The organism is Candidatus Zixiibacteriota bacterium (assembly GCA_040756055.1).
In the GTDB taxonomy this organism is placed as follows: domain Bacteria; phylum Zixibacteria; class MSB-5A5; order GN15; family FEB-12.
Genome location: JBFLZR010000003.1, coordinates 107260 through 163640 on the forward strand (window position 1 = coordinate 107260; position 56381 = coordinate 163640).

70 protein-coding genes, 3 tRNA genes and 1 riboswitch (1 of these 74 running past the window's edge) are annotated in these 56381 nt (G+C 51.8%); of the genes, 69 read left to right on the plus strand and 4 right to left on the minus strand.

The window, feature by feature from the left end; genetic code table 11:
• The 50 genes from tuf to AB1483_07115 all read left to right on the plus strand — a co-directional run.
• A partial coding sequence (gene tuf / locus AB1483_06870; protein ID MEW6412181.1) for an elongation factor Tu occupies positions 1–127 on the plus strand: 127 nt, incomplete at its 5' end.
• Positions 128–141: 14 nt separating this feature from the next.
• The gene (gene rpsJ / locus AB1483_06875) at positions 142–450 is read left to right on the plus strand and encodes a 30S ribosomal protein S10 (protein MEW6412182.1); all 309 of its coding nucleotides are present in this window, start codon (positions 142–144) and stop codon (positions 448–450) included.
• A gap of 15 nt (positions 451–465) precedes the next feature.
• Positions 466–1092 carry a 50S ribosomal protein L3 gene (rplC, locus tag AB1483_06880; protein MEW6412183.1) on the plus strand — a complete coding sequence of 209 codons (627 nt, stop codon included), beginning with the start codon at positions 466–468 and terminating at the stop codon, positions 1090–1092.
• A 14-nt stretch (positions 1093–1106) separates the two neighbouring features.
• Entirely contained in the window at positions 1107–1730 is a 624-nt protein-coding gene (gene rplD, locus AB1483_06885; protein ID MEW6412184.1) for a 50S ribosomal protein L4, read from the plus strand.
• The gene (locus AB1483_06890) at positions 1727–2020 is read left to right on the plus strand and encodes a 50S ribosomal protein L23 (GenBank protein MEW6412185.1); all 294 of its coding nucleotides are present in this window, start codon (positions 1727–1729) and stop codon (positions 2018–2020) included. Before rplD ends, AB1483_06890 begins: the two co-directional genes overlap by 4 nt.
• Before the next feature lie 19 nt (positions 2021–2039).
• Entirely contained in the window at positions 2040–2870 is an 831-nt protein-coding gene (rplB, locus tag AB1483_06895; protein MEW6412186.1) for a 50S ribosomal protein L2, read from the plus strand.
• Between the two features lie 18 nt (positions 2871–2888).
• Positions 2889–3182, plus strand: a complete 294-nt coding sequence (gene rpsS, locus AB1483_06900; protein MEW6412187.1) for a 30S ribosomal protein S19 — start codon at positions 2889–2891, stop codon at positions 3180–3182.
• A gap of 2 nt (positions 3183–3184) precedes the next feature.
• The gene (gene rplV, locus AB1483_06905; GenBank protein MEW6412188.1) at positions 3185–3760 is read left to right on the plus strand and encodes a 50S ribosomal protein L22; all 576 of its coding nucleotides are present in this window, start codon (positions 3185–3187) and stop codon (positions 3758–3760) included.
• 23 nt (positions 3761–3783) lie between these two features.
• The gene (gene rpsC / locus AB1483_06910; GenBank protein ID MEW6412189.1) at positions 3784–4764 is read left to right on the plus strand and encodes a 30S ribosomal protein S3; all 981 of its coding nucleotides are present in this window, start codon (positions 3784–3786) and stop codon (positions 4762–4764) included.
• Between the two features lie 28 nt (positions 4765–4792).
• A complete protein-coding gene (rplP, locus tag AB1483_06915; GenBank protein ID MEW6412190.1) occupies positions 4793–5215 on the plus strand; it encodes a 50S ribosomal protein L16 in 423 nt (140 codons plus the stop codon).
• A 2-nt stretch (positions 5216–5217) separates the two neighbouring features.
• Positions 5218–5484: a 50S ribosomal protein L29 gene (rpmC, locus tag AB1483_06920; protein MEW6412191.1), complete on the plus strand. Its 267-nt coding sequence runs from the start codon at positions 5218–5220 to the stop codon at positions 5482–5484.
• An 11-nt stretch (positions 5485–5495) separates the two neighbouring features.
• A complete protein-coding gene (gene rpsQ / locus AB1483_06925; GenBank protein ID MEW6412192.1) occupies positions 5496–5762 on the plus strand; it encodes a 30S ribosomal protein S17 in 267 nt (88 codons plus the stop codon).
• A 26-nt stretch (positions 5763–5788) separates the two neighbouring features.
• A complete protein-coding gene (gene rplN, locus AB1483_06930) occupies positions 5789–6154 on the plus strand; it encodes a 50S ribosomal protein L14 (GenBank protein MEW6412193.1) in 366 nt (121 codons plus the stop codon).
• Between the two features lie 15 nt (positions 6155–6169).
• On the plus strand, positions 6170–6487 hold the full coding sequence (gene rplX / locus AB1483_06935; GenBank protein ID MEW6412194.1) for a 50S ribosomal protein L24: 318 nt from the start codon (positions 6170–6172) through the stop codon (positions 6485–6487).
• A 12-nt stretch (positions 6488–6499) separates the two neighbouring features.
• Entirely contained in the window at positions 6500–7039 is a 540-nt protein-coding gene (gene rplE, locus AB1483_06940; GenBank protein MEW6412195.1) for a 50S ribosomal protein L5, read from the plus strand.
• A gap of 8 nt (positions 7040–7047) precedes the next feature.
• Complete coding sequence (locus AB1483_06945; GenBank protein MEW6412196.1) at positions 7048–7233, plus strand: type Z 30S ribosomal protein S14; 186 nt, start codon at positions 7048–7050, stop codon at positions 7231–7233.
• Positions 7234–7261: 28 nt separating this feature from the next.
• Complete coding sequence (gene rpsH, locus AB1483_06950) at positions 7262–7663, plus strand: 30S ribosomal protein S8 (protein MEW6412197.1); 402 nt, start codon at positions 7262–7264, stop codon at positions 7661–7663.
• 14 nt (positions 7664–7677) lie between these two features.
• Entirely contained in the window at positions 7678–8220 is a 543-nt protein-coding gene (gene rplF, locus AB1483_06955; protein ID MEW6412198.1) for a 50S ribosomal protein L6, read from the plus strand.
• A gap of 17 nt (positions 8221–8237) precedes the next feature.
• Positions 8238–8612 carry a 50S ribosomal protein L18 gene (gene rplR / locus AB1483_06960; GenBank protein ID MEW6412199.1) on the plus strand — a complete coding sequence of 125 codons (375 nt, stop codon included), beginning with the start codon at positions 8238–8240 and terminating at the stop codon, positions 8610–8612.
• Positions 8613–8645: 33 nt separating this feature from the next.
• On the plus strand, positions 8646–9128 hold the full coding sequence (gene rpsE, locus AB1483_06965) for a 30S ribosomal protein S5 (protein MEW6412200.1): 483 nt from the start codon (positions 8646–8648) through the stop codon (positions 9126–9128).
• 28 nt (positions 9129–9156) lie between these two features.
• Positions 9157–9339: a 50S ribosomal protein L30 gene (gene rpmD / locus AB1483_06970; GenBank protein ID MEW6412201.1), complete on the plus strand. Its 183-nt coding sequence runs from the start codon at positions 9157–9159 to the stop codon at positions 9337–9339.
• A gap of 20 nt (positions 9340–9359) precedes the next feature.
• Entirely contained in the window at positions 9360–9797 is a 438-nt protein-coding gene (rplO, locus tag AB1483_06975; protein MEW6412202.1) for a 50S ribosomal protein L15, read from the plus strand.
• Complete coding sequence (gene secY / locus AB1483_06980; GenBank protein MEW6412203.1) at positions 9797–11104, plus strand: preprotein translocase subunit SecY; 1308 nt, start codon at positions 9797–9799, stop codon at positions 11102–11104. Before rplO ends, secY begins: the two co-directional genes overlap by 1 nt.
• Positions 11105–11106: 2 nt before the next feature.
• Complete coding sequence (locus AB1483_06985; GenBank protein MEW6412204.1) at positions 11107–11760, plus strand: adenylate kinase; 654 nt, start codon at positions 11107–11109, stop codon at positions 11758–11760.
• Positions 11760–12506 carry a type I methionyl aminopeptidase gene (gene map / locus AB1483_06990; GenBank protein ID MEW6412205.1) on the plus strand — a complete coding sequence of 249 codons (747 nt, stop codon included), beginning with the start codon at positions 11760–11762 and terminating at the stop codon, positions 12504–12506. Before AB1483_06985 ends, map begins: the two co-directional genes overlap by 1 nt.
• 7 nt (positions 12507–12513) lie before the next feature.
• The gene (gene infA, locus AB1483_06995) at positions 12514–12732 is read left to right on the plus strand and encodes a translation initiation factor IF-1 (GenBank protein MEW6412206.1); all 219 of its coding nucleotides are present in this window, start codon (positions 12514–12516) and stop codon (positions 12730–12732) included.
• A gap of 24 nt (positions 12733–12756) precedes the next feature.
• Positions 12757–12873 (plus strand): 50S ribosomal protein L36, encoded by a 117-nt coding sequence (rpmJ, locus tag AB1483_07000; protein ID MEW6412207.1) that lies wholly within the window; start codon positions 12757–12759, stop codon positions 12871–12873.
• 36 nt (positions 12874–12909) lie between these two features.
• A complete protein-coding gene (gene rpsM / locus AB1483_07005; protein MEW6412208.1) occupies positions 12910–13296 on the plus strand; it encodes a 30S ribosomal protein S13 in 387 nt (128 codons plus the stop codon).
• A gap of 25 nt (positions 13297–13321) precedes the next feature.
• The gene (gene rpsK / locus AB1483_07010) at positions 13322–13717 is read left to right on the plus strand and encodes a 30S ribosomal protein S11 (protein MEW6412209.1); all 396 of its coding nucleotides are present in this window, start codon (positions 13322–13324) and stop codon (positions 13715–13717) included.
• Between the two features lie 36 nt (positions 13718–13753).
• A complete protein-coding gene (gene rpsD / locus AB1483_07015; protein MEW6412210.1) occupies positions 13754–14383 on the plus strand; it encodes a 30S ribosomal protein S4 in 630 nt (209 codons plus the stop codon).
• A gap of 24 nt (positions 14384–14407) precedes the next feature.
• Complete coding sequence (locus AB1483_07020) at positions 14408–15391, plus strand: DNA-directed RNA polymerase subunit alpha (protein MEW6412211.1); 984 nt, start codon at positions 14408–14410, stop codon at positions 15389–15391.
• 20 nt (positions 15392–15411) lie between these two features.
• Complete coding sequence (rplQ, locus tag AB1483_07025; GenBank protein MEW6412212.1) at positions 15412–15951, plus strand: 50S ribosomal protein L17; 540 nt, start codon at positions 15412–15414, stop codon at positions 15949–15951.
• A 223-nt stretch (positions 15952–16174) separates the two neighbouring features.
• On the plus strand, positions 16175–16648 hold the full coding sequence (locus tag AB1483_07030) for a hypothetical protein (GenBank protein MEW6412213.1): 474 nt from the start codon (positions 16175–16177) through the stop codon (positions 16646–16648).
• 51 nt (positions 16649–16699) lie between these two features.
• Positions 16700–17359: a glycerol-3-phosphate 1-O-acyltransferase PlsY gene (gene plsY, locus AB1483_07035; protein MEW6412214.1), complete on the plus strand. Its 660-nt coding sequence runs from the start codon at positions 16700–16702 to the stop codon at positions 17357–17359.
• On the plus strand, positions 17352–18359 hold the full coding sequence (locus AB1483_07040; protein MEW6412215.1) for an NAD(P)H-dependent glycerol-3-phosphate dehydrogenase: 1008 nt from the start codon (positions 17352–17354) through the stop codon (positions 18357–18359). The genes plsY and AB1483_07040 overlap by 8 nt, the downstream gene beginning before the upstream one ends.
• Before the next feature lie 25 nt (positions 18360–18384).
• Positions 18385–18735, plus strand: a complete 351-nt coding sequence (locus tag AB1483_07045) for a MerR family transcriptional regulator (GenBank protein ID MEW6412216.1) — start codon at positions 18385–18387, stop codon at positions 18733–18735.
• Positions 18736–18815: 80 nt separating this feature from the next.
• A tRNA-Pro gene (locus AB1483_07050) sits at positions 18816–18893 on the plus strand.
• Positions 18894–19210: 317 nt separating this feature from the next.
• Entirely contained in the window at positions 19211–19891 is a 681-nt protein-coding gene (locus AB1483_07055) for a glycosyltransferase family 2 protein (GenBank protein MEW6412217.1), read from the plus strand.
• 97 nt (positions 19892–19988) lie between these two features.
• Positions 19989–20747, plus strand: coding sequence for a 5'/3'-nucleotidase SurE (gene surE, locus AB1483_07060; protein ID MEW6412218.1), 759 nt, complete (start codon positions 19989–19991; stop codon positions 20745–20747).
• An 83-nt stretch (positions 20748–20830) separates the two neighbouring features.
• Positions 20831–20904: transfer RNA gene (locus AB1483_07065), tRNA-Pro, on the plus strand.
• An 80-nt stretch (positions 20905–20984) separates the two neighbouring features.
• Entirely contained in the window at positions 20985–21458 is a 474-nt protein-coding gene (locus tag AB1483_07070; protein MEW6412219.1) for a TIGR00725 family protein, read from the plus strand.
• Positions 21455–21733, plus strand: coding sequence for an acylphosphatase (locus tag AB1483_07075; protein MEW6412220.1), 279 nt, complete (start codon positions 21455–21457; stop codon positions 21731–21733). Before AB1483_07070 ends, AB1483_07075 begins: the two co-directional genes overlap by 4 nt.
• Before the next feature lie 15 nt (positions 21734–21748).
• A complete protein-coding gene (locus AB1483_07080; protein ID MEW6412221.1) occupies positions 21749–22273 on the plus strand; it encodes an adenine phosphoribosyltransferase in 525 nt (174 codons plus the stop codon).
• Between the two features lie 97 nt (positions 22274–22370).
• Positions 22371–22447 (plus strand) — tRNA-Arg (locus AB1483_07085).
• Positions 22448–22742: 295 nt separating this feature from the next.
• A complete protein-coding gene (locus AB1483_07090; protein ID MEW6412222.1) occupies positions 22743–24104 on the plus strand; it encodes a hypothetical protein in 1362 nt (453 codons plus the stop codon).
• A 259-nt stretch (positions 24105–24363) separates the two neighbouring features.
• Positions 24364–25719: a hypothetical protein gene (locus tag AB1483_07095; GenBank protein MEW6412223.1), complete on the plus strand. Its 1356-nt coding sequence runs from the start codon at positions 24364–24366 to the stop codon at positions 25717–25719.
• A gap of 117 nt (positions 25720–25836) precedes the next feature.
• Positions 25837–26511 carry a tetratricopeptide repeat protein gene (locus AB1483_07100; protein MEW6412224.1) on the plus strand — a complete coding sequence of 225 codons (675 nt, stop codon included), beginning with the start codon at positions 25837–25839 and terminating at the stop codon, positions 26509–26511.
• Positions 26512–26535: 24 nt separating this feature from the next.
• The gene (locus tag AB1483_07105) at positions 26536–28668 is read left to right on the plus strand and encodes a glycoside hydrolase family 57 protein (protein MEW6412225.1); all 2133 of its coding nucleotides are present in this window, start codon (positions 26536–26538) and stop codon (positions 28666–28668) included.
• A 23-nt stretch (positions 28669–28691) separates the two neighbouring features.
• On the plus strand, positions 28692–29108 hold the full coding sequence (locus tag AB1483_07110) for a hypothetical protein (protein MEW6412226.1): 417 nt from the start codon (positions 28692–28694) through the stop codon (positions 29106–29108).
• A 39-nt stretch (positions 29109–29147) separates the two neighbouring features.
• A complete protein-coding gene (locus tag AB1483_07115; protein MEW6412227.1) occupies positions 29148–29969 on the plus strand; it encodes a M48 family metallopeptidase in 822 nt (273 codons plus the stop codon).
• A 121-nt stretch (positions 29970–30090) separates the two neighbouring features.
• Here AB1483_07115 and AB1483_07120 read toward each other — a convergent pair whose 3' ends face one another.
• Entirely contained in the window at positions 30091–31296 is a 1206-nt protein-coding gene (locus tag AB1483_07120; GenBank protein MEW6412228.1) for an acetate kinase, read from the minus strand.
• 3 nt (positions 31297–31299) lie between these two features.
• Entirely contained in the window at positions 31300–32211 is a 912-nt protein-coding gene (locus tag AB1483_07125) for a 3-hydroxyacyl-CoA dehydrogenase NAD-binding domain-containing protein (GenBank protein MEW6412229.1), read from the minus strand.
• Positions 32212–32473: 262 nt separating this feature from the next.
• On the opposite strand from AB1483_07125, the gene AB1483_07130 reads away from it, so the two are divergent.
• From AB1483_07130 to AB1483_07200, 15 genes are all read left to right on the plus strand, one after another.
• A complete protein-coding gene (locus AB1483_07130) occupies positions 32474–33172 on the plus strand; it encodes a hypothetical protein (protein ID MEW6412230.1) in 699 nt (232 codons plus the stop codon).
• Positions 33173–33315: 143 nt separating this feature from the next.
• The gene (locus AB1483_07135) at positions 33316–34005 is read left to right on the plus strand and encodes a peptidylprolyl isomerase (GenBank protein MEW6412231.1); all 690 of its coding nucleotides are present in this window, start codon (positions 33316–33318) and stop codon (positions 34003–34005) included.
• 114 nt (positions 34006–34119) lie between these two features.
• Positions 34120–35289, plus strand: coding sequence for a 1-deoxy-D-xylulose-5-phosphate reductoisomerase (locus AB1483_07140; protein MEW6412232.1), 1170 nt, complete (start codon positions 34120–34122; stop codon positions 35287–35289).
• Complete coding sequence (gene rseP / locus AB1483_07145; protein ID MEW6412233.1) at positions 35283–36350, plus strand: RIP metalloprotease RseP; 1068 nt, start codon at positions 35283–35285, stop codon at positions 36348–36350. The genes AB1483_07140 and rseP overlap by 7 nt, the downstream gene beginning before the upstream one ends.
• Before the next feature lie 96 nt (positions 36351–36446).
• Positions 36447–37172, plus strand: a complete 726-nt coding sequence (lepB, locus tag AB1483_07150) for a signal peptidase I (GenBank protein MEW6412234.1) — start codon at positions 36447–36449, stop codon at positions 37170–37172.
• 19 nt (positions 37173–37191) lie between these two features.
• Positions 37192–37890, plus strand: coding sequence for a DUF1573 domain-containing protein (locus tag AB1483_07155; GenBank protein ID MEW6412235.1), 699 nt, complete (start codon positions 37192–37194; stop codon positions 37888–37890).
• Between the two features lie 101 nt (positions 37891–37991).
• Positions 37992–38606, plus strand: coding sequence for an ABC transporter ATP-binding protein (locus AB1483_07160; protein ID MEW6412236.1), 615 nt, complete (start codon positions 37992–37994; stop codon positions 38604–38606).
• Positions 38578–39261 (plus strand): heme exporter protein CcmB, encoded by a 684-nt coding sequence (locus AB1483_07165; protein ID MEW6412237.1) that lies wholly within the window; start codon positions 38578–38580, stop codon positions 39259–39261. Before AB1483_07160 ends, AB1483_07165 begins: the two co-directional genes overlap by 29 nt.
• A gap of 120 nt (positions 39262–39381) precedes the next feature.
• Complete coding sequence (gene ccsA / locus AB1483_07170) at positions 39382–40020, plus strand: cytochrome c biogenesis protein CcsA (GenBank protein ID MEW6412238.1); 639 nt, start codon at positions 39382–39384, stop codon at positions 40018–40020.
• The gene (locus AB1483_07175; GenBank protein ID MEW6412239.1) at positions 40021–40134 is read left to right on the plus strand and encodes a CcmD family protein; all 114 of its coding nucleotides are present in this window, start codon (positions 40021–40023) and stop codon (positions 40132–40134) included.
• Entirely contained in the window at positions 40131–40568 is a 438-nt protein-coding gene (locus tag AB1483_07180; GenBank protein ID MEW6412240.1) for a cytochrome c maturation protein CcmE, read from the plus strand. Before AB1483_07175 ends, AB1483_07180 begins: the two co-directional genes overlap by 4 nt.
• Before the next feature lie 2 nt (positions 40569–40570).
• Positions 40571–42919: a cytochrome c biogenesis protein CcsA gene (ccsA, locus tag AB1483_07185; GenBank protein ID MEW6412241.1), complete on the plus strand. Its 2349-nt coding sequence runs from the start codon at positions 40571–40573 to the stop codon at positions 42917–42919.
• Positions 42920–42980: 61 nt separating this feature from the next.
• Entirely contained in the window at positions 42981–43823 is an 843-nt protein-coding gene (locus AB1483_07190) for a retropepsin-like aspartic protease (protein MEW6412242.1), read from the plus strand.
• Positions 43824–43903: 80 nt separating this feature from the next.
• A riboswitch (cobalamin riboswitch) is annotated at positions 43904–44094 on the plus strand.
• Between the two features lie 71 nt (positions 44095–44165).
• The gene (locus AB1483_07195; protein MEW6412243.1) at positions 44166–46220 is read left to right on the plus strand and encodes a TonB-dependent receptor; all 2055 of its coding nucleotides are present in this window, start codon (positions 44166–44168) and stop codon (positions 46218–46220) included.
• Between the two features lie 228 nt (positions 46221–46448).
• Complete coding sequence (locus AB1483_07200; GenBank protein ID MEW6412244.1) at positions 46449–46877, plus strand: hypothetical protein; 429 nt, start codon at positions 46449–46451, stop codon at positions 46875–46877.
• Between the two features lie 64 nt (positions 46878–46941).
• Here the strand turns inward: AB1483_07200 and AB1483_07205 are convergent, their stop codons facing one another.
• Entirely contained in the window at positions 46942–48960 is a 2019-nt protein-coding gene (locus AB1483_07205) for a S9 family peptidase (GenBank protein MEW6412245.1), read from the minus strand.
• Positions 48961–49215: 255 nt separating this feature from the next.
• Here AB1483_07205 and AB1483_07210 point away from each other — a divergent pair, with 255 nt between their 5' ends.
• Positions 49216–51510: a thiamine pyrophosphate-dependent enzyme gene (locus tag AB1483_07210; protein MEW6412246.1), complete on the plus strand. Its 2295-nt coding sequence runs from the start codon at positions 49216–49218 to the stop codon at positions 51508–51510.
• Between the two features lie 63 nt (positions 51511–51573).
• Here AB1483_07210 and AB1483_07215 read toward each other — a convergent pair whose 3' ends face one another.
• Positions 51574–53082, minus strand: coding sequence for a flippase (locus AB1483_07215; protein MEW6412247.1), 1509 nt, complete (start codon positions 53080–53082; stop codon positions 51574–51576).
• A gap of 507 nt (positions 53083–53589) precedes the next feature.
• Here AB1483_07215 and AB1483_07220 point away from each other — a divergent pair.
• The 3 genes from AB1483_07220 to AB1483_07230 all read left to right on the plus strand — a co-directional run.
• The gene (locus tag AB1483_07220) at positions 53590–53775 is read left to right on the plus strand and encodes a hypothetical protein (GenBank protein MEW6412248.1); all 186 of its coding nucleotides are present in this window, start codon (positions 53590–53592) and stop codon (positions 53773–53775) included.
• A gap of 83 nt (positions 53776–53858) precedes the next feature.
• Positions 53859–55766 carry a tetratricopeptide repeat protein gene (locus AB1483_07225; GenBank protein ID MEW6412249.1) on the plus strand — a complete coding sequence of 636 codons (1908 nt, stop codon included), beginning with the start codon at positions 53859–53861 and terminating at the stop codon, positions 55764–55766.
• 52 nt (positions 55767–55818) lie between these two features.
• Positions 55819–56381, plus strand: partial view of a hypothetical protein gene (locus tag AB1483_07230; GenBank protein ID MEW6412250.1) — the 5' portion only. Its footprint extends 391 nt past the window's final position; the window shows 563 of its 954 coding nt (coding positions 1–563); it begins with the start codon at positions 55819–55821; the stop codon falls past the right edge of the window.

Below are 56381 nucleotides of genomic sequence, written 5' to 3' on the forward strand. Positions count from 1 at the left end.
GGGAGACAACATCACGATATCGGTGGAGTTGATCACGCCGATAGCGATGGAGAAGGAGCTTCGTTTTGCCATTCGCGAGGGTGGCCGCACGGTTGGCGCCGGCGTCATTGCCGACATATTGGAATAGAAGGTAGTTAAACGATGGATGTTCAAAAAATAAGAATAAGGCTCAAAGCGTACGACCACTACGCCCTCGACAAGTCGACGAAGGAGATAGCGCGTACGGTACTTCGGACCGGAGCCAAAATAGTAGGTCCGGTGCCGCTTCCGACGAAGCGGACGGTCTACACGGTTTTGCGTTCGCCGCATGTGGACAAGAAGTCGCGGGAGCAGTTTGAGACCCGGGTACATAAGCGTGTCATCGACATCTATGAATCCACGCCTCAGACTGTCGACGCTTTAATGAAGCTGGATCTCCCGGCCGGTGTTGACGTGGAGATTAAGACCTGATAGGGTTTGATTGATATGAAAGAGATAATAGGCAAGAAACTCGGCATGACCCGCATATTCATGGCTGACGGTGAGGCGGTTCCGGTAACGGTAATTCAGGCCGGACCGTGCCCGGTGGTGCAGAAGAAGACCTCTGATAAGGACGGATACGTTGCCTATCAGGTCGGTTTTAAGCCCCAGCGCAAGAATCTGGTCAACAAGCCCAAGGCCGGCCATTTCGCCAAAGCGAATGTGGAGCCGACGCACTATCTCAGGGAGATCACCTGCGACGAGAGCGAATTTGAGGTTGGCTCTGAGTTGAAGGTGGGGATATTTAAGCCCGGTGAAAGGGTCGATGTGACCGGTATTTCTCGCGGATTGGGTTTTGCGGGCGCTATGAAACGTCACCATTTCCAGGGCGCCAACAAGACTCACGGTCAATCTGACCGCTGGCGCGCTCCTGGTTCGGTTGGTTCGTCTTCCTACCCGTCACGCGTCTTCAAGGGGCAGCGTATGGCTGGAAGAATGGGCAGAGACAGAGTGACCACGCTTAATCTTGAGATAGTCAAGATTATCGAGGATGAGAATTTAATGCTTGTTAAAGGCGCCGTCCCGGGATTCACCGGCTCGGTGGTTAAGATTCGGTCAACGAATCGAGGCTAGGTTGGAAATAGAAGATGGAAGCTAAACTTTATAATCAAGACGGTGCCGCGATTGGGACGGTGGAATTGAAGCCGGAGGTTTTCGAGGTTACACCCAACGAATCTTTGGTCCACCAGTATATCGTGACTTATCTTGCCCGCCAGCGTCAGGGAAACTCCAAGACGAAGGAGCGTTCCGAGGTCAGTGGCGGCGGGCGCAAACCGTGGCGGCAAAAAGGCACCGGCCACGCGCGCTCTGGGACTATCCGCTCGCCTCTGTGGAGAGGGGGCGGTACGGTGTTCGGCCCGAAGCCGAGACTGTACGGTAACGCCATGCCCAAGAAAATGAAGCAGATGGCTATTCGTTCGGTTTTCGCCGATAAGGCACAGGCCGATCGCATACGTGTTCTCGACGAGATCAAGCTGGCCGAGATCAAGACCAAGACCATTCTGGGAATACTTGACAAGTTCGAGCTCTCGGGCAAGAAATGTCTTATTCTGGACGAAGGTCAGAACGAGAGTTGCTTGCTCAGCTGTCGCAACCTGCAAAAGGTCAAATACGGCAGAGCGGCGCTCGCCAACGGGTATGATTTGCTCAATGCGGATTATATCCTTATGACGAAGGCCGGGCTTGAGAAAGTTCATGAGGTGTTCGGATGAGAAGAGACCCTCGAGAAATAATAAAACTTCACCTGACGACCGAGCGTTCGACGAATCTGCGCGAGGCAAACAACGAATACGTGTTCGAGGTGGATAAGACGGCTAACAAGCACCAGATTAAACTGGCTGCCGAGAGTCTCTTCAAGGTCAAGGTTGAAGATGTCAGAACGATGATAGTGCCGGGCAAGTCCCGTCGCATGGGCCGCAACGAGGGAAAGACCTCGACCTGGAAGAAGGCCATCGTGCGCCTCAAAAAGGGTGAGGTAATCGCGATGTTCGAGAATGTATAACAGAAGGTTGGTGTGAAAAATGGCTGTTAAGAAATTTCGTCCCACGACACCGTCGCTGCGATTCAGAACGGTTCCCGCCTTCGATGAGATTACATCGACGATTCCGGAAAAATCGCTTTTGCGGCCCCTGAGAAAGAGTGGTGGGCGCAACAATAAAGGACGTATTACGGCATATTGCCGCGGAGGCGGTCACAAGCGGATGTATCGGGTGATCGACTTCAAGCGCTGCAAGTACGATGTCCCCGCCCGCGTGGCTTCCATCGAATACGATCCGAATCGTTCGGCGAGAATCGCCCTGCTTCACTATGTTGACGGCGAGAAGGCATATATTTTGGCCCCGAATGATCTGAAAGTGGATGATATTCTGATGTCGGGCGAGTCGGTTGAGAATCGTGTTGGTAACTCCATGCCGCTCGGCAAGATGCTGCTGGGTACCGACGTCCACAATGTCGAGATGCGTCCTGGTAAGGGCGGACAGATGGCGCGTTCGGCCGGTTCTTTCTGCCAGCTGGTAGCTAAAGAAGGTGGCAAGGCCATTTTGAAAATGCCGTCGGGTGAAGTCCGTACGGTTCCAGATAAATGTTACGCTACGATTGGTCAGGTTTCCAACCTGGATCACAAGAATATCGTTTGGGGCAAGGCCGGCGCCTCGCGTTGGCGCGGGAAACGTCCATCGGTGCGCGGCGTGGCTATGAACCCGGTAGACCATCCCATGGGTGGCGGCGAGGGCAGATCTTCCGGTGGAAGACACCCTTGTACGCCGTGGGGTAAGCCTACCAAGGGTTATAAGACCAGAAGTAAACGGAAAAAGTCCGATCACCTTGTTCAGGATCGGCGAGTGAAAATATAGGGATATGGAGTAATATAGATGCCTCGATCGCTGAAAAAAGGACCTTTTGTTGACCATAGCCTGGCAAAGAAGGTTCAGGAATTGAACGACACCGGGCAGAAGAAGGTAGTCAAGACCTGGTCGCGCCGCTCGACGATTCTTCCGGAATTCGTCGGACATACATTTGCGGTGCACAACGGCAGCAAGTTTATCCCGATCTATGTCACTGAGAATATGGTTGGCCACAAGCTGGGCGAATTCGCTCCTACGAGAACTTTCCGCGGACACAGCGGCAGACTCACGGAACGCTCTTCGGCGGTGAAGGGAGAATAGCGATGCTGGTTAAATCATCCGCTCAGTTGAGATATTTGAGTATCCCGCCACGCAAGATGCGTTTGGTTGCCAATGCTGTAATCGGGATGCCGGTGGAGAAGGCGCTTAACATATTGAATTTTATGCCGAAGATCGCCGCTCACCATCTGGCCAAGACACTCAAATCGGCGGCGGCCAACGCGCTCTCCAAAGAGGGAACCGACAATCTGAATCCGGAAGTTCTCACGATTAAGAGTATCATCGTTGATGCCGCTCCGACCGCCAAGAGGATTCGTTATCGCTCGATGGGCAGAGTGTATCGCTACCGTAAACGCTTCTGTCACTTGATCGTGAATGTAGAAGGCCATACGATCGAACCCGAGGCGAAGAAAGCTTCGACTGCCGGCGCGGCTGCCGAAAAGACGGTCGAAAAAACCGCCGGTAAGAAAGAGTCAGCTTCGGGCAAGAAAAAAGCGGTGAAGACGACTAAGAAGGCTGTAAAGAAGACGGCCGCCAAGAAGACCGGCTCGGCCAAGAGTGATGCCAGGAAAAGGGCGACCAAAGCCAGGCCGAAGACTGAGAAAAAAGCTGAAAAATAATTTGATGATTGAAGGAGATTGTCTTGGGACAAAAGACACATCCAATAGGTTTACGTCTCGGAATAATAAGAACGTGGAATAGCCGCTGGTTTGCCCCCGTTCGAAACTTCTCCGATTTGATCCATGAAGATATGATGATCAAGCGCTACATCAACAAGCGTCTTGATAATGCCGGTATAGCCAACGTGTGTATCTCTCGCGCCCCCAAAAAGGTGACGGTTGATATCCATACCTCGCGTCCGGGTATCGTCATTGGTCGCAAGGGAGCCGAGGTGGATAAACTGCGTGAAGAGCTTCAGCTTTTGACCAAAAAGGATATCCTGCTGAATATCGTCGAGGTGAGAAAGCCGGAGTTGGACGCCAAGCTTGTGGCCGATTCGATAGCGCGTCAGCTCGAAGGCCGCGTGTCGTTCCGTCGCGCCATGAAAAAGTCGATTGCCGCCACGATGAAGATGGGGGCGGTTGGGATCAAGGTTCAGTGCGGCGGGCGTTTGGGCGGTGCCGAAATCGCACGAGTCGAAAAGTACAAGGAAGGGCGTGTTCCCCTTCATACGCTCCGTGCCGATATTGACTATGCTACCTCTACCGCCCGGACCACTTACGGATGTATCGGAGTGAAGGTGTGGATCTGCCGCGGCGAGATTCTTGAAGCCGGTCAGTATTACCAGGACGAGGAAGCGGCCAAGCCTGAGGTGGAACAGGAGGCCCCGAGCTCCCGTCCGAGAAGACCCCACGGAGGAGATAAGGGTCGCAAGCGCCCGCGTGGTCGCATCCGTCGCAAAACCGGTGATGGTGAAGGTGGCGAGGAAGGCGCTCCAAGAGGGCGTCGTCCCGAGCGTGCCCGCTCCGATGAAGGCCGCTCGGAGGGTGGTTACAGAGGAGCCGGCGGACGCCGTGGCGCCGTTCGCAGACCGGAGAGGCAAACCGGTGGTGGGACTGAGTCCTCTGCCAAGAAAAGCGATAAACCCGCGTCGTCGGATAGTGGTTCCGGCAAGGCGGAATAGTAACTGAGAGAACCGGGAGACAACATAAATGTTAATGCCCAAGAAGACCAAATTTCGCAAGGCCCAGCGCGGTCGGATGAGAGGAAAAGCGAAAGGCGGTTCCGCGGTTAGTTTTGGTGAGTTCGGTTTAAAGTCGCTCGAGCCGTGTTGGTTGACCAACCGGCAGATCGAGGCGGCCCGTGTCGCCATGACGCGCTATATCAAACGCGGCGGCAAAATCTGGATCCGGATATTCCCGGACAAGCCGGTAACCAAGAAGCCGGCCGAAACCCGTATGGGTAAAGGCAAAGGCGCGCCGGAATACTGGGTGGCGGTGATCAAGCCGGGACGCGTGCTGTTTGAGATTGAAGGTGTGTCGCGGGAAATGGCTCGTGAGGCGCTCCGCCTGGGGGCCAACAAGCTGCCGATGAAAACCAAGTTTGTAACAAGAGCCGATACGGAAGGAGTCTAAAGGTGTTGAAAGTTCAGGCATTACGTGAAATGACGCCGGAGGAACTCCGCCTGAAGGTGAACGAGCTCAATGACGAAATGTTCAATCTGAACATGAGGCGTTCGCTCAAGGCGCTGGACAACCCGCTCCGTCTGCGGCAGATTCGCCGCGAGATCGCTCGTATCAAGACTGTTCTTAATGAAGATAAACACGGCATCAGAAAGCTGGCCGAAAGTAGCACATCGATTCTGGGTAAGAGCGGTGCTAAGGATAAAGAGAAAGAGAAATAACGGAGTGATATATGGCGGATGAGGTGAGAAAAGATGTAAGGAAAGTCCGTGTCGGGACGGTTATCCAGGATAAGATGGAGAAGAGCATTGTTGTCCGGGTCGACCGTACCATGCGGCACCCCTTGTACGAGAAGATCTTTCGTACGTACTCGAAGCTGTATGCTCACGACGAGAACAATGAAGCCCGGGTTGGTGATGTTGTCCGCGTCGCCGAGACCAGGCCTCTTTCGAAGAAGAAGCGCTGGCGTCTGGTTGAGATTTTGGAGAGGGCCAAGTAGGCCGCTCAGGAAGGGTGTGAGTAAAGATGATTCAAGAATTCACCATGCTCTCAGTGGCCGATAACTCCGGCGCCAAAAAAGCCATGTGCTTCAGAATCCTTGGCGGTCGTAAAAAATATGCCAGTATCGGTGATATTATTGTCGTGACTGTCAAAGAGGCTCTGCCGGGTGGCACTGTGAAGAAGTCCGAGGTGTGCAAAGCGGTGGTGGTTCGTACCAAGGCGAGCCTGAAGCGCAAGGATGGCTCGGTTATTAGGTTTTCGGATAACGCCGCGGTTATTATCAACGAGCAGAACGAGCCGCGCGGTACCCGTATTTTTGGCCCGGTGGCCCGTGAATTGCGTGAAAAGCAGTTTATGAAGATCGTGTCGTTGGCGCCGGAGGTCCTGTAAGAGGAATAGTTACTTATGAGAATACGCAAAGGTGATACCGTATACGTTCGCAGCGGTTCTTCCAAAGGCAAGAACGGAAGAGTCCTGCACGTGGATGTAAAGAAGCAGACGGCCCTGGTGGAAGGCGTTAATATGCGCAAACGTCATCAGCGGCCGACACAGAAAAACCCGAAGGGCGGGATTATCACTATCGAGGCCCCGGTGCATTTGAGCAACCTGGCGCTTTACAGTACGACTCTCTCCGGCCCGACCAAAACATCGACCGCAGTGGTAACCGAAGGCGGCAAGTCTAAGAGAGTTAGAATCTGCCGCAAAACCGGCGAGCAGATCTGAGGATTGTGACATATGGCAAGGCTTAAAGAGAAATATTTAAAAGAGATCAGGCCGAAGCTTATGAAGGAAAATAATTATTCCTCCGTAATGCAGGCTCCGCGTCTGACGAAAATCACCGTCAATATCGGCGTCGGCGAGGCTACTCAGAATCCGAAGCTGCTCGAGGCGGCGGTAAACGATCTGACGCTCATCACCGGACGCAAGCCGGCCGTGATGAAGGCCAAGAAGGCTATATCGAATTTCAAATTACGCAAGGGCGTGGCTATCGGCGCCAGTGTGACATTGCGTCGCGAGGTTATGTACGAGTTTCTGGATCGTCTGGTAAGCATAGCCATTCCACGTATTCGTGACTTCCGCGGCGTCAGCCCCAAGGCTTTCGATGGCCGGGGGAATTACAACCTGGGACTTAAAGAACAATTGATATTTCCGGAAATAGATTACGACAAGGTAGAGAAAATTCGCGGCATGAACATAACTATCGGGACGACGGCCAGGACGGACGAAGAAGCACGTCAGCTGCTGACCGAATTGGGCATGCCTTTCCGTAAGTAGGGAGACCAATGGCTAAGAAGTGTCTTTTAGAGAAACAGAGACGTGAACCGAAATTTCAGGTTCGTTCATATAACCGGTGCCGTCGTTGCGGCCGACCGCGGGCCTATATTCGCCGGTTTGGGCTGTGCCGCATTTGCTTTAGAGAGATGGCCCTGGCAGGCGAAATCCCGGGCGTCGTTAAAGCCAGTTGGTAAATTTTAGGATTTTGGAGTTACTGTTATTATGAGTATGACCGATCCAGTCGCCGATTTGCTAACGAGGGTGAGAAACGCCTCAAAGGCCAAAAAGAACGCCGTAGATATCCCGGCTTCCAAGCTGAAACGGGAGATCATACGCATTCTTATCGAACACAATTATGTCAGGGATGTGGTGGAGCTTCCCGACAACAAGCAGGGTATCCTGCGTGTCTACCTCCGCTATACGAGAGACGATAAGTCCGTTCTTAAGGGGATCCAGAGAATTTCTTGTCCCGGTTTGAGAAAGTATGTGCAGGCAGAAGAAATTCGCCTGTCCACCCATAATATGCGTGGTATGATGATCTTGTCTACCTCGCAGGGTGTCATGACCAACTTCGATGCCGCCAAGAAAGGCATCGGAGGCGAAGTAATCTGTAGGTGTTGGTAAAGGAAGGATTTCAGATGTCGCGCGTAGGTAAGAATCCGATAGTGATTCCGGACAAAACGAAAGTCGAGATCAAAGACTCGTCGGTCACTGTCACCGGTCCCAAGGGTACGCTTTCGAGAGAAATCCATCCCGATATGACGGCCGTGATCGAGGGTAAGGAGCTTTTGGTTTCGCGTCCGTCGGACGCCAAGAAACATCGCGCCCTCCATGGTTTGACCCGGGCCCTGCTCAATAATATGGTGGTCGGCGTCACGAAAGGATACAAGAGGGAACTGGAGATTATCGGAGTCGGCTACCGGGCCGAAATGAAGGGCAAGATACTGATGATGTACCTGGGATACTCGCATCCCATCGTATTCACGCCTCCCGATGGTGTGACGATCACGGCTTTGCCCAAGGAAAATAGAGTCATTGTTGAAGGCATAGACAAAGAGCTGGTGGGTCAGTGCGCCGCCAAGATTCGTTCGTTCCGCAAGCCGGAGCCTTACAAAGGTAAGGGTGTCCGGTACTTGGGTGAGTACGTTCGGTCCAAGGCTGGCAAGACCGCTGCCGGATAAGATGGTTGGTGTAAAAAATGGCTGATAAGAATATTGTTAAAGCAGAGAAAGCGCTCCGGCGCCGCATGAGAGTCCGCAAGACAATCGTCGGCACACCCGAGCGCCCGCGCCTGACGGTGGCGAAGTCGCTTAAGAATGTCTTCGCCCAGGTTGTCGACGATGTCAATCACGTCACCCTGGTGGGAGTGTCGACGAACTCGAAGGCTTTGGCCGGTGAGCTCAAGGACGACATGAACAAGACACAGCAGGCTTTTGAAGTCGGTAAGAAGATCGCGCAACTGGCCAAAGACAAGGGGATCGAGACGGTTGTTTTCGACCGCAACATCTCCCGCTATCACGGTCGGATCAAGGCTGTTGCCGACGGTGCTCGCAAGGGCGGATTGAAATTCTGATAATACGTGGAAATTATAGAATAAGAGGTTTAGGTGGCAAAGTTTGACGTTGATAATCTCGAGTTTGAAGAGCGAGTGATACATGTCAACCGTGTAGCCAAAGTGGTCAAAGGCGGACGTCGTTTCAGCTTCACGGCTCTGGTGGCCGTGGGCGACAAGCGCGGCCGCGTTGGTGTAGGGCATGGAAAAGCTTCCGAGGTTTCCGATGCTATTCGCAAGGCGACCGAGGCCGCTAAGAAGGAAGTGATCAATATCAACCTGATTAACGGCACGATTCCGCACCGCATTGACGGTCAGTTTGGCGCGACGACGGTAATGATGCGTCCGGCCTCGCCCGGTACCGGCGTTATCGCCGGCGGCGCTGTTCGGACAGTGCTGGAATCGCTCGGCGTTCAAGATGTCCTGACCAAGGTTCTTGGCAGTCGCAACCCCAATAATGTGGTGAAGGCTACCATGGATGGACTGTTGGAACTGAAAACTCGCGAACAGGAAGAGAAAGCCCGCGAGCAGGCTTAAAGCCGGCTTGACGACAGGTGGTTAGGATATGACAAGACTGAAAATTACACAGATTAGAAGTACGATCGACCGCAAGGAGCCGCAGAAGCGCACAATCAAGGCTCTCGGTCTGGGCAGGATCCGCCGCACGGTGGTGCACAACGACACCCCGCAGATTCGCGGCATGGTAAGAGCCGTCCAGCACCTGGTATCGGTCGAAGAAATTGACTAAAGACTATAGGGCGGGATACAATGGAACTACATACATTAAAACCTCCGGCAGGTTCAAAAAAGACGCGTCGTCGGGTCGGTCGCGGTTCCGGCAGCGGTCTGGGCAAGACTTCCGGTCGCGGTCACAAGGGCGCCGGCGCCCGCAGCGGTTTCAAGCAGAAACCGGGTCGCGAGGGCGGCCAGATGCCGCTGCATCGCAGACTGCCAAAACGCGGCTTTACCAACATCTTTAAGAAAGAGTTTCAGACAGTCAATCTCAGCGACCTGGCCAGATGTCAACCCGGCGAGGTTACGGCCGAGACTTTGAAAAAAGCCGGCCTGATTAAAAAGCTGTCCATACCGGTCAAGTTGCTTGGCAACGGTACTATAGATAAAGCTTACACGGTGAAAGCAGCTGCCTTCTCCAAGTCAGCGAAAGAGAAGATCGAAGCAGCAGGTGGAAAAGCCGAGGTGATTTAGTGTTAGGGACTTTTAAATCAATTTTTAAGGTCGAAGAGCTTCGTAAAAGAATCCTGTTCACCATGGCCATCCTTGTCGTCTACCGGGTCGGCGGACATATCCCTACTCCCGGTATCGACGGTTCAATTCTGGCGCAGGCCCTGTCATCGAATTCCATTTTCGGACTTCTCGACCTGTTCGCTGGCGGAGCTTTTGCCAAGGCCACTATCTTTGCGCTCGGAATCATGCCTTACATTTCGGCCTCGATTATGCTCCAGTTGCTGGGAGCTGTCGTGCCGTGGCTTCAGAGACTCCAGCGCGAGGGTGAAGAGGGACGCCGCAAGATCACGCAATATACCCGTTACCTGACCGTGCTGATCGCCGCGCTCCAGGGATGGGGTACAGCCGGATTCCTGACTACCATCAATCTCAATGGTATCCCCGCGGTACACATGGACACCAGCGGTTTTATCCCGCTCACAGTGCTCACGTTTACCTGCGGGTGTATCTTTATTATGTGGCTGGGCGAGCAGATCACGGAAAAAGGTATCGGCAACGGTATTTCCCTCATCATCTTTATCGGTATCATAGCTCGCTTCCCCGAAGCGGTGTGGGAAGAGATTCAGATGGTTTGGTACGGCAGCCGTTCTTTTCTTCTTGAACTCGTGATGGTTGTTATGATGGTGATTGTGGTCGCGGCTGTTATTCTGGTCACTCGCGCCCAGCGCAAGGTTCCGGTACAGTATCCGCGCCGCGTGGTGGGCCGTAAAGTGTACGGTGGCGCCGCCACACACCTGCCGCTCTCGGTGAATTCGGCCGGTGTTATTCCGATTATTTTCGCACAGTCGATTATGTTTTTGCCGTCGACGCTCGCGCAGCTCTTCCCCAATACCGACTGGGTTCAGAACCTGGTGGCGGTCTGGCTGGCTCCGGGCGGCGCGTGGTATTCGATTATATACGGTATGATCATCATATTCTTCGGCTATTTCTACACCGCGATTGTTTTCAATCCGATGGAAATCGCCGACAACATGAGACGCAACGGTGGATATATTCCGGGTATTCGTCCGGGGAAGAACACTTCCGAGTATATCGAGAAGATTCTTACCCGAATCACGTTGCCGGGAGCGATATTCTTCGCTGCCATAGCCATTCTGCCGTGGATTCTGATCTCGCAGGCCAACGTCAACTTCTTCTTTGGCGGCACCGGTCTTCTGATTGTGGTTGGTGTGGCGCTCGATACGCTCCAGCAGATCGAGTCGCACCTGCTCATGCGTCATTATGACGGCTTTATGAAGAAGGGCAAGATTCGCGGGAGGTCGATGTAGGCATGAATCTGGTGTTTCTTGGCCCTCCCGGATCAGGCAAAGGTACTCAGGCTGTCAGGCTCGCTGAAAGGCTGGGCCTGGTTCATCTATCCACCGGCGACCTGCTGCGTGACGCGGTCAAGCGTTCCACGGAGTTGGGCAAGAAGGCCGAGGGGTACATGAAGCGCGGCGAGTTGGTGCCGGATGACCTGATTATCGGGCTGATAGAAAACCAGATCAAGGACGGTAAACTGGACGGTGGGTTTATACTGGACGGTTTTCCCAGGACGATCCCGCAGGCCGAGGGTCTTAACGGGATGCTTGAAAAAAACGGCATAAGCTTAGATAAGACAATACTTTTTGATGTAAGCGACGACGAGATTGTGAAGCGGCTGTCCGGGCGGTGGTACTGTCCGCAGTGTTCGGCCGGTTACAATTATCCGGCTCAGATGCCGAAAGTAGAGGGGCGCTGTGACCATGATGGCGCAAAGCTGCAGAGGCGTCCCGATGACGAGGAGTCGGTCGTTCGCAACCGTCTCAAAGTGTACAAAAAGCAGACCAGGCCGATTGAGGATTTCTATCGCAAACAGTCGATTCTGGCCGAGGTCGACGCTCAGCAGACACCCGATGAGGTGTTTCAGGCGGTGCTTGACGCAGTGTCTTCGAAGGTCGAATGATAATCAAGTTGAAGACACCTGAGGAAATAGAGATTATGCGCCGGGCCGGGCGCATCGTAGCCGAGACACTTGAGATGGTAGGAGAGAACCTCAAACCCGGTATGACGACCGGCAAGTTGAATGAGATGATTGAAGAGTATATCAGATCCAAAGACGCCATTCCGGCTTTCCTGAACTACCAGGGATTCCCGGCGTCGGCTTGTGTCTCTATCGACGAGGAGGTCGTTCACGGTATTCCCGGCAAGCGGGTGATTCGAGAAGGCGAGATTGTGTCGGTTGATGTCGGTTCCATTTTCGAGGGTTTTTACGGGGACGCTGCTCGGACGTTTGCGGTTGGCGAAGTGTCCGAACAGAAGCTTCATTTGATGGAGACGACCGAAAAATGTTTACGGGCCGGTATTGACAAGGCTCGAAATGGCAATAAATTAGGACAGATTTCGGCGGCTGTTCAGCAGGTTGCCGAAAATGAAGGGTATGGGGTGGTTCGTCAGTTGGTCGGTCATGGCATCGGCCGCAAAATGCACGAGGAACCGCAGGTACCTAATTATGGTTCAGCCCAGGAAGGTCCGGTTCTCAAGACGGGTATGGTCCTGGCTATAGAGCCTATGATCAATATGGGCACATATGAAGTGAAGACATTACCGGACGGCTGGACGTTTGTCACTCTCGACGGGCAACCGTCGGCTCATTTCGAGCACACGGTGGCGATTACGGAAGACGGTCCGGACATTTTAACTTTGGTATAAGGAAGCTATGGCGAAAGAGGAAACCATTCAGGTCGAAGGGAAAGTAATCGAGACGCTTCCTAATGCCATGTTCAAGGTAGAGCTCGACAACGGCCATGTGGTGCTGGCGCACATTTCGGGAAAGATGAGAATGCACTTTATCAAGATTCTTCCGGGTGACAAGGTCACTCTCGAGTTGTCGCCGTACGATTTGAACCGGGGCCGGATCACCTACCGGTATAAATAACGATATGAAGATTGGGTGAATGTTATGAAAGTGAAATCGGCCATAAAGAAACGCTGCGAGTTCTGTAAGATAGTCAAACGCAGGGGTGTTTTGCGGGTTATCTGTTCGAAGAACCCCAATCACAAGCAGCGTCAGGGTTAGAATAGAAGTTTTTGATTTAAGATAAAGGAGTTACAATTGGCTCGTATTGCCGGTGTAGACTTACCGAAAGATAAAAGAATCGAAGTCGGGCTGACTTACATATTCGGAATCGGTCCCTTCCGGGCGAAGGAGATCCTCAGGAAGACCGGTGTTAGCCCCGATGTTCGCGTGAACAAGCTTACGGACGACGATGTCGCCAAGCTTCGCAGCGTGATTGAGAACGATTACACTGTCGAGGGTGCGCTTCGCGGTGAAATCTCGATGAACATTAAACGCCTTATGGATATCGGCGCCTACCGCGGTCTTCGTCATCGCCGGGGTTTGCCGGTGCGCGGCCAGCGTTCCAAGACGAACGCCCGCACCCGTAAGGGCCCCAAGCGTCAGGTTGGCGGTCTCAAGCGCAAGCCTGTGGCTAAGAAGTAAACTGTTTATAGATAGAGGTGATTAGGTGGCTGATCCGAAGAAAAAGGTACGGACGAAGAAGAAGGCTCGAAAAGTTGAGATCAACGGTGTTGTCCATGTGATGGCCAGTTTTAATAACACCATTATTACCATCGCGGACTCCACGGGAAGGACTATTTCCTGGGGTACTGCGGGCAAGGTCGGTTTCAAAGGCTCCAAGAAGTCGACCCCGTTCGCGGCGCAGATGGCTGCTTCCACCGCGGCAAAGGAAGCTATGGACATGGGTCTTCGGAAGGTAGAAGTATGGGTCAAGGGCCCCGGTTCCGGTCGTGAGGCGGCAATTCGTTCACTGTCTGCGGCGGGACTTGAGATTACCGTAATAAAAGACGTAACGCCGATTCCGCATAACGGATGTCGTCCGCCAAAGCGTCGGCGCGTTTGATTTGACTGTAATGTGATTGGTATTTGAGGAGAATTAATGGCTCGGTATCGTGAAGCCAACTGCAAGCTGTGTCGCCGCGAGGGTGAAAAGCTTTTTCTGAAAGGTTCTCGCTGTCACACTGAAAAGTGCGCCGTTGAGAGACGTGAGTACGCGCCCGGTCAGCACGGGCAGCGTATGCGCCGCAAGGTTTCCAACTATGGTTTGCAGTTACGCGAAAAACAGAAAATTCGTCGGACCTACGGCCTTCTGGAAAAGCAGTTTCACAACTATTTCAAGAAGGCTGATAAGCGAATCGGAGTAACCGGTGAAAACCTGGTTCAAATGCTGGAAACACGTCTTGACAATGTTGTCTACCGTCTCGGTTTCGCGCCTTCGCGCAAGGCCGCCCGGCAGCTCGTCCGGCATCGTCACGTTCTCGTCGATGGGCGAATCTGTGATATTCCATCGCTCGGTCTAAAACCGAATCAGGTGATCAAGATTAAGGATAAATCCAAGAACCTTGACCTGGTACACGCAGCTTTGAAAGAAGTGGGCCGGGGCGAAGAACTCCCGTGGCTCAGGCTTAACAAAGCGGCTCTCGAAGGAGAGTTGCTGGAAATTCCCAAGCGCTCCGATATTCCGTTAACAGCCAACGAACAGCTGGTTGTGGAGCTTTATTCTAAGTAATCCCTTTGGGAGGTCTAGTAAGTTATGAAATGGAAGCCACTAACTATGCCCAAGGAGGTCGTTATCGACCAATCTTCGGCTACTGAAAACTATTCGCGTTTTATCGTCGAGCCCCTCGAGAGAGGATTCGGCACGACCCTCGGCAACAGCCTCAGGAGAGTCCTTCTCTCGTCGATTCAGGGGGCGGCCGTGGTCGCGTTGCGGATAAAAGGAAGTCTGCACGAATTCTCCACCATCGAAGGCGTTTACGAGGATGTTACCAATATCGTCCTCAATGTAAAGAACATACGCGTCAAGATGCATGCCGACGAGATGCGTACCCTCACACTGAAGGCCAATACCAAGGGTAAACTCACCGCCGGTATGTTCGAGGGCACGCCCGATGTTGAGATTCTGAATCCCAATCAGCATGTCTGCGAGCTCACTAAAGACGGCGAGTTCGAGATGGAGATAGATATTGATGCCGGCCGCAGCTACTCCGTGGCCGAGCAGAACAAACGCCCGGACGCTCCGGTCGGGACTGTCTTTGTTGACGCTCTGTTTTCGCCGGTGACCAAGGTGTCCTACCAGGTCGAAAACACCCGCGTCGGTCAGAAGACAGACTATGACCGGCTGATTCTTGAAATCACGACTGATGGCTCGGTGACGCCGGAAGACGCTTTGAGCTTCGCAGCCAAGCTTCTGAAGGACTACGTCCAGTTGTTCATTCATCTTGACGAAGAGATCATGGTCGAAGAGGAGCCGGAGGAGGATGAAGAGGTTGTCCGTACTCGCAATCTGCTCAATATGCGGGTCGATGAGCTCGAGTTGTCCGTCCGGTCTTCGAACTGTCTGCGGGCGGCCAATATTCAGACGATCAGGGACCTGGTTACCAAGTCCGAGAGCGAAATGCTCAAATATCGTAACTTCGGTCGCAAGTCACTGAACGAGATAAGTTCGATTTTGGAGGAGATGGACCTGTCGTTTGGCATGGATATCTCTAAATTCGTTGAAACCGAGAAGAAGTAAGAATATATACAGGTCAAATCATGGGACATCGAGATAAAGTCAAGAAACTGGGTCGCACCAGGTCGCATCGTGAAGCCATGCTGGCCAATATGGCCATGTCGCTTTTTACACACCGGGTAATTAGAACCACCGATGCCAAGGCAAAGGCCCTCAAGCCCCTGGTCGATCGCATCATTGCCACGGCCAAACAGGACACTCTGAGCGCCAAGCGCCAGGTGGCCCGGACGGTGAAGAACAAAGAAGTTTTCAAGAAACTGTTTTCGGAGATTGTACCCCAGTTTTCGGAAAGACAGTCCGGTTTTTCGAGAGTCATCAAGCTCGGCGTACGCCGCGGCGATGGTGCTCCGATATCGGTGGTTGAGCTTTTAACGCAGCCGTCGAAGGCCGAGACCGAGGGCAAGTCCAAGAAAGAAAAGAAATCTGCTAAAGATCTGGCCAAGCCCAAAGTCACCGGTGGTCCTAAGGGTACCAAGGCTTCCAAAAAGGACTCCAAGAAGCTTCGCAGCGGCAAGAAGTCCGGCGGGAAGAAGAGAGCCAGCCAGCGGACCAAGAGCAAATAGCCCGTCTTTTCCGGCCGTTAATAAATCAAAGCCCGCCTCTGGCGGGCTTTTTTCGTGCTTCAACCGACCGCCGGTAAGATATTTATCCGCTTGCCATCACTGTTTGCGTGTGTTATATAATCATTATGCGGATGTGTCAACCAACGCTTGACATGACTTTGTTATCATTATATAAATCAACAATAAAGAAATTATTCAAATAACCCTTAGCAGGTTGGGAGCTATGACAGAGGTAACACCACAAACCACCCCGAAAAAGGGACTTTCGAAGGGCTGTCTGATTGGGCTAATCGTCGCCGGCGTTTTGCTGGTCATGATTATCGTGGCTATCGTTGTGATTTATATCTATCGCGAGGATGTAGCCAAAGCTTCTGGCGGGCTGTTGATTGGAGAGATACAAAAGATGGCGGTAACCGATCCGGCGCCCGGAGTGGATACGGTTAAGTTTAACGCAGTGTGCGACGGACTGAGGGAGAAAATAGAATCCGAGCCGCTCGACGCTGAAAAGTTCGCCAATATGCTCGGACAAATGAAGACTATCCCGGGCGACGAGATAGTGGACTCCGTTGAGGCCGAGATGTTCTATGAAGCGGTCTTCCAATCGTATCCGGACCTCAGGGATCTGGTGCCGGCCGCACCCGAAATGGATAGTCTGTATATCGAAGAGACCCAAGAAACCGGGCAGACGGACCAATAGTCGCGGTCGTCTGCGTAAACATTTGTTTCTGACCAACGGGATGTCCGCGGTATGCTCGCTGTTATAATCATAGTTATGGCCTATCTCATCGGGGCGATTCCGTTCGCCCTGATTGTCTGCGCCATTTTTGGCGTCGGCGACATACGCAAGCAAGGCTCCGGAAACATTGGCGCCACCAATGCGTGGCGGGTCGCGGGTTTCAAGGTGGCGGTGTGGGTATTCATAGGGGACATAGGCAAGGGTGTGGTGGCGGTGTTGCTGGCCCGATACGTTACGTCAACGTACGATACCGGTCCGCTTTCGCCTGACCTGTTCATCGTAGCCTGCGCTCTGGCGGCGATTGTCGGACATGTTTTTCCGGTGTATCTCCGGTTTAAAGGTGGCAAGGGGGTCAACACCTCTCTTGGAGCGGTGGTGACGATGCTTCCGGTTGAGGCACTGATCAGCTTTGGCGTTTTTCTGGCAGTCGTTCTGGTGTTCCGGTATATATCGCTTGGTTCCATTGTCGGAGCAGTCGCTTTTCTGGCTTCAGTGGTGATAGAGAAATTCGCGATGGACGTTCAAATGTCGTCGGTTTACGTATATATGGCGGCGGTTCTGGCGGCGCTGATAATCGTGGCGCATCGACAAAATATCTCGCGCCTGCTTGCCGGTACGGAGAACCGTTTTTCGTTTTCATCGAAAAAAAGCGGGGAAAGATCTGATGGCTGAACGAATCGGAATCCTTGGAGCCGGTTCCTGGGGTATGGCTATCGCGGCTCTTTTGGAAAAGAACGGTTGCGAAGTGAAGCTGTGGGAGTTCAACAAGGATGATTACGAGAAAATCCGCGGGCTTCGCTACCACCCCGACAAGCTCAAAGAGGTCCGCCTGGCCGACAGTATAGATGTCACCAACGATCTTAATCATGCTGTTACCGATGTAAAGTGGCTTGTCCTTGCGACACCCTCGCAGTTCCTTCGGTCCGTGCTCGTGAAATTGAAAGACCGCAAGTTTGACGGAGTCGGGTTTGTCAATCTCGCCAAGGGCATTGAGACGACCACCCTGATGAGGATGTCCGAGGTGATAGAGCAGGAGCTCAGCGTCGATCCGGCTTTTGTTTCCACGCTGTCGGGGCCCTCGCACGCCGAGGAAGTGGCGGCGGATTTACCGACTGCGGTTGTCGCGGCCGGCAGTTCGGGCGATCTCATCCGCCGAATTCAGAATCTTTTCAGCAACCAGACATTCAGGGTGTATCAGTCCGATGATCTCATCGGCGTGGAACTGGGCGGCTCGCTTAAGAACATCATCGCTATCGCGGCCGGTATTACTGCCGGGCTGGGGATGGGCGACAATACGATGGGCGCGTTGATGACTCGCGGTCTGGCAGAGATGACCCGTCTGGGCGTCACTATGGGTGCCCAGGCGCTCACGTTTGCGGGATTGTCGGGAATCGGCGATCTGATCACCACCTGCTCATCGCGTCACAGCCGCAACAGGTATGTTGGCGAGCATATCGGCAGGGGGGAGAAGCTCAAGGACGTTCTCGCCTCGATGAAAATGGTAGCTGAAGGTGTTCAGACGACGAGGTCAGGATTCACGCTGGCTGAGAAATATCAGGTGGAGATGCCAATCACCAAAGAAGTATATGAGGTATTGTTCAACGGCAAACCGCCGGCCGAGGCGGTGGGCGACTTGATGGGAAGAAAACTTAAGGCCGAGATATGGCAATAAACAAACCCTGAAACGGGGGTACGGTATGGCTAAAAGCGGCGAGGAAGGTAAACTATACTACTCGATAAGCGAGGTGTCCAAAATCACCGGGCTTGAGGCCTATGTGCTCAGGTACTGGGAGAAGGAATTCGATATCCTGCGGCCCAAGAAAAATCGGGGCGGAAATCGGGTTTACACGCAAAAGGATATCGATATTATCAACCGGATCAATTACCTGCGAAAAAAGGAGAAGTTGACTATCGAGGGCACCCGCAGGAAGCTGATGATGAAGAAGCCGACCGAGGTGAAAACAGCCGCGGTTTCATCGGCACGGACAAAAACTCTCATAGGGCAAATACGCAAGGATGTGCTTGATTTGCTCAAAGATTTCTCTTGAACTTTGGACGATTTTGGGTACCTTTAGCCTTGCACAAAACGGCTTATTTCCGTTTATCGTATATAAAGCAAAGATTTAGTCGGAGCGTAGCGCAGTTTGGTTAGCGCACTCGCTTGGGGTGCGAGAGGTCGGCCGTTCGAATCGGCTCGCTCCGACCATTTTTTTTGCATTTTTTCACCTCCGGTGCATCCTTACCCGGCCTCGCGTTTATAAGAGCTAACAACAAGAGTTTTATCTTCATGCTTTTTTCTTAGATAGTCGGTAAGGCGAAAGGTCCCGGTTCAACACCCGGGACCTTCACCGTTTTTGGTCCATAAGGCTGTGGTGTCAGGTCTCAGTTTACTCAGGCGGAAATCAAGAACAGACACAACATGATCATGCATCCTTAGAGAAATGCAGCTTTATAATAGTTGCCTGACAGTTTGTGTAATTCTATCGTATCGGTGGATGAAGCAGTTTGCCGAGGGAGAAAAGCTTGGCTGAAATATATATCGATGCCGCCCTGGTGCTGGTTCCGGCCTACAACGCCGGAAAATACATACCCGAGCTCGTAAATCGTCTTCGACAATTTGTGTGCAGCGAGAACCTTCTGTTTGTCAACGACGGTTCATCCGACAACACCCTTGAACTGCTCAAGCAGCACAACGTAAATCATATTTCTTTTCCACAAAATAGAGGCAAGGGGGCGGCTTTGATGGCGGGATTTCAGTATGCTATCGAGAACAACTACCGGTCGGTCTTGACAATCGATGCCGACCTGCAGCATCTACCGGAAGAAATACCCCGTTTCTATGCCCTCGATGACGGCCGCCGGGTGATAATCGGCACGCGCAAGATGGACCTGAGGATTATGCCCTTTGACCGGTGGCTGACCAACAATCTCACGTCGATGATAATATCTGTTTTTTCCACCCAGCGGGTTCGCGACAGTCAGTCGGGGTTTCGCCTTATACCGACATGGCTGTTGAGCGCGATCCAGCTCAAGACTGTCGGGTACGATTTCGAGTCGGAGATGCTTTTCAAGGCGGGAGCGGTTGGATGCCCGGTGTCCGAAGTGCCCATATCGACAATCTATGAAGGGTCGACATCGTATATCAATCCTCTCAAAGATACCGGCCGATTTATACGCCAGATCTGGAAACGAATCTGGGCCTAAATGTGATTTTTATACTCCCCGCATAGCGGAACAATCGCTTGCTCCACAGGCTTCTATTAGTTACAATAGCGCATACGGATTCTACGCGGAGTTTTTTATGTCGGCAAAACGAATATTGATAACCAACGATGATGGCTATTTTTCAGAGGGAATAACCACGCTGTTTAAAATCCTCTCGCGTAAACATCAGGTTTATCTGGTCGCTCCGGATCGGGAGCAGTCGGCATCGTCTCATTCGCTGACTTTGAACCGCCCGCTGCGGGTGCACAAAATCGGTAAAAATCAGTACACCACCGATGGCACCCCGACCGACTGCATCATGCTGGCGATACACCTGTTGTACAAGCGCACGAAGCCCGATGTTATAATCTCCGGAATCAACCACGGGGCCAATATGGGTGATGATGTTACCTACTCGGGTACGGTGGCGGCGGCGATTGAAGGCTCGATCTTGAGGATTCCGTCGATAGCCGTTTCGATGGCAAACTATGAGCCGGGAATGCCGATGAACCGGGCCGCTAATTTTGTCAAGAGACTCCTGGATTCGTTTGAGCGGATGAAGCTCGACCCGAGCACTTTTCTCAATGTCAATTTACCGCCCGATAACGGCCGGGCATATACTAAGTATGAGTTCACTCAGTTGGGTTTCCGTCACTATAAAGATATAGTTATTCACAAGACAGACCCCCGCGGCAAGCCGTACTACTGGATCGGCGGAAGGCCGAAGTGGCGGACCACTAAGGGCTCCGATTTCGAGGCGGTTAACCGGGGCGTGGTTTCGATTACACCTCTCAAGCTTGGCTTTACCGATATGGTTACGCTGGCCCGGTTGGGCACAAACGGGATTAAACTGTAGTTGTTGAAAGCTTTCGGTTTAGCCTCAAAAAGACATTGACATATTCGAAAAAAGTAATATCATACGTCGTTCTCAACTATCCTCGGGGCGTGGCGCAGATTGGTAGCGCGCTTGGTTCGGGACTAAGAGGCCGCTGGTTCAAATCCAGTCGCCCCGATTTTTATTAAATGTTGAACTACTAAGCATCTCGAAACCTCAATAACATTTAATAACGGGGGGTAGGAAGGGGTTCTTACCATGAGTGTTAACCGCAAGCCGGTTATCGCTGTAGTTGGGGCAAACAAATGTTCGAAAAAACTTCGGGACATGGCCGCCGAAGTCGGACGCTACGTGGCTGAAAATGGGGGCATCATCGTGTGCGGAGGGCTTGGAGGAATCATGGAGGGAGCTGCCCAGGGAGCCAGAGAAGCCGGCGGCACGACTATCGGAATCATCCCCGGCGACAACCCCAACGACGCGAACGAATTCATCGACATCGTCATTCCCACCGGCATAGGTGAAGCCAGAAACGCTCTGGTGGTGCGCACGGCCGATGCCGTGATCGCGTTTCCGGGCAAGTATGGTACGCTCTCGGAGATGGCCTTCACGCTTCAAGCCGGCAAGCCGCTGATATCGGTAAACGCCTGGAGTCTGGGCGATGATGTCGTTCAGGCCACCACGCCGCGCGAAGCTGCCGAGATGGCGATGAAAATGGCGAAGGAGCGCCGGTGAGTTCGGTTGCCGCCGAACTGGTGGTGCGCGGCCTCGTTCAGGGCGTGGGCTACCGCTACTACTGTCTTCGCAAGGCCCATAGTCTGAATCTAAAAGGGTGGGCCAGAAACAACCGCGATGGAACCGTGACGGCTTTTGTCGAGGGAGACCGCTCCGCAATCGAGGATTTCATCAAAGATCTCAAAATCGGACCGCCATCGGCGTCGGTCAGCGATGTCGTCGTAAGGTGGTCCGAGTTCACCGGGGGGTACGATGATTTTGACATTACATTTTAAGGGTGACTGACTGACATGGAAGATTTGAAGAAATATATACGCTCGGTTCCGGATTTCCCCAAGCCCGGAATCAATTTTTACGATATCACCACTTTGCTGGCCGACCCGAAAGGGTTCAGGATGGCTCTCGATGCTATGGAGAAATTCGTGCGTCCGAAAAAGCCGACCAGGATTTTGTCGGTGGAGTCGCGCGGGTTTATTTTCGGCGCCGCGCTGGCGGACCGTCTGGGAGTCGCCTTCATTCCGGCCCGCAAGCCGGGCAAGTTGCCGTACAAAACCGTTTCGCAGGAATATGATCTGGAGTATGGCACCGATACGCTCGAGATTCATGCCGATGCCGTGGCGAGTGGCGACCGGGTGGTCATAATAGATGATCTGATAGCTACCGGCGGGACTCTTTTGGCGGTGTGCCGGATGATTGAGAAGCTTGGGGGAGTGGTGGCCGGGATATCGGTGGTTATTGATTTATCGTTTCTGCCGTGGCGGGAGAAGCTCGATGGTTACGATGTAAATTATTTGATATCGTTTGACTCCGAGTAGATTTTATTCTGCTCTTGCCTTTTGGGATAATCTTCAGTAAAATCCTTTGTCTTAAGTCGAGGCCGACCGGCTCTCGGATAAGACGATCAACCTCAGTGCCCCCGTAGCTCAGTAGGATAGAGCGACGGTTTCCTAAACCGCAGGTCGCAGGTTCAATTCCTGCCGGGGGTACCAGTTTTACTGGATTCAACACATAGCACTGGCCTTTACTCTGATTCCCCAATTTTGCGTAGGCATTTGATTAATCAAATGCCTACGGAATTTTAGCGCATTGCGGACCATGCTTAGTCTCGATCCGATTAAACAAAGCATCGCAGCTAGCCGTCAATGCAGCATTGGCGCGGTCCTGGCTCAGCGCCAGCGACTTCGTCACGGGGAGACTTCAAGGATTAGCATCTCAATCTCAAGACTATTAGCGGGGGGATCACCTCCCATTGGTTAAATATCACGCTTTCTGGAGGTAGGGGAGATGAGTAGATTGTTGGCTGTGATTGCGATTGTGGTTGTGCTTACTACATCACAGGTGAGCGCGCAATACAGTTTCGATTTTTGCGGCGGTGGAGCACGCGCCGAGGGTATGGGGAAGGCGTATCTGGCGGTCTCTGATGAGATAACAGGCATAAGCTGGAATCCGGCAGGCATTTATACAATCGAGAAACCGGTATTTGGTTTAAGTTGGGGTTCGTTGTTGCCGCAAGGATCCTCGAACGTGGCTTATTTGCCCACCGTCACTCATTATGACCATTCCGGGTCTTTTAACGCGATCGGCTCTCTGTGTTTTGCTGCTCCCGTCCGTATTAAGGGTCATCCTTTTGTCGGGGGCGTCAATTACACGCGGAATTTCGATGTATTTCGGTCGTTGTATTCTGAAGGCTCTATCTGGCAGATATACGTGCCGAACGAAAACGATCCTTATGACTGCGACACTTCACTGACTCACGTGGCGCTGAAGTGGCAGCGGGACGGCGGGGTGAATTCAATCAATATCGGATTTGGTACTCGTCTTTACGACAAATTGTCGCTCGGAGCTGCTATCAATATCTATACTGGTCGCAGTCTGGCATTCGATGATACTCACATCGTCATTGAAGATTCTCGTTATGATCCGATAGCGATGCAGCGGGGCACATTGCGGATAGACAGCACGGTGGTCGATACCAACAAGTTTTCCGGGGCGAATTTCACAGTTGGGTTCAAATTCAATGGTGAAAAGCTGGCGGCGGCGCTGGTAGTGAAGACACCTTTCAAGCTCAAGGTGAAATACGACAGGCTGGTATACAGCATTCATATTTTCAATGGCCTGCCACTCGACAGCGAGACTGATACGGTTTACTACATGGACAATCTTATAAAATGCGATATGCCCTGGATGGTTGCCTCTGGATTTGCATTGAGATTAAGGGAAAACTGGCTTCTAGCGGCGGATGCGGAGTTTCGAGCATTCAAAGGCGGTAAGATCAACATTAGGGACGACATCACTATAAATCCAAGCGGAGAGAATTTGGAGACCTATATCGAATATGATCCCCGGTGGAACAATGTGTTCACCGTGCGAGTCGGGTCGGAATATCTGAAATCAACAAAATTCGGCACCATACCAATTCGTCTCGGAATAGGCTACCAGCCCGTACCAGAGCCAAATTATGACTCTGTGGGCAAGGCCTCAAAAGCGAACGGCTATCTTGCGGCGCTGGGAAGTGGTATTCACTGGGAACAGATTCATCTTGATATCGCTTATTCTGTGTCGACGATCGACGTTCAGTACTACGGGCTTTACGATTACACTAACAGAAACGGGCACTGGAATATTTCGTTTACAGGAGTGTTTTAGCCTCAAGACCGTCGATAGCCTCGAGCCCTGTTGATTTTCCGGCCGCAGGGCTTGGCCGGGCAAAACGCCCCTCGGCTCAAGATATTTCATTCGCCTCGCAACTTCTTGCCAATTAGCAGGATAAACCGGCTATTTCTGCCCGAAATCATTTGACACGGGCCTAAACTTGTCATATATTCGTTAATTATTTTTCGCATAGCAAACGTCTATGAATAAGTAAGAGAAGTAATTTCTATTTTCGAATAAGGAGTCAAGAGGAATGAAAGGGTCTTTGACAAGGGCACTGGTATTGGTACTGGTATTATCCTCAACCGCCTTTGGGCAATATAGCTTCGATTTTGTGGGTGGTGGAGCCAGAGCTGAAGGTATGGGGAAAGCTTATTTGGCAGTTTCTGATGATGTCAGCGGTGTTAGCTGGAACCCGGCCGGTATTTATGGTATCGAGAAACCGGTTCTCGGCTTCAGTTGGTCTTCTCTTGCTCCGCGTGGAGCGGCGAACGCCGCCTTTATTAACACATGGGAGCACCTGGAGCATACATCGTCTTTCTCAAATGTAGGTTTGTTCAGCTTCGCCGCACCTTTGAGAGTGAAGGGACACCCGTTTGTTGGCAGCATCAGCTACACGCGCAATTTTGATGTCTTTGCCTCCATTGCCAGTTCCGGTTCTTTTGAGCGCACTATTGACACAACCATAGCGGGTATTCATCTTCTAAACACCGAGTATCTTGATATTGTGAACAATTATAGCCTCGATGGTGGCGTAAATTCCGTGAATTTTGGATTCGGGACTCGTCTGTATGACAAGCTGTCGTTCGGTGTCACTGCCAACGTGTATACCGGAAGTGCTCTTCAGGTCGACAACATGTACGCTGTTGTTGAAAACTCACTTTATGGAATTATGCAGAATGGAACGGCCATACAAGACAGCACCATAGTAGATACCTTCAAATTCTCAGGCACCAACTTCACTATAGGTTTTAAATACAACGGCGATAAGACGAATGCCGCATTGACCATTCGCACCCCCTTCAAGCTGAAGGTTGAGTACGATCGACTCGTTTACAATATCATTTACATGAACGGGCTGGTTTTGGATTTTCTGACCGACACGACCTACTACATGGATAACCTGGTGAAATACGATATGCCGTGGATAATCGGCGGCGGTTTTGCCTACAAAGTAAGAGACAATTTCCTTGTGGCCATGGATGCCGAGTATCGCGCTTTCAAGGGCGGCAAGATCAACGTTCGGCAGGAGATCACAATTAACCCCGGCGGTGATAATATCGAGACCTATCTGGAATCGGATCCTCGATGGAACAATGTCTTTACGGTTCGCATGGGCACGGAATACCTTAAAGAGACAAAATACGGCACCATACCGCTTCGAGCGGGGCTTGGCGTTGTACCGACACCGGAGCCAAACTATGACGCCGACGGCAACACATCCAAGGCGGTTGGTTACTATGGCAGTCTGGGAACCGGTATTCATTGGGAGCAGATCCATTTCGATGTAGCTTATAGCCTCTACACGATTGATGTTCAGTATTACGATCAGTATGACTACACCAACCGGAACCACCACCTAAACGTATCATTCACGGGAGTGTTCTAGGCGTAATTTGCCTTAGAGAATAGAAAATTTCGAATTCCGTTTTATGCAGGGCCGGCTCATCCGGCCCTGATTGGTCTTAAGAAAAAGTCAGTAGCGTAAACAGTATCGGGAGCACAAATGTACGGCAAAGTCAAGCTTACCAAGCGACAGATAAAAGAAGATAAATTCATGACCTTCATGCTCAACGCCAAGCATGAAATTCTTGAACGCTGGCAGTATTATGTTATTGGCGTGGCGGCGGTCATTTTGATTGTAGTCGCGGTCATTTTCTATTTCAACAGCCAGGAAGCTAACCTTCAGGAAGCATCCGAGAAATTCTCCCGCGCCCTGATCGACTATCGCTCGGGCAGCGACCAGGTGGCGTTGCTGGGTCTGGCCGATGTTGTCAACAACTACCCCGATACCAGGGCCGCGCGCCAGGCCGCGTTCCTGCTGGCCAAGATCAACTACGAATCACAAAACTATTCCGAAGCCCTTCGTTACTTCGAACTTTTCGCCAACAAGTACAAAGAGGACGCTCTCCAGCGCGCCTCGGCTCTCGGCGGCATAGGAGGCTGCTATGAAAATCAGGGCAATTACGCCGAAGCGGCCCGACGGTTCGCGATCGCGGCCAACGAATATCCCGAGGGACCTCTCGCGGGGGACTATCGCATGTCGGCTATGCGCAACTTTCTGCTGGCCGGTGATATCGAATCGGCGCGCACGCATCTCGATGTTCTCAAGGAGAAGTTCGCGGGTACCACGCTGGAGCGTCAGGCGGTTCGTCTGTTTGCCGAAAAAAGCGAAAGCTGATCCCACTTAGCAGGGGGACTATCATTGACACAGGAAAAGCCCGTCAAGCTGGCCATACTGTGGCATATGCATCAACCCAACTACCGGGAGCCCGGGTCGAATCGTCTTGTCATGCCCTGGGTGCGTCTCCACGCTATCAAAGACTATCTTGATATGCCCCTGACGGCGTCGCGCTTCGAGAAAGTCAAAATCACCTTCAATCTCGTCCCCTCACTGCTCGATCAGATTGATCTGTATATTCAGGGCGGCACCGATACTCATCTGGATTTGTCCCGCGCGAAAGCCGAGGAATTAAGCGAGGGGCAACGCGTGGAAATTCTGCGCGGCTTCTTTGCCGCCAATCCCTCGACAATGATTGCTCCCCACCGTCGCTTCAACGAACTCTACAAGAAAGTAAAGGAAAATTACGCCCAGCCGATTTTACCGGCGCTCTTCACCTCGGAAGAACTCCGCGACCTTCAGGTCTGGTCGAACCTGGCGTGGATCGACCCGATGTTCCGCAAGGAAGAGCCGGTGCGGTCCTTGTTCGAAAAAGGAAGGCACTTCAGCGAGGAAGAAAAACATCGGGTGCTCGACTGGCAGATTGAGTTGATGAAGCGGATCGTGCCGACCTACCGGAGGTTGCTCGAGGAGGGCCGCATTGATATATCCTTTACGCCCTACTATCATCCGATTCTGCCGCTTCTGTGCGATACCAACGCCGCTCTTGAGGCTCTGCCGAAAATCAACCTGCCGCAAAAGCGGTTTACGCATCCCGAAGACGCTGAGAGACAGATTTCGATGGCTATGGAGAAATATGAGGCGCTGTTTGGGGTGCCGATGAAAGGCATGTGGCCGTCGGAAGGTTCCGTTTCCGAGCAGGTCGCCCGGATCATGATCGAGCTGGGAGTGAAGTGGATCGCCACTGACGAAGAGATACTTTATAACTCGCTTAAGAAGTCCAATCTCGATACCAGGGCAAACCCGATTCACGCCGTTTACGAATACGGTCCGGGACTGAAGGTATTTTTCCGTGACCATCTGCTTTCGGACCGAATCGGCTTTGTATATTCGGGAATGCGACCCGAGAAGGCGGTCAATGATTTCATCGGTCATGTTCACAAGATAAGAGACCTTTTAAACAGCGATCTCGACAACGCCGTGATACCGGTGATACTCGATGGTGAGAACGCCTGGGAGTATTTCCCCGATGATGGTCGGGAGTTCCTTGCCGAGTTCTACCGCCAGCTTAACGACGACCCGCTTATCGAGACGGTCACGATGACCGATGTTGTCGAGAAAGTGCCCGCGAAGAAGCTTCCGTCGCTTTTTGCCGGGTCGTGGATCAACCACAATTTCCGGATATGGATCGGCCACCCCGAAGACAACGCCGCGTGGGATCTTCTCACGAAGGCCCGCGAAACGCTGGTGGCGTTCGAGAAAAGTCACAAAGGGTACGACGGCGAGAAGATCAAAAGGGCCTGGGACCAGATATATATTGCGGAGGGTTCCGACTGGTGCTGGTGGTACGGCGATGAACATCGCGGGGCGCACAACGAGGAGTTCGACCGCGCTTTCCGTCGCCATCTGGTAGCGGTGTACGAGCTTTTGAATCTGGAGATTCCTTTCGAGTTTCTTAAGCCGATTTATCGGGGCGAGGCGGCCATCAAGGCGCTTTTGCCCGACGAGCTCATCACGCCGGTTATCGATGGCCGGTTGAGCCATTTTTACGAGTGGTCCGGCGCCGGTTTTTATGATTGCCGCAAGGCGGGCGGGGCGATGCACCGTGTTGACCGCAGTATCGCCGGCATATACTTCGCCTTCGATTATGATTCGTTCTATATTCGCCTTGACTTCGGCGATAAAAACAACATAGAATTGATCAAAGACCTGAAATGCCGGGTATCACTGTTTACACCGGAGCTTAAGGTGGTCGAGTTCGCTATCGGGAAGGACGCCGAGCCGGCGAGTGCGGCGGAGGGGTGTTGTGTCCACGCGATGGACGCCTTGCTCGAGATCGCGATTAAGCGCAAGTTCATCTTCGAGAGCGGTTTCGGTAATCTCGGCTTCAAAGTCGCGCTGGTGGAAGAGGGCAACGAGGTCGAAAGCTGGCCCGAGACCGACGCGATAAGCTTCGAGATGCCCGAAGAGGGGCGCGAGTTGTTCTGGCCCCGTTAGCCAACTAAAGTCATGGAGGACACATGACCGAATCTTTTTTCAAAAACGAACCGAACGAAGAACCATCCGGGACAGTTCCGGAGCTTGACGATAAGGCCGAAGGCCAATCCTCACAGCCGCATCCCGACAGCGAGAGCTTTCGTTCCGAGGAAGGGCGCATGGCGGCCATCATGTCATACATACCGGTTTTGTGCTTCATCCCTCTTCTCAATATGAGAGAGAACAAGGAAGCGCATTTCCATGCCCGCCAGGGAGTGCTGTTGTTTCTCGTGGAATTGCTGGCGCTGATATTTCTGGTCGACGGCATCTCTGATTTCGTGTTCAAGGCGATCCTGATCTGCGCGGTGGCTCTTTCGGTGGTCGGGATATACTTTGCCCTTCAGGGTAAAAATTATAAGTTGCCGATAGTCGGCGATCTGGCCGACAAGGCCAAGCTGTAGATAACAAATGAAGTCCGGTTAGATATTACGGGGGGACTTATGCGTAAGAGATTATTCGCCTCGATTGTATTGATTATTCTGATGTTGATGCTGTTGTCGTGCGCCACCACAGGGCCCGGCGGCAAACAGTCGTTTATTATTATCCCTACCAGCCAGGAGGTCGCGATTGGCGCCGGCATGGCCGAGCAGGTCGAGCAGACGGAGAAACTTCTAAATGACCCGGTGTGGCAGAGCTATGTTGACGAAGTGGGGCAGAAGATTGTCGCGGTTAGCGATCGCAAAGATATCAAATATCATTTCGCCGTTATCGAATCAGATCAGATAAACGCTTTTGCCGCCCCCGGCGGGTATATCTATTTCTACACGGGGCTGCTTCGCGAGATGGACAACGAGGCGGAGATGGCGGCTGTGATGGCGCACGAGATTTCGCACGTGGTCGCCCGTCACGGGATTAAGCGACTTCAGACAACCTTGGGCGTTGCCACGGCCTATCAGCTCGTGTTCGGCGAGGAAGGGGCATCGGATGTTCTCAATGTGGCCATTAATCTGGGCATGAGTCTCGCTTTTGCCGACTATTCGCGCGACAACGAGCGCGAGGCGGACGAGTTCGGCATCTATTATATGAAAAATGCCGGTTATGATCCCAATGGCGCTCTGGGGATGTTCGATAAGCTGGCCGCGCTGGGAGGCGGGGGAGACTACAACGTTTTCGAGAAGTTGGCGTCATCGCATCCGGCCACACAGGAGCGAATCCGCAACGCCAAGGCGCAAATCGCCGGCATGCAGCCGTTGCCGTCGAATCTGACCCTTGGCGCCTCGCGCTACCAGCAGATGCTCGCGCGGCTGCCCGCGAAGAAGTAGTGTGTGAGCCAAGATATATCGCTTCGCGCCGATCTCTGAAGATGTCCTTATAAAACTCAAAAAAAACAGGCGACACCAGATTGAGTGTCGCCTGCCGTCAGTATATCTCTGTAAGCCTGGATCAGTTCTGGGCCTTGACAATCCTCTCGGTGTCGCGGGCAATCACGAGTTCTTCGTTGGTCGGAATCACCAGCGTTTTGACCGTCGCGTCTTCGGCCGAGATGTCCATAGCCTTGCCGACAGCCTGATTGTTTTTGGCCTTGTCCAATTTGATGCCAAGGAATTCGAGCTTTTCGCAACTCAGCCAGCGAACATCGGGAGAATTTTCGCCCACACCGGCGGTGAAGACTATGCCATGTACACCTCCGAGAGCGGCGGCGTAAGCGGCAATATATTTCTTCAGCCGATAGCAATAAGCATCGAGTGCAATCTTGGCATTCGGGTTTTTGTCTTTGGCCGCAGCTATGATTTCGCGCATATCCGATGATACGCCCGAGATGCCGGCCAGTCCGGAGTGCTTGTTCAAAAGGGTATTCGCCTCGTGCAGGGTCAGCTCTTCGCGGGCCATGACGTGGAGAATGATGGCCGGGTCAAGGTCACCGGTACGCGTGCCCATGATAAGCCCCTCCAGCGGTGTGAAACCCATCGAAGTATCAACCGATATGCCGCCGTCAACAGCCGCCACCGAAGCTCCGTTGCCCAGATGGCAGGTGATCAGTTTTAAATCGGTCAATGGTTTGTCGAGCATTTTGGCGGCCTGTTCGCTTACGTACTTGTGCGAAGTGCCGTGAAAACCGTAGCGTCGGATGCCGTAGCGCTTGTACATGACGTAAGGCAACCCATAGATGTAGGCGTGTGCCGGCATCTTGTAGTGGAAGGCAGTGTCGAACACAGCCACCATTGGCACGCCGGGAAGTGTTTTGGTGCAGGCGTTGATACCGCGAATATTGTGCGGATTATGCAGCGGCGCCAGTTCTATCAGATTGCGAAGCTCGGTCATCAGGGCCGGCGTAATGAGCACTGAATCGGTGAATTTTTCGCCGCCGTGTACGACGCGGTGTCCGATCGCCTCGATTTCACTGCGGTCTTTTATGACGCCGTGATTTTCCGACATCAGAATCGACACAACGTATTCGACCGCCACGATATGATCGAGAATTTCACCGGATACTTTTACTTCCGGACGGTCATGCGGCTTGTGTGTCAGAACCGAGGCCGACATGCCGATTCGCGACACCATGCCCTTTGCCAGAGCGAGACCGGCCTTAGTGTCGATAAGCTGATATTTGACCGAAGATGAACCGCAGTTTATCACTAATATTTTCATATTCTACATTCCTGTTTTGGCCAGTCCGGTCGCCATGCCGCTGCCGTTGATTTTGTTTCCTTCTTTATCATACTCAAAAAAGCCGCTGCCGGTCTTAACGCCCAGATGTCTCGCGCGGACAAGTTTGCGCAAGATCGGGCAGGGATTATACTTGTGCTCGGAAAGCTCCTCCAGAAGGTTCTCCATCCACGACATGACTACATCCAATCCCATCATATCGGCCATGGTAAGCGGCCCGACATTGAACCCGAAGCCGAGTTTCATGGCGTTGTCGATATCCTCGGCCGACGCTACGCCTTCCATGAGCACATGCATGGCTTCATTGAGAAGCGGGACAATAATGCGGGTCGTAACGTAGCCCGGGTATTCGTGGACAGTAATCCACTTTTTGTCGAGGAGTTCCGCGAAGGCAACCGCTTTGTTGAAGGTGTCGTCGTCGGTGCGCAGGCCTTTGACAATCTCCACCAGGGGAATCTTAGTGACGGGATTGAGAAAGTGCATGCCGATGATTTTTTGCGGACGTTCCGTCGTGGCGCCGATCTCGGAGATCGAGAGTGTACCGGTGTTGGTGATCATGATCGCATCACTATTGCATATCCGGTCGAGTTTTTCGAAAAGCGCCCGCTTGAGGTTCAAATCCTCGGGAATAGCCTCGATAACTATTTCAGCATCCTCGGCTTCGGACAGATCGGAAGAGGGAGAAACGCGCGAGAGAATTGCTTTCTTGTCGGACTTCGTGAGTCCCCATCGCTCGATCTCGCGGTCGATTGATTCGGAGATGCCCTTGATACCCGCTTCGGCCAGCTTGGTGGTTTTGTCGATGAGAGTAACCTCGGTGCCCGATGTGGCAATAGCCTCGGCCAGCCCCTGACCCATTATGCCGGCGCCGATTATAACGATCGAAGTTCGTGCCATATTTTCAAATATCCTTTCAAATCTACTTTGTGAATTTAGTAACAAATTCACTTCAGTCAAGCGATTTCGCGGCTTTGCCTGATATTCTCAAATCTTCAATTAGGGCATATATTTAACAGTGTACCTGGCCGCAAAATAACGGTCTATGCATCTAATTTTCGGCCGGAAGTTTATAATATTTACTATACGGTTTGACTGCGCCGAATAAAATACGTATTTAGGTAGAAAAGTCTGATAAGTCCTCAAGTGATAGGAAGATATTATGATTAGAAAAGTTCTTGCCATAACCATGGCGACGGCGGCTATTTGTTTCGCGGCCAGTTCCACCTCTGAGGCCGCCATCACCAAAGTAGCCAAGAGACTCAATGTTCTGGAATTCTACGGCGGCTACGCCCACCCTGTCGGTAGTTATGATGGTATCGATATTATCGACTTTCTGGATTCACAGGACCGGCTGGTGGAGCTCGATGCTGATCAGGTTTATGACCCGGGCTTTTATTTCGGGTTCAATTACGGTCAACTTCGGAGTAACCACATCCTGGTGAGCCTGGGCTTCAGGTGGACACACATCAACACCCTGGATACCTTTTACACTGATCCGCTGGTGCCAAATTACGGATGGGCGTTCGTTCCGGAAACGCCGACCTTCAACCTCTACGACCTTGACCTTAATGTTAACTATTTTTTCCTCGATCCATCGGTGTCGGTTGTCGCTCCTTATGTCGGGTTGGGCGCGCACGCCGGCATACTTTCGGTTTCCGGTGATTTGATTGAGACTGAGAACGACTTAAAATTCGCTATGGGGCTTAATTTCGGCGCAGATTTTACCTTTTGGAAAGCTCCCGGAGGGCGCTCCATGATGGCGCTGTCATCAGTAAACGAGTGGGTTGTGGCGGGTTCGATAGACCGTCCCAAGTATCTGAATTTCGGGGCTGCGCTAAAATACTATTTCCGTCCGTGAGCGCTTATCGAGCCAGGTGATGGCCGGGATAGTGTGTTTTTTGGACCATTTTCCCGGCGGGTTTCAATCTTGACAGCATTTTGCGCAACAGATATATTCGGCGCAAAATGTTAAATCACATACAATACACGAGGTTAAAGTAGATGAAAAGAGTTACCTTTATTTTGATTTTTGGTCTGGCTTTGGTGGTTGCCCTTGGATGCTCCAAGGATGATAAAGCCGGGGATACTTCCGGTCAGACCGGCGCTACCGCCGATTCGGCTGCTCCGATGACTCGCTGGGACAGCCTCGCCGCTATCCGGTATCCGGTCCGCGACGAAAACAACAAATTCGTGACTCTGGTCACGGATTACGGCAACATGACCCTGGAGCTGTATCGTGATGTCGCTCCGGTCCATGCTGATTCGTTCGTGGCCAGGGTACAGGATGGCTTCTACGACAACAGCACGTTCTTCAGAGTTATCGATAACTTCATGATTCAGGGTGGCGACCCGACCGGCACCGGCAAGGGTAAGGTAGGCTATTACCTGGCGGCTGAATTCAGCGATCTTCCTCATCAGGACGGAACTCTCGCCATGGCCCGTTCGAGCGACGTAAATTCGGCATCGACACAGTTCTATATTTGTTTGGCCCGAAACCGTCAGACAGCTTCGCTCGATGGTAAATATACTGTTTTCGGACAACTCATTAAGGGGTATGATGTCCTTCATAAGATGGGTTCGGTTGAAGTTGTGGCCAATCCGGAGCGTGGCGGCGAGGTCTCCGAGCCGGTGGAAGAGATATTCTTGCGCGCCGCTTTTGTATCTGATGCCGAAGGCAACGAGATACAGTAGGCTCGCCTGAACGCCTGAAAGATTGAATTGGGCGGGATAAGATTGTCCCGCCCTTTGTTTTGGGGCCGCATTTTTATCTGGAACAGCGCAAAATAACTTTCGTTATAAAACAATATGACGCCGAAAAAACTTGTCATTCTCGGCTGTACAGGCTCGATTGGTAAATCCACCCTGGAAGTACTCGATGCTCATCCGGGGCGGTTTTCTGTCAGGGCGCTGGCCGCGTATTCGAACGTCGATTTGCTCGTCGAACAATACCACAAGGTCAGGCCGCAGTACTTGTGTGTGGTCGACAAAACCGCCGGCGCCGAGGTCCGCTTGAGATTGAAAGGCGAGCCGGTGGAGGTCCTGACTGGTGAAGGCGAGCTTATCAAGCTGGCGGCGTTGGACGATGTCGATATAGTAGTCAACGCGGTAGTCGGGGCGGCCGGACTGAGGGTGTCGCTGGAGACCGTGAAGGCCGGTCGTACGCTGGCGCTGGCCAACAAGGAATCGCTGGTCTGCGGCGGTCCGCTTTTTCCTGCGATAATCCAAAAAACGAACGCCAGGATACTTCCCATAGACTCGGAGCATTCAGCAATATGGCAGGCACTCGCGTCGGGTAAAGAAAATGAAGTCAGAAGACTGATTATCACTGCCTCGGGTGGGCCATTTCGTAATCTACCAATGGAGAAGTTCAATCAGATCACACGCGAGCAGGCGCTGAGCCATCCGACGTGGAATATGGGCCCCAAAATCACCATCGACTCGGCCACCCTTGCCAACAAGGGTCTCGAAGTAATCGAGGCGGTCGTGTTGTTTTCCGTTTCGGTGGAGAAGGTCAAGGTGGTCATTCATCCGCAATCGATTATTCATTCCATGGTCGAGTTCATCGACTCATCCATAATGGCGCAACTCTCCCGACCGGACATGAAGCTGCCGATTACCTATGCTCTGTTCTGGCCCGATAGAGTACAATCCGATTTCGGCTTGCTTGATATCGACAAATTGCGGGAATTGACGTTTGAGCCTCCGGACCTTGAGAAATTCCGGGCTCTCAAAATAGCGTTCGAGGTTGCCCGAGTCGGCGGTACGGCACCGGCCGTTTTCAATGCCGCCAACGAGGTAGCCGTGGGAGCTTTTCTGAAATCCGCTGTCAAATTCACCGATATTACCGATATAATAGAAGATGCCGTAGATAAAATAGACGTTGTTTCTCAGCCTTCTCTGGACGATATTTTACAGGCCGACAAGAGGGCTCGTGAAACGGCCAATGATATGATAGGTAGATTACAGCTATGCTGACAATGCTTGCGTTCATATTCGTGCTCGGAGTGCTGATTTTCATCCATGAGCTTGGCCACTTTTTGGTGGCCAAGAAGGTGGGGATAAAAGTCGAGAAATTTTCGCTTGGCTTCCCGCCTAACATATTCGCTAAAAAGTGGGGAGAGACCACCTACTGTATCGGGTTGATTCCGCTGGGTGGGTATGTGAAAATGGCGGCCGAGAACCCGGGCGAAGAAACCACCGGATCTCCGGATGAGTTTATGTCGAAATCGGTTGGCGAACGGGCCGCGGTCATCTTCGCGGGACCGTTCATGAACTATGTTCTCGCCATCGTGCTGCTCATCGGCATATTCATGTTCTCTGGGAAAGCGGTTTACGATGACAACAAAGTGGTGGTCGGCGAGGTTGTAGACGGCAGTCCCGCGCAACTGGCGGACCTGAGGATTGATGATATTATCATCGCGATTGATAATCACCCGATCGCCAATTTCGATTCCCTGAGAAACCGCATTAACGCGGTTGTCGAAAGGCCGATAGATCTCACCTGGACCAGGGGCAACGACACTATCAACGCTGCCATGACCACGATAATATCGGAGGTGCCTAATCTGGACGGGAGTATTGATACTGTCGGTGTGATAGGTTTCAGCCAGAAACCGGTGCGATACGAAAGCTATGGTGTCGGCGAAGCGTTCGAACAGGGTTTCATAACCGCCCATGTGATTGTCTGGGAGACCATAAAGTTCATCAAGAGGATTGTTTCGGGTGAGGTATCCGCCAAAATGATTGGCGGGCCGATTTTTATCGCGCAGCAATCCGGCAAGGAAGCCCGAAAAGGAGCCGCCAACCTGTTTTTCTTTATGGCGCTTCTCTCGGTAAATCTGGCCGTGCTCAACGTGTTGCCGATACCGGTCCTCGATGGCGGCAGCTTGGTGTTTCTGGCGATGGAAAAGCTCAAAGGCTCGCCTTTGTCGATGAGGGCCAGGGTCATAGCGCAGCAAGTTGGCCTGGTGGTGCTGCTGGGATTAATCCTCGTTGTCACCTATAATGATATTATAAGATGGCTGCAAAGCATCTAAGCGTAAGGCGCCAGGGATAAAAAGAACGCGGACGAATCATTTTTGTCTAAAAACAGTATAATAGGGTAAAAGTACGTTTATTTAAGCAGGTTAGTAATGAGCAAAGCAAGTCTCTCGGATACGGTTTGGGATAATTTCAAACAGATATTCATCGCGGTGATCCTCGCCGTGATAATCAAGACCTCAATCGTCGAGGCCTACAAGATACCATCGCAGTCAATGGAAGACACTCTGCTGGTCGGCGACTTTCTCTTGGCGAATAAATTCGTCTACGGAGCCAGGTTGCCGCTGGTGGATTGGCGGTTGCCCGCGCTGGACAAACCTCAGCAGGGGGATATCGTAATCTTCATTTTCCCACGCGATGGTGTGACGAAGTATATCAAACGTTGCGTAGCCGGGCCGGGCGATACAATCGAGATTAAAGACAAGGTCGTTTACGTCAACGGAGATATTTATTCGCTTCCCGAACATGGGAAATATATTGATGTCAATTCAGCCGGCGAACTTAATGTCCAGCCAAGGCGACCCGGAGGCGGCGACAGCCGTGATAATTTCGGGCCGTTTGTCGTACCTGAAAATTCATATTTCATGATGGGTGATAACAGGGATAACTCGTTTGACTCCCGGTACTGGGGGGTTGTCCCTTATGACCACGTGCTGGGTGAAGCTCTCATTGTGCATTGGTCGTGGGATGACTCGATTCACCCGTCACCCGATGTCTCTGTTTCTGACCCGCTCTCGGTGCCGCGCATGTTTATATACAACGCTGTTCATTTCTTCGAGAAAGTGCGGTGGGGCAGACTGTTTGGGATAATAAGATAGCGGAGGGATTTTGCGGGGTATGTTCAGGGGAACGACAATCATCTTAATCATTGGGATGGCGTTTGTCTCGACAGTTCTCGCCGCGCCCAAAGCCACCATCACTGACAACAGTTTTGATTTTGGCAAGATAGTCCAACACACCAAGGTGAGTCACACCTTTTGGATCAAATCCACCGGCACGGAGCCTCTTCGGATCACCAAAATTGTTCCGGGTTGTGGCTGTACACAGATACCGCTGACGGATTCCGTCATAGCCCCCGGTGATAGCACCGCCCTTGAAATCCTATTTTCCAGCAAGTCGTTCTATGGCCGTATTGTCAAAACGCCATCGATTTTCACCAACGCCTCGGATGAAAAAATCGGGCTGATGATCAAAGCTGAGGTGCTGCTCGAGCCGGACAGTTTAATGCCGTTGAGAGTCACACCTTACGAGGTCGACGTGTCACAGGCCGGTGAACGTGAACGCCGCTACAGCATTTTTCTGATTGAGAACCTAACCAATCGCGACTATACGTTGAAGCTTGTTGACGGCAACGCCGGTACTTTCAAAGTCACGCTGCCGGAAATGATAAAGGCGGGGGAGACGGTTGAAGGAATGGTCGTGGTGAACGATGTATCTACAGCCAAAGATTTCGAAAAATCTATCACTTTCGAGATAGGCGATGATTTCCATACCCGTTACACTCTGCCGGTTAAGCGACTGACCGGCTCACCATGAGGGTTATCGGTAAAACTGGCATTTTGAAGGTGGCTGAACCGCTCTTTGGTCACCTTTTCTTTAAGCTTGATTTTGGACGTTGATTGGCGTTATTGCCCGTGATGTTTAGTCTCAAGGCGCATCAGTTATCGAAAAGGTTCGGCGCGAGAAAGGTATTCTCGGATATAGAGATTGACCTCGCTACCGGACAATCGCTGGCCGTGGTGGGTCCCAATGGCTCCGGAAAGTCCACTCTCCTGAATGTCCTTTTGAAAATGCTTCGCCCCACGAAAGGTACGGTCGAGTACTCCGAGGATGACCGTTTGCTCGACGAAGATGCTGTCAGGTCGAGGATCTCGTTTGTCGCTCCGTATCTGAGCCTGTATGACCACCTGACAGCAGAGGAGAACCTCAGGTTTTTCAGCACGGTCGCGGGGGATTTTGTCACCGGCAAAGAAATCAATGCTCTGCTGGCGAAGGTTGGCCTTGAGGGAAGAGGACAGGATCATGTGGCCGGGTATTCATCGGGAATGAAACAGCGTCTTAAATACGCCGTGGCTCTCTTGAACCGGCCGGCCTTTTTGTTTTTGGACGAACCAACGTCAAACCTCGACGAAGCCGGGAAGGCGCTGGTTACGAGTGTGATTGAGCAGTATCGTCGGGAGTGTATTATCATAATCGCCACTAACGAACCACAGGAGTATGGTTTTGCCCAGCAGGTCTGCCGGCTTAGTTAGCAAGTCGTTCGCTGTGTTCGCGAAAGATATCCGTCTGGAGCTGCGAACACGCTATGCTTTGAACGCTATCCTTATGTTTGGCATCACGACTCTGGCGGTGGTGTCGTTCTCATTGGGGCAGAGCGGGCTTTCGCCGAAGCTGCTGGCCGCGCTCTTCTGGGTTATCATGTTCTTTTCGGCTATGTCGGGTCTGGCACAGGTTTTTATCAGGGAAGAAGAGACCGGGACGGCTTTGGCGCTCAAGCTGACTGCCGACCCGGATTGCATTTATATTGGGAAACTCGTTTTCAATTTCGTTTTGCTGTCGACCATGACAGCCATCGTAACGCCGCTGTTTTTTGTTTTCACCGACGCACCCGTTGATAATCTGCCGTGGTTCCTGGCGGTGCTTGCTCTGGGAGTTGTCGGTCTGTGTGGCGCCACCACTTTGGTAGCTTCGATTATTGCCAAAGCCTCGGTTAAAGGAGCCTTGTTCTCAGTGCTCTCGTTTCCGATTTTGATGCCGCTATTGATCTCCCTGGTCAGCGCGACACAAAAGACGCTCGAGAACGCACCCTTCGGCGAGTTTTCAGCCGAGCTCCAGTTTTTGGTGGCCTACGCCGTGGTGATGGTCACGGCATCCATAATGCTTTTCAAGTTTGTCTGGCAGGAATAGCAGAATTGAAAAAGATGACCAAATGGCTGAACTTTGTTGCTTTTTTACTGTTTGGCTGTATAATTGTGAGAGTTTAACTTAGACCAGCGGGTATTATAGCTCATGTGGTGGAAAATATTGTTGTTCTTGGCGATGTCGGCGGTGATAGTTTTCAGTTTTATCACGCCGATGCCTCAGCAGCAGATTGGTGAGGCCAGCCGTATTTTCTATTACCATATCCCGCAGGCCTGGATTTGTGTCATCGCCTTTGCCATGTCGATGATTTACTCCATCCGATATCTCAAATCGAAAGATTTAGTTGAAGACGACAAGGCTGTTGTCGCCGCCAAACTGGGATTCGTATTCTGTATTCTCGCCACGATTACCGGCTCGATTTTTGCCAAAGTAACGTGGGGCTCATTCTGGAACTGGGATCCCAGGGAAACATCGATATTTATCTTATTGTTAATATACGGCGCTTATTTCGCCCTGCGGGGAGCGGTCGAAGTCGAGGAGAAGAAAGCCTCGCTTGCGGCGGTTTATTCCATTTTCGCTTTTATAACGGTGCCGTTTTTGATTTTCGTGGTACCAAGAATAGTACCATCGCTTCACCCCGAAGACTCAATCGTCGACCAGAACCTCGAGTTCACGATGGGTCCGGTGGTGAGAACAATATTCTTTTCGTCGCTGGCGCTTTTCACGGTTGTCTATTTCTGGATGTACAGCCTGGCGCGCCGGGTTCAGATTTTAGAAAGAAAGCAATTGGAACTGGAGGATTAAATGGACGGCAATTACGTAACACTTATTGTAACGCTGGCCGTATGGATAGGTCTGTTCCTGTTTTTGATGAACCTTGACAAGAAGGTTCGGAAAATCGAGGAGAAAATTAAATGAAAGCCAAGTATATAATTGGCGGGATTGTTATAGTGCTTTTTGTCGTGTGGGGGGCATCCGCCTTTCTCAAGACTACCATTCAATATGTATCGATTCAAGAGGCATCGCGGGCCGATCGTACGGTTCAGGTGATGGGTAAAATAGATTTCGAAAGAGTCGTCTACAACGCCGACCAGTCGCGTCTGGAGTTCGCTATCTATGACGCTGAGGCTTCCGATAAAGCCACTGCCCGGAGCATGAATGTCGTTTATTACGGCGTCGTGCCGGGAAATTTTGACCAGGCAACTTCGGTGGTGCTCAAGGGCAAGGCCGATGGTGACCATTTCGTGGCCGACCAGATGCTGGTCAAGTGCCCGTCGAAATACCAGGGCGAGGGCAATCAGGAGTATCAGGACATAAAGAAACATGACGAAGCGCAGGAGGCCGGAGTATAAATATGAGCGACAACGCACCGGGCGACCTGCTGATTTTTCTTGGTTTCGCTTTCAACATACTGGCCGGCGTGTTCTTCTTTCTTATGGCTCGCGGCAATAAATCGTATGAAAGCCTCGCGAAGAAAAGCTACCACGCCTTCACGATTTCGACAGTGCTGGCGTCGGCCTACCTGTTTTATCTGTTTTTCAGCCACAATTTTGCCATAAAGTACGTTCACGACTATTCCGACTCGACCCTTCCGTTTTTCTACCTGCTTTCGGCGTTCTGGGGTGGTCAGGAAGGCACCTATCTTCTGTGGCTGATGTTCAACGCCTTTTTCGGCTACATTATCATCTACAACGGCGAGCAATACCGCAACTGGGCGATGGTTATTTACAGTTCGGTCAATCTGTTCTTTCTGGTCCTCCTCACGAATCTGTCGCCGTTTGCCATGATGGATTTCATCCCGGCCGATGGCGCCGGGCTCAATCCGCTGTTGCAGGATGCGTGGATGGTGATTCATCCTCCGATTATCTTTGTCGGATACTCGATGGCGGCGATTCCGTTCGCGTTTGCTATGGCGGCGTTGATTAAGAACGATTATTCCGGCTGGCTCAAGAAAGTGTTTCCGTGGGCGGCCATAACGGCGCTTATGCTGGCCGGCGGAAATATCCTCGGTGGATACTGGGCATATAAGACTCTCGGATGGGGCGGTTACTGGGCATGGGATCCGGTAGAAAACTCATCTTTCATTCCATGGTTCGCATCGCTCGCCCTACTTCACGGGCTGGTCATCGAAAAACGCAGCGGGGCTCTTCGCAAAACGAACTTCCTGCTCACCTCTTTCGTTTTTCTGCTGGTGATTTACGGAACGTTTCTTACCCGAAGCGGTGTACTGGCCGACTTTTCGGTTCACAGTTTTGTAGATCTCGGCATCAACAAGTATCTGGTCGGTTTCCTCGTTTTTTATCTCTTGATGACGCTAGTGTTATTCGTGCCGCGCATCAAATCGATAGGACACAAGCCGCTGAATTACAATTACTATAACAAGGAGTTCATCCTGTTCGCGGGCATGACCCTGTTGACCATCTTCTCCATCGTCGTTTTGTTCTGGACTTCACTGCCGATACTTTCGGGTCTATTTTCCAACGAACCCCGCGCTGCCGATTTGGCGACCTACAACGGCTTTGCGCTGCCGTTTGCCATTATGTTTGCTCTGCTGCTTACGGTGTCGCCGTTTTTGAACTACAATAATTTCGTGCCAAATAACTGGAGCAAGAAACTGGTCATAACGGCGATAATATCAGCCGCCATCGGTTTCGGGCTGTTCTATTTCGGATCCGGCTCATCGCTGGTGTTCGCCGTGGTTTTCACGCTTGTTTTGACGGGTTTGGTCATGTTCTTCTTCAAGCGCGACCTCATCAAGTTGATAGTACCCGCGATTGTCACGTTCGTTATTGTTATAGTGATATGCGAGTTGCTTTCGATAGACAAATATCTCTATGTGCTGTTTTTCGCCACCGCGGCGATGGCTGTTGTTTCCAATCTTGTCTCGATCTTCAGTTTCCTTCCTCATCGATGGAAAATCATGGGCGGTCAGCTCACCCATCTGGGGTTCGGGCTGATGCTTATCGGGGTACTCGCGTCTTCGGCATTTACCAGTGATGAGAAACTGGTCCTTCCACGGGGGGACCAGGCTCCGGCGTATGGGCTGGAAGTCTCTTATGAAGGGATGGAACACGATATCACTTTTCCAAAGAACAAATTGTTGCTCAGCTATGAAGAAGACGGCGAGAGTTATGACATCCATCCCCAGTTGTATTTCTCCGAGCGTCTGAACGGCATCATGAGGAAACCGTATATTCAGCGAAATCTGCTCTATGATTTATATTTCTCGCCCGAACAAATACAGGATATGGGTGGAGAGAGTGGTCTGATACTGGCGAAGGGGGAAACAAGGTCGGTCGAAGGCTACGATTTTACTTTCACTGGCTTCGAAATGGGCGGGCATGATATGGGCGAAGGTATGTCGGTTACCGCCAATGTCCTGGTAGCCAAAGATGGAGACACCACTGAGATTCGCCCCGCCGTATCCATTGCGTCCGACGAGAGCGGCAAGCGCACGGTTGACACTCCCGCCACTTTCGGCGAGAACGGTCAGTTCAATGTGACCATCAACCAGATCATCGCCGATCGTCACGCGGTTTCATTGAGTATCCCCGGCTTGTTCAAAAGTCAGGCGCCGGACAGACTGATTCTTTCCATAACCAAAAAACCGGTGATCAATCTGGTCTGGGCCGGTACAACCCTGATACTTCTCGGCACGATAATTGTCTTTCTGCGCCGACGGTCGGAGCTGAATTCGCAATAGTCAGAGCGTAGAATTATTCAAGACACGAATCTTAATTGCCGATTAATGCTCATAGGGAACTATGAGAACAAGATCGGCAATTTTTATTGGCGTGCTCTTACTTCCGGCCATGCTTCAAGCCGGGTCAATACCGTTTAGTCCCCACCGAGGGCTGGTGGAAGTAAATGTTACGCTTGACGGCTACATTAACGGGAGTTTCGGAATCGACACCGGAGCCGATGGGCTCTATATCGACCGTGAGTTCGCCGAAAGCCACAATCTCTCCCTGGGCCCGGTCTCGCAATCCAAAAGAGTCGCCGGGGTCAGCGGTGTCGCTGAGGCTTCTCCGGTTTCCCTGCGGTCGCTGAGGATCACGGACGATGAAACAGTGTACAATCTCTCGGCTGTTGCGGTCGATATTGGCGCGTTGAGCAAACAACCCGAATCGGGGCATCCTGACGGCCTCATCGGCCATGACATTCTCAGGCGATTTTACGTTACGGTTGATTATCCATCACAGCGGATGGAACTTCACGCCTCCGAGCCGGATTTCATCGGCGAAGAATCCTACGAAGAGATCCCGTTCGAGATGCGGGGGCATTTAATAATCGTAAATGTAACCGTCAACGACGATATCACCGTTCCGATGGTGTTCGACTACTGTGCTTCGTTATCGACAATCTCACCTTGGCTGGCCGGACAGATAGGCTATGATCCCGACGAAGACTTAAGGCAGACTCTCTCGAGCGTATCGTTGACCGACGAGGTGTTTTCGGAGAATGTTCAAGTGGCGATAACCGACCATTCATCTTTGCAGGGGACAGTTCCGGGTGCCCGGTTCGAGGGCATTCTGGGGGCGAGTTTTCTCTATCGCTTCAAGATGACGGTTGATTACAAACGCCAGAAAATTTATGTTCACAAGTAGTTCTTGTCACAGAACGTCTTAGAGCCACAACTTCAATAATTCTCCGCTTTTGCTTGACAGGGCAAAGATCAACCATGATTTTACAGTTACATCGTTACGGTGCCGTCGGTGTAGACGGGTAATAGGGAAGACGGTGCGAATCCGTCGCAGCCCCGCTACTGTGTCGGTTACTCTTCGGGCACTTTGCCACTCGTTTGTTGCAGACGGGGAAGGCGCCCGACAGGGGTTTGAGACCGGAGCCAGGAAACCTGCCGTAGCCAAATCATTGTGTATGTCGTCAGCGCGGGCTGAACGTTTACGGGCGAACTCGCCGGGCGTTGGCGGCAGGCCATGGAGGATGCCGTGAAGCGCATTTTTTCTGTCCTCTTGTTGGCAATGCTGGGTGCGACGGGACCCCGGGCAGCCGACACTTTATCTCATTATTCGCAGCAGCCAAGACAACTATCCGACAGCATCATCGTAACAGCCAATCGAGTGGGGATTCCCGCCGAGAAATCGGTCTGGCCGGTTGCCTCTGTTGATCGGAGAAGCCTCGAAAATCAATCGGGACTTGAGACCGCTCTGGAAGGAAGGGCCGGGCTCGACATTCGCAACCACAGCGGGTTCGGATCAATATCGACTCTATCCAACTGGGGGCTTTTCAATCGGCACATGCTTCTTTTGTACAACGGCCGGGTGGTCAAAGATTATTCGCTGGGAGGGTTCAATCTTTCGGATTTCAGCAGTGAGGAACTTCAAAGGGTCGAAATACTCAAAGGCCCGCAGTCGGCTTTCTATGGGGCCGATGCTATCGGCGGCGTTGTTAACCTGATAACGCCGGACGCAATGACCAATCGCGCTGCGCTATCGGTCAAACAGGGAACATTCGGCTTTCAACGATACCTGCTCAATCTGTCGCGTCGTTTTGGAAGTTTCGGTTTTGCCGGATACGCGGAAATCAGCGAGGCCGCCAACCACCGGGAGAATGCGGGCGCTGAGCGTATGGTTTTCGATCTGAAAACATCGTACCTCAGCGCTGACGCGCGGCACAGCCTATCGGTCTCCGCCAGGTATTTCGAAGACTCTCTGGGTGTTCCGGGACCGGACCCTCTTGACGCTTATGTGCCGATTTACGGCTCGGATGATGCCTGGTCTATGTATGACCATCAGCTCGATGAAAATTACTCGATGGATTTTCAATACCGTTTCGATGACAGCGTTTTCGGGTCCGCGCAGGTGGATGCCTTCTGGGAAAAGAAGAATCTCGACTACAACTCTCTGTATAATTACCAGTATTCCTATTATACCTATGATGAAAGCGTGACCCCGGTGGATTCGTTTTTGAATGTGGAGTCGGTCGATGTTCTGTCGCGCTCCATCTATAATAAGCGTTCATTCGGGGCCGGCGGTCGTTATGCGCGCGGATTCGGCCCCGGACAGCTTGCCGGCGGAATTGACTTTCTTTCCGGATCAATTCGTTCTACCACCGATGAAACATCGTTGGCATCTAATATTGAGGGTCCCTACGCCCCGTACTCGTACGAATACGGCTCTTACAACTACTGGCGGGGGTCGCAGGATCAGTTCGATATCTGGTCAAGCGCCGTTATCGATGCGGTAGGAGGCTTTCAGTTTGACCTCAGCGGCCGTCTGCAATTTGTCAAATCTCGAACGACTCAACCATCTTATAATCTTGGCGCCACCTTTTTCGCTACGGAGGAGTTGTCTCTGAAAATTGGCTACGCCTATGCCTTCCGGTTGCCGTCGATATCGGAACAGTTTGCCGAAGATGTTTTCACCGCCGGTAATGAAGAGATTAAACCTGAGACCTCGCGTTCTCTTATCGGAACCGCCGAACTTTCACTGCCTCGGCAGGCGCTGCGAGGCAGACTGACGATATTTCACCAGACGGTCGATTCGCTCGTCCAATACCAGTTCGATCCGACCAGTTTCTATTTCGTCCCCCGAAATGTCGATCGGTTCAAGACAGTCGGTATTGATATCGACATCCAATATCGTCCGTTTGTAGAGCTCGGACTGAGCTTGAACACCGTTGCGCAGCAGGCCCAACAGACGATTGAAGGGACGGGAGTTTATGTCGACGCGTTTTATGTTCCCGATCTGAAATGGCGATTCGACGTGACGGGTCAAAGGGACATCTTTGGCTATGGTTTAAATCTTACCTACACTTCGGATCGGTCTATCTTACAATCGGGCAGAACTCGGATTATCGATGCTGTATATGAGTTGGGGTTTTATCTGAGTGCGTCAGTGGGAAGCAATATCTCGCTGAGTCTTACCGGCTATGACCTCACCGACCAGAGACGGCCGGATCAGTTCGGTTTTTCGGAATTCGATGATAATTATCCTTCGCCCGGAAGGCGTTTCATGATCGGGGCCACCTACAGTCTCTTTTAGGCGGAGGCGATGATTCGCGTGGGCGAGCTTGCCCCTAGATAGGCTTGCCCACAAATTATCTCCAGCCGGGAACCTTTGCGTCCCGAAAGTTATTAATCAGATACCGAATAATATTTTCCAGCAACTTAGTTCAAAGCAATTCGAATATTGTTGACAATCTGCGGGGCCGAAGGTATATAGCCGGCCCGACAATTACGTTACCTTTATTAATCTTGGGCAAGCAATAAAATGAACAAATGGCATTTTGAGTACAATCTGGATCCCGATGTTGAGAACGGCATCATGTATGAGAAGATATACGGCATCTGGCGAATTGAGACCGCCAACCATTATTATGATGATTATATCGAAGAGGCGAAGGAACTGGTTAAGAAACCCTGGGCAAAGTTAATCGATTTGTCCAACTGGAAGACCGGTTCACCCGAAGTAATCAGTAAGATCGGTGAGCACCTTGATTGGTGTCGGAAGAACAACATGGTCTGGTCGATAAACATCATCAACAACCCGGTAACCTATGCTCAGCTTAACAAGATGTTCGCCAAGGGCGGCACCAAGGACATCTCCAAGACATTCCGCAGCAGGGAAGAGGCCGAGCAGTTTCTGAAACAGCAGGGTTTCAACCTCAAAAAAAACAACGGCACTCCGTTTTCAAACTGACAAAATAATGCCCAACCCGGCCGAACCGGATTGGGCAATTCGATCTCACGGCCGGGCGCCGAATTTACTTCAGGTATCTCTTAAACCACTTATTTATCCACTCCAGGCGAGCGATACGTCGATCCGGACGACCGTGACGCGACAGACCGTGCGGTTCCTCGGGGAAGCGTACCATTTCAACCGTCTTTTTCATCGACTTCAACATGGCGAACATCTGCTCGCCCTGCTCGATGGAACAACGCAGGTCGTTTTCACTGTGGATAATCAAGACCGGTGTTTTGATGTTCTGATAGTATGTGATCGGCGAGCATTTCTTGTAGTTCTCCGGGTTTTTCCACGGGAAGCCGTCGAATTCGCGCTTGAGCGACCAGCCTATATCGGATGTTCCGAAAAACGATGTCAGGTCCACTACCGAGCGCTGAGTTACGGCAGCCCGGAACCGATCGGTGTGGCTGATGATCCAGTTGGTCATGTAGCCGCCGTAAGAACCTCCCGTGACGCCCATTCTCTTTGAATTGATGAAACGTTGTTTTTCGAGATGATCGGCGGCTGCCATGCAGTCCATGTAGTCGAGTTCACCCCATCCTCCGGAAATGGCCCGGGCCCATGTTTCGCCCTTGCCGGCTCCGCCGCGAGGATTAGTGTAGAATACAACATACCCCTGAGCCGCCAGGTATTGCATTTCATGGAAGAACGTGTGGGCATACTGAACTCTCGGCCCTCCGTGAATCTGCAAAATTGATGGATATTTCTTGGTAGCCTTGAAATTCGGCGGCAGGACTATCCATCCCTGGACCTCGGTTTTATCGAAGGCGCTGAAGCGAACCTCGCGGGTCTTGCAAATAGTGACCTCGTTGCGCAGAAACTTGTTGAGTTCGGTCACTTTGCGGACGCGCTTCTCCCCACCATAAACGGCCGGGAGAATAATTATTTCGCCGGGATTGTTCAAGTCGGCCTGTATTATAGCCACGGCCCGCGTGGCGCCATTGAGGGAGAAGCCTTTGATGTGGCATTTGCCGGCGAAAACGCGAGTCGGTTTACCGCCCGCGGCTGGGATATAAAACAGGTTGGTTGATCCGGTGTCCGATGACAGGAAATAAATCCGCTTATTATCCTTCGACCAGATCAGTTGTCCGGCATCGTGCGCGTCGCTAGTGTCGCAGATAGACTGGTCGTACACCATACGATCGAATTTCGGCATCAGGTCGCGCGCTTTCGGGGTTCCGCCAACTCCCACCTTCCATATATGGACGTTCGTGCTGCCCCAATCATCGTCGGGGTTGCCATGTCCCATGTAGGCTATAGACTTGCCGTCCGGTGAAAATTTGGGAGCACTGACCGGCCCGGCGGGGGTACCGACCTTTCTCTCCTTGCCGCCGTTGGCAGGCATTATGAACAGATCCTCGCGCAGCAACTCTACATCGGGGTCCGCGGACCTGTTGGACACATACGCGATCCAGCGTCCATCCGCAGACACTGTCACCTGCGTGTTGTCGCGGTTACCTTTTGTCAACTTGGTGAGCTTTCCTGAGGCGACTTCCAGGGAGTAAACCTGGAACCTGTCTTTCGGCAGGAATCCTGACCCATCGAGGCGATACCACAACCTCGTAATGTGTCGGTAAACCGGCGGTTTCTTTTTTTCATCCTCATCTTCGATGAAGTGCGAATCATTATAGCGAAGGCAGAATATCAGTCTCGTGGCGTTGGGGGACCAATTCAGGTTGGTTATGGAACCATCGAGCTCTATCACCTTTTTTTCCGCCCCGCCGGCAACAGGCATAATGTAAATGCCGGTTTTCTTGTCCCTGGTCGAGACAAAGGCAATCCGACTGCTGTCGGGTGACCAGACCGCGCCGCCATCATTGTGGTCGCCGAAAGTGAATTGCTGCGTGGTCTTCTTTTTTAAGTCGTAGACGAAAATGTTGGAAAAGTACTTCTTCTTTTCCTTGTCCATGCGCTCGACAGTGTAGGCGATTCTCGTTTCATCGGGAGAGAATGAAACCGAGGTCGGAATTCGGAGATTGTAGAGGTCTTCCGCTCCGATAATTCGCTTTTTGGGGGCTTTACGGGTCGATTTTTTCATACCTTTTCTTCCTGTTTCCTAACCGTTTGAATAACAAGCAACTTACATAGAAACCCCTTCCGGGACAAGCGAAAAAAGCCTCAGCGGCAAGAAGTCACACTTCTAGGCGGCTGATGGGCAGAAATAGTTTTACCTTTTTACGCAAATAGGCTATTTTTCCGGGAAGCATTTTCACGCAGGGGCTGTTATTGATATTTAATGCTGTAAGTAAATCGAGAACATGTTGTTTTACATAACAAAACAGGAGAGGTAGCCTTGGATATTATCGCAATCATAGACAAGGTTCAGCAACTTGAAACCAAAGCTAAGACCAGACCCAAAGATGACGAACCGCTAAAAGAATACTCGGGCAAGACCCCCAAACAGCTTCGCGGCATGCTCTACACCATGCTCAAGGCAAGGCGGGTGGAGCGCGAGGAGAAATTGCTCCTTCGCAAAGGATACAACCGTTTTTTTATCGGTTGTGGCGGCAAGGAACTGGCCGATGTCTGCTTTGCCGATAACCTTCGCAAAGACGACCCCTGGGTCGGATATTACCGTAACAAGGCTTTCGATCTTCACCGCGGCTCCACCCTCGAAGATAAAATGCTGGAGGCGATCGGCGACGCCCGCGGGCGAAACAAAGGCATGCAAATACCGGCGCACCCCGGCTATCCCGACATGGCCATTCTTCCTCAGTCGTCGCCCACCGGCGGTCACGCCCTCGAGGCGGCCGGACTCAGTGAAGCGATAAAACATCCTTTGCCGATATCCAAGCAATCACATATTCCCGGCGGCGCCTACCCGACTGACGCCATAACGGTCTGCAGCATCGGCGAAGGCTCCACTTCGGAATCCGAATTCTCTCGCGCTGTCTTTTATGCCGCCTTTTATAAGACCCGGTTCATCGCCGCCATTTACAACTGCGGCTGGGCGATCTCTGTCTCGGTAGAAGAACAATTCCCCGAGGGTGATCCTACAACACCTTACGAGGGGTACCAAAGATTTGGCCTGAAGATAATGCAAGCCGATGGTACCGACATCAAGGACTGCTTGGCCAAAGTAGCCGAAGCGATAGAATACACCCGTGGGGGAAACGGTCCGGTGCTCATGAATATTCGCACCACCCGCGAAGGTTCGCACTCGGGTTCCGATGACCAGTCGTTTTATATGGATCCGGTCGAACAGGACTGGCACACCTATAATGATTGCATTCTCAAGACCGCCAATACGCTTATCGAAGATAATATCGTGACCGGCGCGGAGATCGCCGCCATGTGGGATGAACTTGACAGGAAAATCACCGAAGAGTCCCAGAAGGCGGTCTCGACTTTTCAGCCCAAGACAACCGAGCTCATTCAGAAGTATGTCTACACATACAATTTCGATGATGCTAAGACGACCTGGAAGAAATTCAGAGACGCGTCAAATGTTGACCGAAAGGCGAAATTCAAGGAGTTCCACGAAAAAGGCTATTTCAGCACGCCGGAACTGCCCGAAAACGTTGGCCCGATGACCATGAGATTCGCCATCAACTACACTCTCTTTGACCTGTTTCTTCTTTCAGAGGATGTTCTTATGTTTGGCGAGGATGTCGCTGATTTCTCAGGTCACATGATTGAAGAGATAGAAAAACAATCCAAGCTCAAAGGGAAGGGCGGCGTATTCCTGGTTTCGAAAAATCTGCAGCGTGAATTCGGCAACAACCGTTGCTTTAACACGCCGCTCGATGAAGCCGGAATTCTCGGTCGGGCGTCCGGGCACGTTTACCAGGGAAGACGGCCGATACCGGAGATTCAATTTCTGGATTATATGTCGCCGGCTTATCAGGTGCTCAAGGATCGTATCGCGACGACCTATCAAAGGTCGGGCGGTCTGTTTAAGATGCCGATGACGATCAGGACAACCTACGGCGGCTATAAACAGGGTGCGGGAGCTTTCTGGCATTCCGAGGGTAATCTCGGCACGTGGATGAATATCCCGAGTCTTCTGATAGCGGTGCCCTCGAATGCCTACGATGCCGCCGGGCTTTTAAAGACAGCCTGGGCTACCGACGATCCGGTCCTGTTCTGTGAATCGGTCGCCCTGTATAACAGGCGTGACTGGGAAGGCGTCCCGATCGAGACTCGCGTTCCGGAAATCGACGAACTTATCCCGTTCGGTGTCGCGAAAGTATATGACGAAGACAACACCGATATCGGCATAATCACCTACGGCGCTACCTTCCAGATGGCCCGCAAGGCGGCTGAACTTGTCAAGGAGAAGGGGATCAAGGTTCGGGTGGTAGACCTGCGTACGGTCAAACCGATGGACGAAGAGACTATCCTTCAGACCGCCAAGGACTGCGGCAAAGTGCTTGTCGTAACCGAGGACCGATTCCCCGGTGGAGCCGCCGGCACTATTTCGTCGGTCATCACGCGCGGCGAGGGCCTGTATTATCTGGAGGCTCCTGTCAAACTGGTGACGGCGATCGATGCCAGAGTGGCATACGGTGTCGATGGCGACAACGCCTGTCTGCCCAATGTGGACAAGATCACGGCGGCTATCGAGGACCTGCACCACAACTATTGAAATCGAAGAATATCACCGGTGAATTAAGAGCCGTGCCTTATCGACTGAGGCGCGGCTTTTTGATTAATGACGTTTGAAAAAGGCAACGAACTTGCGCCGATCGTCCGGTTCGAGAATGAAATATGCCGGCACCGACGCCACCAAAGCCACCGCGATAACATCGAAAGCCAGACTGATCCAGCTCGCCGGGATTACATATGTGCGCAGAATCAGTGACACCGGCGCCGCCACCACGACCGCCAGAGAGGCCGAGACAGCGAAGGTCCGTAAAATCTGTCCGAGTGGAAGCCGCAAAGCCACTGACATGAAGTAGGGGTACAGCGTCAGGTAGAAGACTACTTGAGGAACCGCATTGGCCAGCGCCATACCGATTAGATTGTATCTCGGTATCAGGATAATCGACAGGATAATCTTTACCGCCGACTCGGCGATCAGGGTGTAGAGGATATAGCGATGCTGCCCGATGCCGAACAGAACAGAGTTGCCGATTATCTGGGGAAGAAATACAGAGGTGCCGAAGGCGAGAATCATCATTACATCAGCAGCTTCCGCAAATTCGGGGGGGAGCCAGAGGTTCACAAACGGGCGAGCAAAAACCACTACCCCGACACCGAGCAGAAATGACAGGTAGGAGATATATTTGATTCCCCTCAGATAGACATCGCTCACCTTTTCGATATCGCCCGATGCCTCGATGTGCGATATGGCCGGCATCAGCGGCGTTCCAATGGAGTTTATGATATTGCGCAGGTACAGCATCAACTGCGCCCCCGGATTGTACACTCCGGCGGCAACCGAAGAACTGAGTATTCCGAGAAGGAACGTGTCGGTGTTGAACATGATCAGCCATCCGATGGTGATCCCGAACGAGACTCTGGAATAGCCCAGCAACATTTTGACGGTGGCCGCATCGGACTTGCCAAGCAAGAATCGCACTTGCGGATGAAGTTTCCTTAGCCAGATGACTCCGGCGATATGTTTGGCGACACTGACCGACAATATTACCAGTGCCAGCGCCACCAGGCCATACCCTAATTTGAGCAACCAGACCATTATGAGCACGCGGACGATTTCTTCGATTATCGCCAGTACGCGTGTAATGTCGTGTCTCTGAAATCCGGCCAGCGAATTGCCGAACGGCAGCAGATAGAAGTTAAAGGCCATGAAGGCTCCGAGAATCAAAAGCGCGTTTTTGCCTTCAGTGATCAGGGCCGGATCGCCGATTTTGAAATAACCGAAAAAGAATGTTACGAACAGGTAGATTCCGCCGAATACAATCGAGCCCACCACGAAATAGAGCAGGTTCGATGTACTCAGTATCCGGTTGATTTTATCGTAATCGCGTTCGGAAAGGTGGCGGGAAATGTACCTTGTCAGCGCCGAGGTGAGACCGATATCGAGCAGAGAGAAGTAATTGATAGTCTGAAATATTATCACCCAGACGCCGTAGCGGGCATCCCCGAATACCGAGGCTATATATGGGACAAAGAAGAAGGTGATGATCAGTCGTATTAAATATCCGCCCCAGGAAGACAGGATATTTCGAACGAGCTGCTGACCAATCGCGACCAAAACCGGAGACCCTCTCACCTGCAGAATGCCATTTTGGATCGAATGCGACTTCTGGATTGCATTCGGTGACTTTCGATGGACAGTATAATTCTTTTTTCGACGCAAGCTCAAGGTTAAAAGCTCGTACTGCTTCTGTGAAGTTAGTTTTGGTATTGAACGATAAATACGAATTTCCCGCCCTGAGCTCGCAATCTGTCCAATAAAGTACCTAACTTCAAACAGACTACCGCACAACGGCTTATGGAAAAATACAATTTTTGTCGCTTTTGTGTGGACGCACTTTTTGCGATTATCGCAGACAGGTCTCTGCCGCTAGAAAATTAGCAGGCGCTATCTTACTGCTGTTCAGCAACATAATCCGCTAACTCACATGGGCGTTTATCGGCGGCACGATTCTTGTGTTGAATCAAAGCGATTCCGTCATGACTTCAGCCAAGTTTGTCGGGAAGAATATTAAGGTCTTCGCTGTATAATTAGGAGAAAGAAGGGATGGAGAAAGCGACCCGTATGTTGAACTTGTTAGCGGCTCTGATAATGTTGGCCGCGGGAGTCTACATTCACACCGTTTTTGAACCGGTGTTGAGCATTCTGGCGCGAACCTCGGTGTGGATCGGGGTGTTAACGTACATGGTGCTGCAGGTTGAGTTTGGGTACCATCCGATTCAAAAACACATCGAGGAATTGCTCAGGTAGAAGGCCGTAATTATTCGCTTGACTTTGGTGAATTAGTATATATTTTTGTTGTCTTAATTGAAGTTATGATAAGGAATTATGTTTTGAGTGGTCTCATCAGGAACAGCTTTTTTACCGTCCTTTTGACCGCTTTTTTTGTGGTCACAAGTATCTCTTCGGGCATCTCGCAGGACATTGATCCCGGGATCGAGGAAGCCCTTAAGGCGGGGGATACCGCGAAGGCTATTAACCTTATTGATGCGGATATTTCCCTGGACCCTTCCAACCCCTGGAATTACTACTTTAAAGGCATGATTTATTTTAATCGTGGCAAGTACAGCCAGGCCGCCAAGGAGTTCGAAGCCGCCTTGGATAAAAGGGGCAAACACTATGAATCTCTTTATCAGTTGGGTCTGTGTTATCTAAATATGGGCGAGCTCGACAAAGCGGAAAAGGCCATGGAAGAAGGGCGCAAAAAGGACAAAAAGAACAAACATCGCTTTGAAGACGGTTACGGTTTGGTGATGCTTGCCAAGCAGAACTGGCAGGAAGCTGATCGGGCTTTCCGACAGGCTCTGGTCGATGATTCGCTGAATCCGATGTATCATATTCATCTGGGCGACGCCAACTTCTACCAGGGTGTCCCGGCCCTGGCCATCATTGAGTACGAGAAGGCTCTTCAGGTTGATACTGCCGGGCTGGAAGTTTACTATCACTGGGCCGAAGCCTGTCTGGAGATGAAGGACTATACTTGCGCTATCGAGAAACTTCGAATCGTGCTCACCAAGGACAGCACCCATGCTCCGGCCTGGATGAGAGCCGGCGGCATCTATTTCAAGGCGGGTCTTTCCTCGCGTACCCGTCAGGATCGCATCGACCGTTTCCGCGACGCTATAGGTTCGTATAAAAGGTATGTGGAGCTCTCGGGGGCCGAACCGGATTCTTCCAACGTTCGCGTGTTTTTCGAACTGGCTATGGCCTACACGAATTTGAATGGTTTTGAAGACGCCGCCGAGAATTTCGAAAAAGTCCTCGCTATTCCGATGGAGCCGCGCGATGTCTATTTCCATTATGGCAAAGCTCTGTGGTATAACAAGAATTTTGAAAAGGCCGCCGAGATGCTCAAAAAGCATCTTGAGTGGGTTGACGCCCAGGGTGAAGGCGTTAACACCGGCGTGGACAAAGCCGAGGTTTACCAGTATCTGGGCGATAGTTATTTCTATCGCGACCCTAAAGACTTCGTGTCGGCCGTGGACTGGTACAAAAAGTCGTACGACCTGAATACGGACCAGAAGCGTGTCGTTCAAAACATAGCCGTTGCCTACCACAGTCTCAAGAGCTACTCTCAGGCGATTGAATTCTACAATAAGCGAATCGCTTTTGGAATCGACTCGAGTTCCTCTTCCATTTATAAGAACGCCGGCTATTGCGCTCTCAACATAGCCAACGGCTCAGGTGGCGCGGAAGACGATATTGATGAGCTTGATGAGGACCTGGGTGACAGCCCCGTTGATAACGGTATTGACCCCAATGTCAACTACTATCAGGTCGCTGTGGACTATCTGGTCAATTACATGGAATTCAACAAGGACGACCTCAGCGTTCAGGAAGCCATCGCCAACACCTATCTCTACCAGCTCCAGGATTGTACCAACGGAGTCGAGCACTTTGAGAAGGTTCTGGTTATGGACCCAAACAATTGTGGCGCCAACAAGGCTCTTGGTTATGCCTATTTCGGCGGTGTCTGCACCAAGAATTATACCAAGGCCCTCGGTTACCTGACCAAAGCTCAGACCTGCCTCGCTGCTTCCAGCGGTGAATGCTCCGATGTTCCTCTTATCCTGTGGATAGCCCAGGCCTATCACCTGAGGGCGGTGGAGAAGACCGAAGCGAAGCAGGATGCGACGGATGATTTTCGTAATGCACACACCTGGTATGTTCAGTGTCTTAAGTGTGAACCTAACAATAAAGACGCCAAACTGGGCAAGGATCAGACCGAATACGAATTTTAAGGGCCAGGCCCTTCTTGATAGATTGGATGAACACTAATTCTTGGGAGTTTTGATGGCTGTAGACGAAAGCAAAGACAAGAAAGTTGCTAGTAAGCCAATAACCGAAGCTCAGAGGTTCAGGTATATCGGTTTCGAGGTCTTCCCCGGCAAGCCGAAAGACCTGTTTAAATCGGATAAGGAGAAGGCAAAATATGTCGATGGTGTCGTCAGTAAGCGCGCCAAGGGTGACGTACTCAGAGATCAGTGCACCCTTCTGGAGCAGCGCGTTTCCACGACCGACCGGCTGGTGCTGACCATCGCCTCGATCATCATCTTTGCCACCCTGTTTATTCCCTGGTATTCCGCTTACAATGAAATAGTGGTGGAGACCACCCAACCGGTCCAGACTGAGCAGGCGCCGGTTGTTGCTGACAGCGCCATGCTCGCCCAGGCCGGCGATACCCTGGCGACTCAGGCAGCGCAAACAACGACCGAATCGGCCACTGAACAAGCGGCCGAAGCGATCCCGCCGACCACGGTAGCTCAGACTGACGGTTCTAACGAAGAAGTTATTACCGGTTATGTCGCTAAAAAGAAGGTGAACAAGGAATACGAGCGCCTGACCGGGATAGGTTC

Coding starts and splice junctions, on each gene's coding strand:
- AB1483_07030 (MEW6412213.1), top strand. CDS start 16,175: ATGACAGAGGTAACACCACAAACCACCCCGAAAAAGGGACTTTCGAAG.
- rpsJ (MEW6412182.1), top strand. CDS start 142: ATGGATGTTCAAAAAATAAGAATAAGGCTCAAAGCGTACGACCACTAC.
- AB1483_07140 (MEW6412232.1), top strand. CDS start 34,120: ATGACGCCGAAAAAACTTGTCATTCTCGGCTGTACAGGCTCGATTGGT.
- rplF (MEW6412198.1), top strand. CDS start 7,678: ATGTCGCGCGTAGGTAAGAATCCGATAGTGATTCCGGACAAAACGAAA.
- rplD (MEW6412184.1), top strand. CDS start 1,107: ATGGAAGCTAAACTTTATAATCAAGACGGTGCCGCGATTGGGACGGTG.
- rplX (MEW6412194.1), top strand. CDS start 6,170: ATGAGAATACGCAAAGGTGATACCGTATACGTTCGCAGCGGTTCTTCC.
- rpmJ (MEW6412207.1), top strand. CDS start 12,757: ATGAAAGTGAAATCGGCCATAAAGAAACGCTGCGAGTTCTGTAAGATA.
- AB1483_06945 (MEW6412196.1), top strand. CDS start 7,048: ATGGCTAAGAAGTGTCTTTTAGAGAAACAGAGACGTGAACCGAAATTT.
- AB1483_07220 (MEW6412248.1), top strand. CDS start 53,590: ATGTTGAACTTGTTAGCGGCTCTGATAATGTTGGCCGCGGGAGTCTAC.
- lepB (MEW6412234.1), top strand. CDS start 36,447: ATGAGCAAAGCAAGTCTCTCGGATACGGTTTGGGATAATTTCAAACAG.
- rpmD (MEW6412201.1), top strand. CDS start 9,157: ATGACAAGACTGAAAATTACACAGATTAGAAGTACGATCGACCGCAAG.
- AB1483_07020 (MEW6412211.1), top strand. CDS start 14,408: ATGAAATGGAAGCCACTAACTATGCCCAAGGAGGTCGTTATCGACCAA.
- AB1483_07130 (MEW6412230.1), top strand. CDS start 32,474: ATGATTAGAAAAGTTCTTGCCATAACCATGGCGACGGCGGCTATTTGT.
- AB1483_06890 (MEW6412185.1), top strand. CDS start 1,727: ATGAGAAGAGACCCTCGAGAAATAATAAAACTTCACCTGACGACCGAG.
- AB1483_07080 (MEW6412221.1), top strand. CDS start 21,749: ATGGAAGATTTGAAGAAATATATACGCTCGGTTCCGGATTTCCCCAAG.
- AB1483_07160 (MEW6412236.1), top strand. CDS start 37,992: ATGTTTAGTCTCAAGGCGCATCAGTTATCGAAAAGGTTCGGCGCGAGA.
- AB1483_07125 (MEW6412229.1), bottom strand. CDS start 32,211: ATGGCACGAACTTCGATCGTTATAATCGGCGCCGGCATAATGGGTCAG.
- AB1483_07045 (MEW6412216.1), top strand. CDS start 18,385: ATGGCTAAAAGCGGCGAGGAAGGTAAACTATACTACTCGATAAGCGAG.
- rplQ (MEW6412212.1), top strand. CDS start 15,412: ATGGGACATCGAGATAAAGTCAAGAAACTGGGTCGCACCAGGTCGCAT.
- rpsD (MEW6412210.1), top strand. CDS start 13,754: ATGGCTCGGTATCGTGAAGCCAACTGCAAGCTGTGTCGCCGCGAGGGT.
- AB1483_07200 (MEW6412244.1), top strand. CDS start 46,449: ATGAACAAATGGCATTTTGAGTACAATCTGGATCCCGATGTTGAGAAC.
- AB1483_07070 (MEW6412219.1), top strand. CDS start 20,985: ATGAGTGTTAACCGCAAGCCGGTTATCGCTGTAGTTGGGGCAAACAAA.
- AB1483_07175 (MEW6412239.1), top strand. CDS start 40,021: ATGGACGGCAATTACGTAACACTTATTGTAACGCTGGCCGTATGGATA.
- AB1483_07095 (MEW6412223.1), top strand. CDS start 24,364: ATGAAAGGGTCTTTGACAAGGGCACTGGTATTGGTACTGGTATTATCC.
- rplP (MEW6412190.1), top strand. CDS start 4,793: ATGTTAATGCCCAAGAAGACCAAATTTCGCAAGGCCCAGCGCGGTCGG.
- rplB (MEW6412186.1), top strand. CDS start 2,040: ATGGCTGTTAAGAAATTTCGTCCCACGACACCGTCGCTGCGATTCAGA.
- AB1483_07120 (MEW6412228.1), bottom strand. CDS start 31,296: ATGAAAATATTAGTGATAAACTGCGGTTCATCTTCGGTCAAATATCAG.
- infA (MEW6412206.1), top strand. CDS start 12,514: ATGGCGAAAGAGGAAACCATTCAGGTCGAAGGGAAAGTAATCGAGACG.
- rplN (MEW6412193.1), top strand. CDS start 5,789: ATGATTCAAGAATTCACCATGCTCTCAGTGGCCGATAACTCCGGCGCC.
- AB1483_07180 (MEW6412240.1), top strand. CDS start 40,131: ATGAAAGCCAAGTATATAATTGGCGGGATTGTTATAGTGCTTTTTGTC.
- surE (MEW6412218.1), top strand. CDS start 19,989: ATGTCGGCAAAACGAATATTGATAACCAACGATGATGGCTATTTTTCA.
- AB1483_07100 (MEW6412224.1), top strand. CDS start 25,837: ATGTACGGCAAAGTCAAGCTTACCAAGCGACAGATAAAAGAAGATAAA.
- AB1483_07110 (MEW6412226.1), top strand. CDS start 28,692: ATGACCGAATCTTTTTTCAAAAACGAACCGAACGAAGAACCATCCGGG.
- plsY (MEW6412214.1), top strand. CDS start 16,700: ATGCTCGCTGTTATAATCATAGTTATGGCCTATCTCATCGGGGCGATT.
- rplR (MEW6412199.1), top strand. CDS start 8,238: ATGGCTGATAAGAATATTGTTAAAGCAGAGAAAGCGCTCCGGCGCCGC.
- rplV (MEW6412188.1), top strand. CDS start 3,185: ATGCTGGTTAAATCATCCGCTCAGTTGAGATATTTGAGTATCCCGCCA.
- rplO (MEW6412202.1), top strand. CDS start 9,360: ATGGAACTACATACATTAAAACCTCCGGCAGGTTCAAAAAAGACGCGT.
- AB1483_07115 (MEW6412227.1), top strand. CDS start 29,148: ATGCGTAAGAGATTATTCGCCTCGATTGTATTGATTATTCTGATGTTG.
- rpsS (MEW6412187.1), top strand. CDS start 2,889: ATGCCTCGATCGCTGAAAAAAGGACCTTTTGTTGACCATAGCCTGGCA.
- rpsH (MEW6412197.1), top strand. CDS start 7,262: ATGAGTATGACCGATCCAGTCGCCGATTTGCTAACGAGGGTGAGAAAC.
- AB1483_07190 (MEW6412242.1), top strand. CDS start 42,981: ATGAGAACAAGATCGGCAATTTTTATTGGCGTGCTCTTACTTCCGGCC.
- AB1483_06985 (MEW6412204.1), top strand. CDS start 11,107: ATGAATCTGGTGTTTCTTGGCCCTCCCGGATCAGGCAAAGGTACTCAG.
- AB1483_07040 (MEW6412215.1), top strand. CDS start 17,352: ATGGCTGAACGAATCGGAATCCTTGGAGCCGGTTCCTGGGGTATGGCT.
- AB1483_07090 (MEW6412222.1), top strand. CDS start 22,743: ATGAGTAGATTGTTGGCTGTGATTGCGATTGTGGTTGTGCTTACTACA.
- AB1483_07135 (MEW6412231.1), top strand. CDS start 33,316: ATGAAAAGAGTTACCTTTATTTTGATTTTTGGTCTGGCTTTGGTGGTT.
- rpsQ (MEW6412192.1), top strand. CDS start 5,496: ATGGCGGATGAGGTGAGAAAAGATGTAAGGAAAGTCCGTGTCGGGACG.
- AB1483_07205 (MEW6412245.1), bottom strand. CDS start 48,960: ATGAAAAAATCGACCCGTAAAGCCCCCAAAAAGCGAATTATCGGAGCG.
- AB1483_07155 (MEW6412235.1), top strand. CDS start 37,192: ATGTTCAGGGGAACGACAATCATCTTAATCATTGGGATGGCGTTTGTC.
- rplE (MEW6412195.1), top strand. CDS start 6,500: ATGGCAAGGCTTAAAGAGAAATATTTAAAAGAGATCAGGCCGAAGCTT.
- rseP (MEW6412233.1), top strand. CDS start 35,283: ATGCTGACAATGCTTGCGTTCATATTCGTGCTCGGAGTGCTGATTTTC.
- rplC (MEW6412183.1), top strand. CDS start 466: ATGAAAGAGATAATAGGCAAGAAACTCGGCATGACCCGCATATTCATG.
- ccsA (MEW6412241.1), top strand. CDS start 40,571: ATGAGCGACAACGCACCGGGCGACCTGCTGATTTTTCTTGGTTTCGCT.